General features: G+C 69.6%; 33 protein-coding genes and 1 pseudogene. 19 read left to right on the top strand and 15 right to left on the bottom strand.

Features of this window, described 5'->3' with window-relative positions:
• Nucleotides 1–144: 144 nt before the first annotated feature.
• The 3 genes from ACFWVC_RS00170 to ACFWVC_RS00160 are packed head-to-tail and all read right to left on the bottom strand — an operon-like array spanning nt 145 to nt 1,734.
• A complete protein-coding gene (locus tag ACFWVC_RS00170; protein WP_384272913.1) occupies nt 145–528 on the bottom strand; it encodes a type II toxin-antitoxin system death-on-curing family toxin in 384 nt (127 codons plus the stop codon).
• A complete protein-coding gene (locus ACFWVC_RS00165) occupies nt 525–821 on the bottom strand; it encodes a hypothetical protein (protein ID WP_384272909.1) in 297 nt (98 codons plus the stop codon). Before ACFWVC_RS00165 ends, ACFWVC_RS00170 begins: the two co-directional genes overlap by 4 nt.
• 49 nt (nt 822–870) lie before the next feature.
• The gene (locus ACFWVC_RS00160; RefSeq protein WP_384272904.1) at nt 871–1,734 is read right to left on the bottom strand and encodes a helix-turn-helix transcriptional regulator; all 864 of its coding nucleotides are present in this window, start codon (nt 1,732–1,734) and stop codon (nt 871–873) included.
• Between the two features lie 162 nt (nt 1,735–1,896).
• On the opposite strand from ACFWVC_RS00160, the gene ACFWVC_RS00155 reads away from it, so the two are divergent.
• Complete coding sequence (locus ACFWVC_RS00155) at nt 1,897–2,658, top strand: SDR family oxidoreductase (protein WP_384272896.1); 762 nt, start codon at nt 1,897–1,899, stop codon at nt 2,656–2,658.
• 78 nt (nt 2,659–2,736) lie between these two features.
• Here the strand turns inward: ACFWVC_RS00155 and ACFWVC_RS00150 are convergent, their stop codons facing one another.
• Complete coding sequence (locus ACFWVC_RS00150) at nt 2,737–5,466, bottom strand: carbohydrate-binding protein (protein WP_384272888.1); 2,730 nt, start codon at nt 5,464–5,466, stop codon at nt 2,737–2,739.
• Nucleotides 5,467–5,939: 473 nt separating this feature from the next.
• On the opposite strand from ACFWVC_RS00150, the gene ACFWVC_RS00145 reads away from it, so the two are divergent.
• The 4 genes from ACFWVC_RS00145 (at nt 5,940) to ACFWVC_RS00130 (ending at nt 11,644) form a co-directional block, all read left to right on the top strand.
• On the top strand, nt 5,940–7,400 hold the full coding sequence (locus ACFWVC_RS00145; protein ID WP_384272881.1) for a PLP-dependent aminotransferase family protein: 1,461 nt from the start codon (nt 5,940–5,942) through the stop codon (nt 7,398–7,400).
• A gap of 293 nt (nt 7,401–7,693) precedes the next feature.
• Nucleotides 7,694–8,479, top strand: a complete 786-nt coding sequence (locus tag ACFWVC_RS00140) for a thioesterase family protein (protein WP_384272872.1) — start codon at nt 7,694–7,696, stop codon at nt 8,477–8,479.
• Nucleotides 8,476–9,420 (top strand): patatin family protein, encoded by a 945-nt coding sequence (locus ACFWVC_RS00135; protein WP_384272868.1) that lies wholly within the window; start codon nt 8,476–8,478, stop codon nt 9,418–9,420. The genes ACFWVC_RS00140 and ACFWVC_RS00135 overlap by 4 nt, the downstream gene beginning before the upstream one ends.
• A gap of 214 nt (nt 9,421–9,634) precedes the next feature.
• Nucleotides 9,635–11,644 carry a SpoIIE family protein phosphatase gene (locus ACFWVC_RS00130; protein WP_384272860.1) on the top strand — a complete coding sequence of 670 codons (2,010 nt, stop codon included), beginning with the start codon at nt 9,635–9,637 and terminating at the stop codon, nt 11,642–11,644.
• Nucleotides 11,645–11,695: 51 nt separating this feature from the next.
• Here ACFWVC_RS00130 and ACFWVC_RS00125 read toward each other — a convergent pair whose 3' ends face one another.
• Nucleotides 11,696–12,718 (bottom strand): DUF4331 family protein, encoded by a 1,023-nt coding sequence (locus tag ACFWVC_RS00125; protein ID WP_384272854.1) that lies wholly within the window; start codon nt 12,716–12,718, stop codon nt 11,696–11,698.
• Nucleotides 12,719–12,837: 119 nt separating this feature from the next.
• On the opposite strand from ACFWVC_RS00125, the gene ACFWVC_RS00120 reads away from it, so the two are divergent.
• Together ACFWVC_RS00120 and ACFWVC_RS00115 are read left to right on the top strand one after the other, a co-directional pair.
• The gene (locus ACFWVC_RS00120) at nt 12,838–13,752 is read left to right on the top strand and encodes a LysR family transcriptional regulator (protein ID WP_384272848.1); all 915 of its coding nucleotides are present in this window, start codon (nt 12,838–12,840) and stop codon (nt 13,750–13,752) included.
• Between the two features lie 131 nt (nt 13,753–13,883).
• Nucleotides 13,884–14,651: a GPP34 family phosphoprotein gene (locus ACFWVC_RS00115; RefSeq protein ID WP_384272841.1), complete on the top strand. Its 768-nt coding sequence runs from the start codon at nt 13,884–13,886 to the stop codon at nt 14,649–14,651.
• Nucleotides 14,652–14,684: 33 nt separating this feature from the next.
• On the opposite strand, the gene ACFWVC_RS00110 is transcribed toward ACFWVC_RS00115, so the two are convergent.
• From ACFWVC_RS00110 to ACFWVC_RS00090, 5 genes are all read right to left on the bottom strand, one after another.
• Nucleotides 14,685–15,653 carry an aldo/keto reductase gene (locus ACFWVC_RS00110; RefSeq protein ID WP_384272837.1) on the bottom strand — a complete coding sequence of 323 codons (969 nt, stop codon included), beginning with the start codon at nt 15,651–15,653 and terminating at the stop codon, nt 14,685–14,687.
• On the bottom strand, nt 15,653–16,543 hold the full coding sequence (locus ACFWVC_RS00105; protein WP_384272830.1) for a carbohydrate ABC transporter permease: 891 nt from the start codon (nt 16,541–16,543) through the stop codon (nt 15,653–15,655). Before ACFWVC_RS00105 ends, ACFWVC_RS00110 begins: the two co-directional genes overlap by 1 nt.
• Complete coding sequence (locus tag ACFWVC_RS00100) at nt 16,540–17,535, bottom strand: carbohydrate ABC transporter permease (RefSeq protein ID WP_384272826.1); 996 nt, start codon at nt 17,533–17,535, stop codon at nt 16,540–16,542. The genes ACFWVC_RS00105 and ACFWVC_RS00100 overlap by 4 nt, the downstream gene beginning before the upstream one ends.
• A 63-nt stretch (nt 17,536–17,598) precedes the next feature.
• Complete coding sequence (locus tag ACFWVC_RS00095; protein ID WP_384272821.1) at nt 17,599–18,915, bottom strand: ABC transporter substrate-binding protein; 1,317 nt, start codon at nt 18,913–18,915, stop codon at nt 17,599–17,601.
• 104 nt (nt 18,916–19,019) lie between these two features.
• Nucleotides 19,020–20,453, bottom strand: coding sequence for an aldehyde dehydrogenase family protein (locus ACFWVC_RS00090; protein WP_384272814.1), 1,434 nt, complete (start codon nt 20,451–20,453; stop codon nt 19,020–19,022).
• Nucleotides 20,454–20,491: 38 nt separating this feature from the next.
• On the opposite strand from ACFWVC_RS00090, the gene ACFWVC_RS00085 reads away from it, so the two are divergent.
• Nucleotides 20,492–22,093, top strand: a complete 1,602-nt coding sequence (locus tag ACFWVC_RS00085) for a LacI family DNA-binding transcriptional regulator (RefSeq protein ID WP_384272811.1) — start codon at nt 20,492–20,494, stop codon at nt 22,091–22,093.
• A gap of 97 nt (nt 22,094–22,190) precedes the next feature.
• Here ACFWVC_RS00085 and ACFWVC_RS00080 read toward each other — a convergent pair whose 3' ends face one another.
• Complete coding sequence (locus ACFWVC_RS00080; protein ID WP_384272804.1) at nt 22,191–22,625, bottom strand: hypothetical protein; 435 nt, start codon at nt 22,623–22,625, stop codon at nt 22,191–22,193.
• Nucleotides 22,626–22,832: 207 nt separating this feature from the next.
• Here ACFWVC_RS00080 and ACFWVC_RS00075 point away from each other — a divergent pair, with 207 nt between their 5' ends.
• The 9 genes and pseudogenes from ACFWVC_RS00075 to ACFWVC_RS00035 all read left to right on the top strand — a co-directional run bounded on the left by ACFWVC_RS00075 (nt 22,833) and on the right by ACFWVC_RS00035 (nt 34,066).
• Entirely contained in the window at nt 22,833–23,702 is an 870-nt protein-coding gene (locus tag ACFWVC_RS00075) for an AAA family ATPase (protein WP_384272796.1), read from the top strand.
• The gene (locus ACFWVC_RS00070) at nt 23,699–25,087 is read left to right on the top strand and encodes a VWA domain-containing protein (protein ID WP_384272793.1); all 1,389 of its coding nucleotides are present in this window, start codon (nt 23,699–23,701) and stop codon (nt 25,085–25,087) included. Before ACFWVC_RS00075 ends, ACFWVC_RS00070 begins: the two co-directional genes overlap by 4 nt.
• A 241-nt stretch (nt 25,088–25,328) precedes the next feature.
• Nucleotides 25,329–26,198: an arpA protein gene (locus ACFWVC_RS00065; RefSeq protein ID WP_384272790.1), complete on the top strand. Its 870-nt coding sequence runs from the start codon at nt 25,329–25,331 to the stop codon at nt 26,196–26,198.
• A 67-nt stretch (nt 26,199–26,265) separates the two neighbouring features.
• Complete coding sequence (locus ACFWVC_RS00060; protein WP_384272787.1) at nt 26,266–27,108, top strand: class I SAM-dependent methyltransferase; 843 nt, start codon at nt 26,266–26,268, stop codon at nt 27,106–27,108.
• Nucleotides 27,109–27,169: 61 nt separating this feature from the next.
• The gene (locus tag ACFWVC_RS00055) at nt 27,170–28,999 is read left to right on the top strand and encodes a choline/carnitine O-acyltransferase (protein WP_384272784.1); all 1,830 of its coding nucleotides are present in this window, start codon (nt 27,170–27,172) and stop codon (nt 28,997–28,999) included.
• A 156-nt stretch (nt 29,000–29,155) separates the two neighbouring features.
• Nucleotides 29,156–29,434: pseudogene (locus tag ACFWVC_RS00050) on the top strand (amine oxidase); the annotation flags it as partial.
• 367 nt (nt 29,435–29,801) lie between these two features.
• On the top strand, nt 29,802–31,883 hold the full coding sequence (locus ACFWVC_RS00045; protein WP_384272781.1) for an NPCBM/NEW2 domain-containing protein: 2,082 nt from the start codon (nt 29,802–29,804) through the stop codon (nt 31,881–31,883).
• A 272-nt stretch (nt 31,884–32,155) separates the two neighbouring features.
• Entirely contained in the window at nt 32,156–32,839 is a 684-nt protein-coding gene (locus ACFWVC_RS00040; RefSeq protein ID WP_384272778.1) for a hemerythrin domain-containing protein, read from the top strand.
• Between the two features lie 213 nt (nt 32,840–33,052).
• Complete coding sequence (locus ACFWVC_RS00035; protein ID WP_384272776.1) at nt 33,053–34,066, top strand: helix-turn-helix domain-containing protein; 1,014 nt, start codon at nt 33,053–33,055, stop codon at nt 34,064–34,066.
• A gap of 181 nt (nt 34,067–34,247) precedes the next feature.
• On the opposite strand, the gene ACFWVC_RS00030 is transcribed toward ACFWVC_RS00035, so the two are convergent.
• Entirely contained in the window at nt 34,248–35,240 is a 993-nt protein-coding gene (locus tag ACFWVC_RS00030) for a GlxA family transcriptional regulator (RefSeq protein ID WP_384272773.1), read from the bottom strand.
• 52 nt (nt 35,241–35,292) lie between these two features.
• Here ACFWVC_RS00030 and ACFWVC_RS00025 point away from each other — a divergent pair, with 52 nt between their 5' ends.
• The gene (locus ACFWVC_RS00025; protein ID WP_384272770.1) at nt 35,293–35,691 is read left to right on the top strand and encodes a cupin domain-containing protein; all 399 of its coding nucleotides are present in this window, start codon (nt 35,293–35,295) and stop codon (nt 35,689–35,691) included.
• Here ACFWVC_RS00025 and ACFWVC_RS00020 read toward each other — a convergent pair.
• A complete protein-coding gene (locus ACFWVC_RS00020) occupies nt 35,678–36,190 on the bottom strand; it encodes a transposase (RefSeq protein ID WP_384272767.1) in 513 nt (170 codons plus the stop codon). The genes ACFWVC_RS00025 and ACFWVC_RS00020 overlap by 14 nt on opposite strands.
• Before the next feature lie 649 nt (nt 36,191–36,839).
• On the opposite strand from ACFWVC_RS00020, the gene ACFWVC_RS00015 reads away from it, so the two are divergent.
• On the top strand, nt 36,840–37,688 hold the full coding sequence (locus ACFWVC_RS00015) for an IclR family transcriptional regulator (protein WP_384272764.1): 849 nt from the start codon (nt 36,840–36,842) through the stop codon (nt 37,686–37,688).
• 114 nt (nt 37,689–37,802) lie between these two features.
• Here the strand turns inward: ACFWVC_RS00015 and ACFWVC_RS00010 are convergent, their stop codons facing one another.
• Nucleotides 37,803–40,586 (bottom strand): AAA family ATPase, encoded by a 2,784-nt coding sequence (locus ACFWVC_RS00010; RefSeq protein ID WP_384272761.1) that lies wholly within the window; start codon nt 40,584–40,586, stop codon nt 37,803–37,805.
• A 178-nt stretch (nt 40,587–40,764) separates the two neighbouring features.
• Complete coding sequence (locus ACFWVC_RS00005; protein ID WP_384272758.1) at nt 40,765–41,316, bottom strand: OsmC family protein; 552 nt, start codon at nt 41,314–41,316, stop codon at nt 40,765–40,767.
• Between the last annotated feature and the right edge of the window lie 118 nt (nt 41,317–41,434).

Genomic DNA, 41,434 nt, shown 5'->3' with positions numbered 1-41,434 from the left:
TTTAGCCTCGGCGGTTTTTTTGGTTGTTGTTTTTGGTTTTTGTTTTCGGCGTGTCGGGTGTGGGTGCTGCTTGGGCGCGGCGCCCCCCCCCCCCCCCCGCGCCCCCCCCCCCCCACTGCGCCGATCGGCCGGGCGAGCCGACGGCTACACAGCCCACCGGCGGAGCTGCAAGGCGGAGGCCTGTACGGCGGTGGTGCCCCGGGCGACATCGGTCACCAGGGCGATCGCGTCCTTCTGCGGGTAGTCCAGGCCGTAGCCGTTCACCTTGAGGAACGCCACAGTCGACAGCCATGCGAACTGGCGGTTGGAGTGCTCGAGGGCCGGAAGTCTCGACAGGCTCTCCAGGAGGGCCGCGGCCTTGAGCCACACCGAGCCGTACACGTCGCGGCCCATCGCGCGGGAGCGGTGCCGGCTGACCGCGGCGAACAAGGGGCCGAGGTCGATGAGCTGCGGGTCACCGGTGACGTGCTCGGCGACCTGCAGCAGCCACGAGACTTCGGCGAGCTCGGGCTCCGGAACGTCGGTCACGCGGCAGTCCCGCGGGCGTTGTCCATGGCTGCCAGAGCGGCGGCGGCCTCGGCTTCGGCCGCGTGCCGCGCCGGGTCCGGCCGGGCGTCCTCGGGGTCGTGCTCGGCCCACACCGCGGCGATCCGGTCCTGCTCGGCCAGGGCGGCCGCGAGGAACGCACGCGGCTTGGCCAGGGCACGGTCCAGCGCGGCATCGCGGATGAACTGGCGGGTGCTGACGCCGGCGGCGGCAGCGGCCTCCGTCACCGCTCGCAGGTCGTCGTCCTCGTCGAAAGGCACGTTCATGGCGGGCATGGCACCAACGGTACCGCCGGTGCCACTCGTGTGCCAGGCGTTCGCTGTCTCAGTGGTGCGGGGTGTCCGTGGGCCGGTCGAGTGCCGCGTCGCCGGACTCGGTGCCTGCGAGTGAGGCAAGGAGCCGCAGTTTCTCGTCGCTGTCACTGCCCTTGTCCGGGTAGTAGACGACGAGGATGACGTCGCCGATGGCGAGTTTGTCGCGGTGGAGGCGTAGTTCACCGACGACGGGATGGTTCACGGTGGTCGTTCCGCCGTCCAGGGTGGCGACGTCGTGGCGGGCCCAGAGGGTGCGGAACCGCGGGCTCGACAGTGCGAGCTCTCCGACGAGTTCGACGAACCGGGGGTCGTCGGTGTCGTCCCCGATGGTGGTGCGCAGGGTGGCGACGAAATCGGCCGTGGATCTCGTCCAGTCCTGCTGGAAGGCTCGTTCCTCGGGGTCGAGGAGCAGCGAACGGAGCCGGTTCCGGCCGGGCCGCAGGCGGGGGGAAAGCGCGACGGCCATGGGGTTGGAGGCCAGGACATCGAACGCGCGCCCTTCGACGAACGCGGGGATCTGCAGGTGGGCGAGCAGCTCGTGGACCCGCGCAGGAACGTGCTCGGGCCGTTTGCGGCGCGGCGCCCTGGGGCGTGCCGCCGTGAGGCCGAGCAGATACGTCCGCTCGGTGTCGTCGAGCCGCAGCACACCCGCGAGTGCTTCCAGTACCTGCGGCGAGGGGTTCTTGTCGCGACCCCGTTCCAGGCGCAGGTAGTAGTCGGGACTGATTCCGGCGAGCAGGGCGACCTCCTCACGGCGCAGGCCCGGTACCCGGCGGTTGCCGCCGGGCGGGATGCCCGCCTGTGCCGGGGAGACCAGCTCCCGCCGGGCACGAAGGTAGCTGCCGAGCCGGTTGCCGGGGTCCTCGTCCTTCATACCGACACCGTAATGCGGCGCGCGCGTCCGGGAGGGGGCCCTGGCAGGACCAGGGAAGACGAGGGCACTGCCGCATCCGGCGGATGCCGTCAAGACTTCGGTAGCACCGTCTGCGCCGCGGGCCTGAACACCGGCGGCGCCCTGTACTGAAGGGAAGATCTCGTGGATCTCTCCAAGCGCACCGTTCTCGTCGTCGGCGGGACCTCCGGAATCGGACGTGAACTGGCCCGCCGGTTCGCCGCGGCGGGCAGCACCGTGGCCGTCGCCGGCCGCAATCCGCGGGCGCTCTCGGAACTCTCCGGAGAAGGCTTCGGTACGTTCGGTATCGACGTCACCGACAGTTCCTCCGTCGCTTCCGCCCGTGACGCCGTCCTCGCCCGGTATCCCGCGCTGGACACCGTGGTGACGATGTCGGGCGTCATGCTCGTGGAGGATCTGCGCGACCCCGCGCACTTCGCTGCGATGGAGACGACGATCGACACCAACCTGCTCGGCACCGTCCGGGTCGTCGACGCCTTCACCCCGCACCTGGTCCGGCGGGGCGCCGGAACCTTCATCACGGTCACTTCCGGCATCGCCTTCCTGCCGTTCCCGCCCATGCCCGGCTACGCCGCGTCGAAGGCCGCGGTGCACGCCTATTCCGAGGCACTGCGCGCGCAGCTCGACGGCACGGGCGTCGGCGTGGTGGAACTCGTTCCCCCGGCCGTCGCCACCGCGGGCCAGGAGAAGGTGAACCCGCACGCGCTGCCGCTCGACGACTTCGCCACGGAGGTCATGCAACTGCTCTCGGCGGACCCCACCCCCCGCGAAGTCCTCGTGAAGGGTGTCCTCATGCACCGCTGGGCCGAGCGCGACGGCACCTACGACGACCTCGTCGCGCAGCGCTCCAAGGCCCTGGCGATGCTCGCCGGCCGCGAGGACTGACGAGGGCGCGGGCCGTGCCCCGCGCGGGTCCATGGGCTCGGCCGGACATCGGCCGAGCCCATGGGGTTTCCGGGCTTCCTACGGTGTGATGCGCAGGGCGTCCACCATCCCCACCGAGGTGCTGCGGTTGACGATGCGGATGGTGTGCGTTCCCCGGGTCAGTCCGCTGCGCTGCCAGACGGTCTGCTGCACTTGCCGCGCGCCGGAGACCCGCAGGTCCACGGTCGCCTGGAGGGCGCCGTCGAGATAGACGTCGACCGGCCCCATGTCGCCGTTGCGTTCGGAGAGGTAGGCGACGCCCGTACCGGTGAAGGTGTACTGGGCCACGGCGTTCACCGTCGTGCTGTGGTGGGTGTCGTCGTTGTAGTCGCCGTATCCTCGGCCGCTGGTCGGGTACCAGTTGCTGTCGTAGGTCAACTGGGTGTTGTTCACCATGGGGTTGGGGTTCTGGGCCATGCCCAGTGTGGAGGTGGTGCCGCTCAGGGCCTTCTCCCCCTGGTTAGCCGATCCGGTGAGCCGTACGGGGGTGTAGGAGGACAGCGGCTTGGCGGTGCGCTCCACCACGTACACCTTTCCGGCGGCCGTGGGGAGGTCGAACTCGGTGGCGCTCGTGGTGAGTACGGTCGTTCCGCCGGAGACGTCGCGGACCCTGACCTGCTGGCTCCCCCATGGGTTCACGATCCGCGTCGTGTTGCCGTACAGGCTCTTGATGCCGATGTACTTCACCTCGCCGGCCTCACGCTCCGAACTGACCGTGAAGCCGCCCTTGGCCAGCAGGGTGAACCGTCCCGTGAACGAGGAGTCGGTCGGCGCCGCGGGGAAGACCCGGATCTTGTCGTTGTAGGACTGGAGCAGCGACTCGTTGAGGGCGGCGAGGTGCACCCCGAGGTATTCGAAGACGCCGTTGGTGTTGTCGGTCATGCCGTTGGGATAGGTCTGGTACTTGCGGAGCATCGTCTTCATGCCCTGGTAGGCCTGGTCGCCCAGCCCCAGCCGGGCCGCCTGCACGGCGTCGTTGGCCCAGACGTTGCCGTACGGGAAGGGACGTGCGTTGAAGGTGTTCACGGCCTTCTGCTGATCCGGGAAGCCGATGCCGGTCCGGTCGTAGGGCCAGATGATCTCGGCAGCCACGTTCTCCCCGTTGCGGGTCTGGGCGAGCGGCGGGGTGTGCGGCAGATAGACGTCCGCGGTGGACGGATAGGCGATCAGGTTGTCGACGATCCGCTGCCACTGCGGCCGCAGGTCGGCGTCCAGGCCCAGGGTCTGGGACGTGCGGATCGCGAGGGGGAACAGGGTGCGCACCGCGGCGAGGTCGGTGATCGCGTTCGGTACGTTCCAGTACGTCTCGTGCGCGTTCGAGGTCGCCACGTAGTACTTGCCGGACGCGGAGTCGTAGGAGAGCTTCGCGGCGTAGAACTTCACCACGTCCCGCATGAAGGGGTAGGCGGTGTTCCGCAGGTAGGAGGTGTCGTTGGTGTACGCGTACTGGAGGTACATGTTGTACGCGGCCTCGGTGCCCGTCGACCAGATGTTCTTCGTGTAGTCGCTGTTGACGGTGCCGCGGGCGTTGCCGTCCCAGCCCATGGTCTCCGGCACCCACAGCCCGTCGACGCCGTAGCGGGTGCTGGTGTACGCCTTCAGCGCGGCCGAGTTGCGGCTGTAGAGGCGGTTGAAGCCGGCGAGCAGGTCGACGTGGTTGGAGGCGAGGAAGGAGTTGTAGACGTCGCGCTGATTCCAGAACCAGTAGGCGTTGCTCCATTTGGTCTGGTCACCGGTGGCCCGGAACACGCCGTTGATGAAGTGGAACGGATTGGTCCCGTACCCCCCGGCGGCGATCATGTACGTGCTCAGGTAGTAGATGTTCTCCAGGTAGTCCGCGTCCCCGGACAGCCCCGAGTACTGCACGAAGGACTTGCCCCAGAAGTCGTGCCACCAGGACTTGAAGTCGCCGAGCGTCGCGCTGTAGCCGCGGCTCTTGGCCGATGCCAGCGCGCGCTTCGCCTCGGCGACCGAGTCGTGGGAGGGCGCGTTGAGCCGGGTACTCGCGGTGAACCAGATGGTGTAGCTGCGTGAGGGGGTGATCGACAGCCGGACGGTCCGGCCGTCGACGACCCGCGCGCTGTAGGCCGCTCCCTCCACCGTGGCCGCCAGGGTGTAGCCGAAGTTCTGCGGGTCGGACTGACCGCGGCTGATTCCGGCGCCCGTGGAGTCCGCGTACGTCGAGACCGTCTTCCAGGTGTTCAGGTCGGGCACGTCCCCGCTGTTGCCCAGTTGGGAGACGTCCCACAGGCCCAGGTCGAGGTTGACCGCGGAGACCCCGGAGCGCGAGTCCTCGACGTGCACGCCCATGACCTCGGAGTTCGGCACGCCCATCACGGTCACGGTGCGGTTGGCGTCGTACGCGGTGGTCAGGGTGCCGTCGTAGAGCGACAGGCGTTGCTGATAGGTGCTGTAGCCGCTCTCCAGTGCCGGGGTCGTGGACAGGTTGAGCATTCCCGCGCCGAACGCGGTCTGCTGGGAGGTGTCCACACCGGACACCTGCATGGTCAGCCCGTTGTTCTGCCAGGCCATCGCACCCGTACGGCCGTTGCCGACGGTGAGCCCGTGCAGCGGGTTGGTGGTGGGCCGGTTGTAGACGAGGTCGTGCTTGGACAGGTAGGCGGCGCGATCCACGTTCAGCGCTCCGGTGGCGGAGTCGAACGCGGCGTCCGTCGGTGCCGCCGCGGCCGGAGTCGAGAGGCCGACGCTGGTCGCGGTCATGATGCAGACGGCTGCGAGCGCGGCTCGCACGAGTCTGCGCAGTCTCATCGAGTGTCCTCCCTGCTGGTGGGGGTGACGACCGGTGCCGGACAGCGCGGGGCCGGCATGCGACCGGTCGACGTCGAGCGAGATTGATCGGATGACTGGGACGGACTGCTTCTATGACGCCGAGCCTCCCCGTGCCGTACGAGGGCACGGAGAAGCGGCGCGCCGAGCGGGGCATATAACCGAACGAGCAGAGCAAGGCGTACGAGGCCGTTCGCTCTCGAATCGCCCACGGCAAGCGGAAGTACGGCGTGCGGGCACATCACGACATCGGCATGACCGCGTCAAGGGAATTGAACATCGGATGTCTTGACGGGTCAACACTCAGCACAAAAACCCGTTGGCGGACCACGGCGACCGTGCGGTGCCCGGCAGAGACACAACCGCCCCGACCACCGGCGCCTCCTCTTCATGCCGCCGAGTTGGGCCGATTGCCGGTCCGTGCCGAAAATATCGGAAGCGCTATCCTTTTTTGCATGAAAAGAAGTAGCAAATTCGAGGAGATCGCGGCGACTCTGCGCCAGGAACTCGAGCGGTACTCCCCCGGAGAGAAGCTGCCGTCCAGCCGTGCCCTCGTGGAGCGCTTCGCGGTCAGCCCGGTCACCGTTTCACGCGCGCTGGCCGCGCTGACCGCCGAAGGACTGGTGATCACCCGGCCCGGAGCCGGCGCCTACCGCGCGCAGCACAGCGTCATCGACACCAGGGCCGTCGACACGTCATGGCAGCAGTTCGCGCTCACCGCGGAGGACCAGCAACACGGTGAGCCCGCGCCGCGGACGGTCGACGCCTCCAGCGTTTTCGCCAGCCTCGTGCCTCCCCCTCCCGGCGTGATCGCCTTCAACGGCGGCTACCTGCACTCCTCACTCCAGCCCCAGCAGGCTCTGGGCGCGGCCTTCGCCCGCGCGGCGCGCCGTCCCGGCGCATGGGACCGGCCGCCCCTGGAGGGCCTGACCGCGCTGCGCTCCTGGTTCGCCCGCGAGGTGGGCGGACCCAGCGGCGGCGTCCTCCCCTCGCAGGTGCTCATCACCGGAGGCGGTCAGGCCGCCCTGACCACCGCCCTGCAGGCCCTTGCTCCCCCGGGGTCCCCGGTACTCGTGGAATCGCCCACCTACCCCGGCGTACTCGCCGCCGCCCGGGCGGCAGGGCTTCGTCCCGTGCCGGTGCCGATGGACAACGACGGCGTGCGCGTCGACTTCCTGGAGGACGCCTTCGCCGCCACCGGCGCCCGCGTCTTCTACTGCCAGCCGCTCTTCCACAACCCCACCGGGGCGGTCCTCGCTCCCGACCGTCGCCGCCGCATCACCCAGATCGCACATGCCGCGGGCGCCTTCGTCATCGAGGACGCCTTCGCCCGCCGCCTCGGACACGGCGGACAGCTCCCGCCGCCGCTCGTGGCCGATGACGCCTACGGCACCGTCGTACACGTCAGCTCGCTGACCAAACCGGCCTCACCCAACCTCAGAGTCGGTGCGCTCGTCGCCCGCGGACCGGTCATGGAGCGGCTGCGCGCCATCCAGTTGGTCGACAGCTTCTTCGTGCCGCGACCGCTCCAGGAGGCCGCGCTCGAACTCGTCGGCAGCCCTGCCTGGCCCCGTCATCTCCGTGCCATCAGCTCGGCCCTGCGGGAGCGCCGGGAGGCGATGATCGGCGCACTGCGCCGTTGCCTGCCGGGCATCGCCGCCACCGTCCGCGCTCCCGCCGGCGGCTACCACCTCTGGCTGCGTCTGCCCGACGGCACCGACGAGACCGCTCTCACCGCCGCTCTCTTCCGCGCCGACGTGGCCGTGTCCCCCGGCCGCCCCTGTTTCGCCGCCGAGGCACCGGCCCCCTACATCCGGCTCAGCTTCGCCGACATCGCAGGCACGGACGAGATCACCGAGGGCATTCACCGCATCGCCACCGTGTGCGCCGACTCCGGCATTGCGACCGGTGACTGACCAAACGGCCCGCCAGCGGCACGACACGGCAGGGGGCTCGGGGCGTAGGGCCGGATCGCGAAGAGTGTGGCCGGTCGGCGCGCCTCGCGGTATATCGCTACGCAGAATTTCGAATAGCGCTACTCATATTCACGTATTTGACAGTAGCGATTCATTGACCGACACTTCATGAAGCACGCGTTACCCGCGAGTAGGTTCACCTTCTCGGACGCAAGCCGGTCGTCTTTTGCCTGCCGAGACGGCGAGCCCTTTCATCCCACTCGCCTCATGTTTGTCAGCTGAGGAGAACACCCTTGACCTCGACCACCGCTCCCGGTGAGAGCTACTACCAGCGCACGGGCGAACGTCACTACGAACCCACCGTCCACGCGGAAGGCGCCTGGAACGCGGAGGAGCAACATTTCGGTCCCCTGGCCGGTCTCGTCGTCCACGCGTTGGACCGGCATCGCGCCGCCGGCCCCGCCGACCGCCTGGTCCTGGTCCGGATCAGCTACGGCATCCTCGGCTTCCTCGCCCTTGACGAATGCGAGATCACCGTGGAGACCATCCGCCCCGGCCGCACGGTCGCGGGCCGTCCGGTTGTCCGGGCCCGTGCCTGGTATCTCGCGGTTCTCGACACCACAGCGGTCGCCGACACCCCCTTCGAGCGGCTCGCGCCGCCCGAGGCCTTCACTCCCTGGACGATGAGCGAACAGTGGGACTGCGGCTACGCCCGCTCCCTTCACGTCCGCCGGCGGACATCCGGACGGGCCGGGCGTGCCCGTGCGTGGGTCTCGAGCCCCGTCGATCTCGTCGCCCACGAACCAAGCGGCACACTCGCGTCGTTCGTCGCTCGCGTGGACGTGGTCAACGGCATGGCCGTGCAGCAGCCCCCCACGAAGTGGATGTACCCCAACATGGACATGACTCTCCACTTCCACCGCCGGCCCGAAGGAAGCTGGACCGGCCTGGACACCGCCGTCAGCTTCGGCCCTGCCGGGCACGGCCTCACCAGCGCCGTTCTCCATGACGTCAGCGGCCCGGTCGGCCACGCCCAGCAGATCCTCACCGTCCGCCCGCTGGAAGGCAGCCGGCGATGAGCGAAACCGTCCTTCAGCTGCTGCGCGAGCGCAAGCGACAGGAAAGCAGTCCCGGGAACCGTCGCGACGACGCGCGTGTGGTCCTCCTGGTCGAGGGCGGAAGCTCCCGTGGCGCCTACTCCTACGGCATGGCCATCGCCATCGAGCGACTCGGACTGCTGCCCCTGTTCGACGCCGTCTACGGCAGTTCCGCGGGAGCACTCAACGCGGCATGGCTGCTGTGCGGCCGGGCGGAACGCAACATGCACGCATGGTGGACTCCGATGATCATGAGGACGACCATCGATCCGCGGCGCGCTCTGCGGCGCCGACCCGTCGTGGACACCCATTTCCTGGTCCACACCGTCTACACCGAGATCCTGCCGATGGGGTTCCAGGAGATCCTCGACAGCACCGTCGAGTTCCACCCGATGGCCACGAACGCCCTCACGGGCGAGGCCACCGATCTGTTCGAGCAGATCCGTGACCAGGCCAGTCTGCAGGCGGCACTCCGTGCGTCGGCCGCGATGCCCTTTCTGGCGGGGGAACCGATCGAGATCAACGGGCGGTCATTCGTCGATGCCGGGGTGAGCGAGGCGGTCCCCGTGCGGACGGCACTGGCCCAGCAGGCCACCCACATCGTGGCACTTCGCACGCGGCGCACGGACGAGACCACGTCGGCTCCGCCCTTCGGTCAACGCCTGGTGATGTCACGGTGGTTCGCCCGGCGCGCACCGGGAGCGCTCATGCCATGGCTTCAGCGCGAGGCCGTCAGAGCGGAGGAAGAGCGGCTCCTTGCCTCGCACCCCGCGACCCTGCAGATCCGCCCACCCCTCGGCAGCAGTCCGATCGGCCAAACCGAGCGACGCCCGGGCCCCCTCCGTGAGGCCGTCGACACAGGCCGACAGGCGGCGCTGGACGCGCTGGCGGGCTGCATCGGAGAGCCGCTGGTCACGGGCTGACCAACGCATCACCCCTGTGCCGGGGTTGTGCCTCGCCGCGCTCCCGGACCCGCTGTCCCTTCTCGGCGCGCGGACGGGGGGAACGCGCGGGCCGAGGTACGTCCGGCCGATGAACGTATGGGGGATGCGGCGACCGCGGCCCAAGTCCCTGGTCACTCAATGCGACCGAACAAACACGCCGTTCCGCGGGAAATCATTGCCAAATGCGTGAATCATGGCTTATGGGGTCGTTTTGAAATGTGCCAGGGAGCCTTGGATGGACGCGTCGGACGAACTCCTTCGCAAGCCTGGACCGGCGGCTCTTCTGTGGCTGCGCGGAGCCGTCCGCGGCCTCAACGCGGCTATGGCCACCGCGCTGGGCAAGCCGGCCGGAGAATGCCTGGGCCGCGACTTCGGCGATCTGTGGCCCGCGAGCCAGCGGATGTCGGCCGATAATCTCGTGGCGCACGCGGCCAGGACGAAGACGGTCGCGATGCGGGCGCTGGAGTTCCCCGGGCCGGACGGAGCACCCGTCGCCTGCCTGATCGAGGCGCGTTCGGTGAACGATTCCGCAAGTGGCGAGCGGCTCGTCTGGGTTCATGCCCTGGATGTGCGAAACGACCTGGCCGGCCTGCTGATCCCGTTCCGCTTGGCGGCAAAGGCCAACGGCCTTGGCCTGTGGATGTATTCACCTCAGGAGCAGCAGCTGGAGTGGATCGGTGGCGCACCCGCCCTGGCCGCGATCTTCCCGGAGGTCACGGTGGCCTTGTCCAGAGTGATCTCACGAGTCCACCCCGATGACCGGGAGGCCCTGCGGAACCTCATGCGCTCGGCCGCCTCGGAGTCGCCGTGGACTGCGTTGCGGTACCTCACCGAGACCGACGGCTGGCACCACCTGGCCGCCCAGACCCGTCGGATCCGGCTGGGGTACGGCGGACCCGAACTGATCTTCGGGATGGTCCGCGACGACACCGTGCAGGAGAAGCGCCGGAAGGAACTGCAAGCCAAGCTGGGTGCCGAGCGAGCGCGCGCCGAAGAGACCGCCGACTTCTCCGCCGCCTTGATCACCGCAGCCACGGAACAGGAATTGCTGCAGGTCATCCTGACCCGTCTCACCGCGACCTTCGGCGCCGCCGGCGCTCTGCTCGCCATCCTCGACGAGGGCCGCCTGCGCGTCTGTGCCGATGCCAGGGTGCCCATGGAGGAGGTCGACGCCCTGGACGGCCTGCGTCTGGACCAGCCGGGCCCGCTGCCCGAGGCGATACGCCGCGGCCGGCCGCAGTTCATCCCCGACCTGGACGACCACACCCGCCGCTCGCCACATGGAGGCGGATTTCCATGGATTGCCCGGCGAGGCATCAACTACTCCGTTTCCATCACGCCCCTCAGTGAGACCGGCAATCAGCCGCTGGGGGCGTGGATGGTGTTCTACGGCAGTGGACACCGGCCGTCCTTGGACGAGCGGACCCTCATGGGTACGCTGGCCGACCTGGCGGGTCAGGCACTTGGGCGCGTCAGGTTGCAGGAGGCCCGCGTCGAGCTGGCCACGGCCCTGCAGCAGACCATGCTCCCCACACTCCCCGAGCCCTTGGCGGGCCTGGTGCTCGCCGCCCGCTACCAGCCGAGCCGTGACGGGCTGGACATCGGCGGAGACTGGTACGACGCCTTTGTGATGCCCGACGGTTCTGTCGCCATGGAGATCGGCGACGCCCAGGGGCACGACGTGAATGCCGCCGCAGCCATGGGACAGATCCGCGCCTCCATGCGCGCCATCGCCGCCCAGGATCCAGACCCGGCGACCGTGCTGACGCGCACCAATGAACTACTCGTCACGATGGGCGCGGCACGCTTCGCCAGCTGCACCATGCTGCACCTCGATCCACGCGACGGACAGGTCACCGGCGCCAGCGCCGGCCACGTGCCGGTGCTGTGCGCGCACAAGGACGGGAGCCACAGCATCCGCGAGCTGCCGGGCGGGCCGGTCCTGGGAGTCCTGCCCGACACCGAGTACCGCGAGGAGACCTTCACCCTGGACCGGAACAGCGCCCTGGTCATGGTCACCGACGGCGTGGTGGAAAGCCCCGGACTGACACTGGAGGCGGGGCTGGAGCGGGCCGGAACCCTGGCTGCTGAGGCCCTCCGCGACGACTTGGACGCGGAGGGCATCGCCGACCGGGTTCTCGACGCGGCAGTCGCGGTGGACCACCTCGACGACGTGGCCGTGCTGGTCATCCGGCGCACATGACTGCGCTGAGCACCCACCCGGAGCTCCGGTTCGGAAGGGGCGGGCTACAGGTCATACGGGGACGACGTACGGGAAGCGGTCGGTCCGCAGGTGGTGGGCGACGGACGGCTTGAGTCCGGCCGGCACGGCCGTGTCGGTCACGAGGGAGAGCATCGCCTCAGGCGCGTTGTCGGCCAGGGTGCGGCCGTTACGGGTGGCGAAGCCGTAGGTGGCCGGCGTCCCGACGACGTAGGGCAGCACATCGGGGAACAGCTGCCGGGCCACGGTCCGGCCGTAGCCGTCCGGGTCGGCGCAGGTCCCGGTGGCCGCGACGACAGCCGCGACCTGGCCGGCGATGAGTTCGCCGACAGCGGCGAGATCCTCCGAGGGGTGCCGGGTGTTGGCGGGGTTGGTGAAGTCGGTGTCGCCGGGCCAGAAGATCGGCCACATCATCGGGTGCCCGCCGCGGTTGATCTGCCGCCATCCGCCGGCATCGGTGGCCAGCTTGGTTGCGCACCAGACGCCCGTACGAGTCCCGGGCCGCAGCCGCGCGTGCTCGTGCGAAACCTCGAGCACGATCGATTCCACCGTGGTGCCGGTGAAGCTGTTCTGTGCCTCGTGCGGGCGCCAGTCCGAAAGGTCCACCGCCGCCCCCTTCGCCACCGCCCCGTTGACGATGGCCAGCAGGGACAGGTCGATGTAGAAGGGGTCGGAGACGCGCCCGGCCCAGATGCGCGTGCCATCCGCGGCGGCCGTCTCGCCGGTGCGGCCTTCCAGTACCAGGTCGCCGTCGGCGGAGTCCTGGCGCGCCTCGTCCCCGGTCAGGACGTGCAGGCGCAGAGTCTGGGTGCCGTCCGGGCCGGGTTCGTCGAAGGAGACCCGATAGGTCAGGGTCTCGAAGTCGGCGCCGTCGAAATGAACCTTGAATTCGTAGCGTGCTTCCGGGTGGAACCCTGGCTGGGCGTAGACGCCGGTGATGTCGGAGTTGACGTCCATGACGAAGACCGTGCTGCGCTCACCGGGAAAGACGTACAGGTCGTCGATGAAAAGCTGACCGTTCTGGGCCGCCAGCGGAGTGTCGAGATGGTGCGACATGGCCGGTCCTTACTTCTCTCGGTTTTTCTTTGTCTGCCGTTTTCCGTACTGCTTCATCCTCGCCGGGTGGGCGGCGGCACGGTACCGACACATCGGGAATGCGCTCATAAACTGTGGTTATGAGCAAGTCGCCTCCCGACCTCGGCAGTCTCGTGCTGCTGACACTGGTGGCCGAGCTCGGCAGCCTGGGTCAGGCCGCCGAGCGCATGGGGATCAGCCAGCCGGCCGCGAGCAAACGCCTGACCCTGCTCGAGCGGCGCTTGGGGCTGACCCTGGTCAGCCGCGGCACCCGCGGCTCCGCGCTGACCACTGAGGGCAAGGCAGTGTGCCAATGGGCGGGACGGGTGCTGGGCGAAGTGGACTCGCTGATGGTGGGGGTCGCGGCGCTACGCGGCGACCATGCCCTCGACCTGCACCTGGCCGCCAGCATGACGCTGGCCGAACACTTCGTACCGCGGTGGATCGGCACCCTGCAGCGGCGATCGCCCGACGTCTACGTCAGTCTCAAGGTGACCAACTCCGAACAGGTCGCGACGCTCGCGAAGAGCGGCCACATCAGTCTGGGCTTCATCGAGGCACCGACCGTGCCGTCCGGGCTCAGCTCGCGACAGGTGGGCACTGACCGGCTGGTCGTCGTGGTCGCGCCGCAGCATGCCTGGGCACGACGGCGGGAGCCAGTGGATCTGGCCGAACTGGCCCGCACCCGCCTGATCGTCCGCGAAGTGGGTTCGGGCACACGGGAGACCATCGAGCGTGTGCTCGCCGGCGCGGGAGTCGAGCCGGGCAGACCTCTGATGGTGCTCGACGCCAACGTCGCGATACGAAGGGCCGTCGCCGAGGGCGCCGGTCCGGCGGTGCTCAGCGCGGTCAGCGTCCAGGACGACCTGACCGAGGGGCGCGTCGTGGAGGTCCCGGTGACGGGTGCCGACCTGCGCCGGCGGCTGCGCGCCGTATGGCCGAAGGACCGCCCGTTGACCGGCGCGGTCGAACAACTGCTCCGGATCGCGTCCCGTATCCGCGGCGAGAATCGATGACCCCGGGGCCGGCCGACTGCCGGCAGGACACGGGGGACCCACCGCCCAGTAAATCCCCGCAACCGCGTCGCTCCGCAGGGCGTGGTCACCTGCAGACCGAAGTGCTCAGTACCACGACCGGGGGGTAGTCGATGTACGAACAGCCGTTCCTCACTCTGCCTGAGGAACTTCTGCTGGCTTGCGCGCATCCCAGGACACGCGTGATCAAGCGTCCGCTCTCCTTCTACCACGCGCTGTCCGGAGCCGTTCTCGCCGAACTCGAACTGCATGGCGCGATCACCATCGAGAACGGAATGGTCGTCGAACTGCGACCGCTCACGATCGGAGACCCGGTCATCGATTCCATATTCGAGACGCTCGTGGACGATGTCCGGCCGACCTGGCTGGCGAGGCTGCCGGGGTATCCGCCCGAACCGGGACCCGATCTGCCTGACGGGCTCGTCCCTCGCCTGCGCGCCGCATTCCGGTTGCCAAGCGTCAATTCCCGGGCCACGATGCCCGTCATCACCTGGATAAACCTGTTGTCGCACACGCGGAACATCGAACCGCGCTACCTCAAAGCGATGGAGGCCCGCGGTCTTCTGATCGCGCACCGGCGCCGTATTCTCGGGCTCGTACCGTTCACCTCGTGGACAATCTCCTCGGCCGAGCACGCGCGGGCTGCCGCCAGAATTGAACAGGCGGTGCAAGCGGTCACCCATGGAGCCGGATTCGGTTCGCCGTCCAAGCGCACCGAGTACCTGGTCGCCCTGCTCGGTGCCGCGGATCTCGGCACACGGCTCTACCCCGGCCGCGAGCACCGGCACACCGTCAGTCGAATCAGCCAGGTCACCCGCCGTCACCCCATTGCCGTCGCCCTCAGCAAAGCCAGAGACTCGGAAAGGAGCAACAACTGGTGAAGGAAGCGTCGCCGGAGAGGACGACGATGCGGCTCACGGGATGCTCCAGGGACGTGGCGCGGCCGATGCGGGAACGGGGATGTCCGGGGGCAACAGGCCTTCCGCGCGCAGCCGGTCCCACAGCGCCGGCGGGATCTCGGTCGTCGCCCAGTCGAGGTTCTCCCGCAGTTGGCCGGGCGAGGCGGGGCCGGTGAGGACGCAGGCCACCGCCGGGTGTCCCAGCGGGAACCGGAGAGCGGCGGCGGCGGTCGGTACCCCGTACTCGTGGCAGATCCGCGCGATCCGTGCCACCGTCGCCCGGATCTCCTCGGTCGCCGGCCGGTAGCGGAACTGCGGATCGGCCACTCCGTCGATCAGCCCGCCGTGCATGGCCTGGGCCGCGATGACCGTGACGCCCCGGCGCTCGGCCTCGGGCAGCAGTTCGAGGCGGGCCTGTGTGTCAAGCAGGGTGTAGACGCCGGCCGCCAGCACCACGTCGATGTCGGTTTCGCGGATGAACCGGGCCAGCATGGGTGCCTGGACCATGCCGACCCCCACCGCGCCGATGACCCCCTCGTCCCGTAGCCGCGCGAGGGCGGGCCACGCGCCGTCCAGGGCCTGTTCCCAGTGCCGGTCGGGATCGTGGATGAGGACCAGGTCCACCCGGTCGACGCCCAGCCGCCGCAGGCTCTCGTCGAGGGAGGTGCGGACCCCGTCGTGGCTGAAGTCGTGGATCCAGCCCGCACCGGTGCGAGCCGTGTCGGGGTGGCCGGGCCGCACCAGCCGGCCGACCTTGGTGCTCAGCAGGTACGAGTCCCGCGGCCGGCCCCGCAGCATCCGTCCCAGGAGCAGTTCGGAGCGGCCGTCGCCGTACATCGGTGCGGTGTCGTAGTAGCGGAACCCGCTGTCCCATGCCGCGGCGAGACATTCCATGGCCTGACTGGTGGGTACGGGCGGCTGCGCGATGGCCGCCGCCCCGAAGCCCAGGCGGGGCAGTGCCTTCACCACAGGCCGGTCGGCCATCAGGCCTTCACCCCGCCGGAGAGCAGGTCGGCCCGCCAGTACCGCTGCAACGAGAGGAACAGCAGAGCCAGCGGAATGATCGACAACAGCACGCCGATGATGACGATGGAGTACTGCGCGGCCTGGCCGCCGGTGATGATCAGCAGGCCGTACAGCCCCTCGGTGAGCGGGTAGAGGCGGTCGGTGTTGAGCATCACGAACGGCAGCAGGAAGTTGTTCCAGATGGCGATGAACTGCAGGAGGAACACGGTCACGAGGGCCGGGGCCATCAGACGGGAACCGATGGACACGAAGATGCGCCACTCCGAGCCCCCGTCCACGCGAGCCGCCTCCAGGATGTCGTCGCTGACCGAGGCCTCCGCGTAGATCTTGCACAGATAGATGGCGAACGGGCTGACCAACTGCGGAAGGATGACCGCCGCGTAGTTGTTGGTCAGGCCGAACTTCGCCAGCATCAGGAACTGCGGGATGGCCAGCATGATCTGGGGAAGCAGCACCGCGCCCACGATGACCCGGAACGTCCAGACGCTGCCATGGAAGCGGTACTTGCCCAGGGCGTACCCGGCGCAGCCGCAGATGATCGTCGACAGCGCGGCGCCGCCGAAGGCGTAGATCAGGGAGTTGAGCGCCCAGCGCGCGAAGATCCCGTCGTTGTAGGCGAACAGTGCCTCGATGTTGGAGACGAAGCCGCCGTTGAACGAGGGGCTGAACGGCGGCGTGGAGAACAGCTCGTCGTTGGTCTTGGTGGCCGCGATCACGATCCACAGCACGGGCAGCACGCAGTACAGCGCGCCGAGGCCCAGGATGATCGTGGGCACCAGGTTGACACGGCCGGAGCGGGTCCGCCGGTGCGCGGCCGCCGCTGCGGGCCCGGTGGTGACGGCGGTCATCGCTCACTCCTTCGGGAAACCCTGCGCAGAAGCAGGTTGGCGACGGCGGTGGCCGTGACGGTCATGATGATGAGCAGGAACGAGGTGGCCGCTCCCCGGTGGATGTCGTTGTTGACGAAGGCGTCGGTGTAGACGCGCATCAGCGGCACCCAGGTCGAACTGATCGCGTTGGCGATGGGCTTCAAGGTGGTCGGTTCGTTGAACAGCTGCAGCGCGCCGATCAACGAGAACACCGTCACCAGCGTCAAGGTCGGCACGAGCAACGGCAGTTTGATGCGCAACGCGATCTGCAGCTCGCTCGCGCCGTCGATCTCGGCGGCCTCGAACAGTTCGCGCGGCAGGCTGCGCAGCGTGGTGTACAGCACCACCATGTTGAAGCCGAGTACACCCCACACCGCCACGTTGGCGACCGAGAAGAACACCTGCCCGGAGCCGAAGTAGTCGATGTGGTCGCCGCCGATCGGGCTGGTCGCCGGCAGATACATGAAGCCCCACAGCAGTGAGGCGATGACACCCGGTACGGCGTACGGCAGGAAGATGGCCAGCCGCGCGATGCCGACCAGCCGCGCCCGCTTCGCGTCGAGACAGAGGGCGAACAGGGTGGCGAAGAAGATCGTGGCGGGTACTCCGATGCCCGCGACCAGCAGCATCCGCAGGATGCTGTGCCAGAACTCGGAGTCGGCGAGGGTGGCCCGGTAGTTCTCCAGGCCTGCGAAGACGTCCCTGGGGTCCTCGTTGCCGAGCAGGCCCCCGCCGATCTGGGGCTTGAGGAAGCTGAGGTAGAGGGCGTAGACGCCGGGGGCGACGGTGAACAGCAGGAACAGCAGCACCGCCGGTGCGAGCAGGAACTGCGGCAGGAACGTACGCCGTCGCCCCGCGGGCCGGGAGCGGAAGGCCGGGGCGAGGCCACCGGGGAACCGGCCCGGACCCGCGCCCGGGGGCGGTGTGCCGGGCCCGGGGCGTGGGCCCGCCTGCTCCTCGATGGCACTCATGAACCCTTCTTCCCCTCGTTTGAGTGAGTGAGTGGGCGGGTGGGTGGGCAGTCGGGCTTCCGGTCAGCCGGTGACGTCGAAGCCGCGTTGCTTCATGTCGTCGACCGTCGCCCGCTGCATCTCGGCCAGCGCCGCGGACAGCGGCGTCTTGTTCTGCAGTGCGGCGGCGAAGGCGTTGGAGTAGCTGTCGAAGGTGACGTTGGCGTTCGGCCCCCAGATCTGGAAGGTCCGCGCGTTCTGCGCCTGCTGGGCCATCAGCATGTTGTAGTCCGGCTGGTTGGACATGAACGTCGGCGGCGTCTTGAGTGCGTCCAGCTGCTGGTTCGGCTTCGAGGCGGGGAACGCGGCGACCTTCTCGATGAGGATCTTCGCGCCGTCGGCGGAGGAGTTCATCCACTTGACGAACTTCGCGGCCTCCGCGGGGTGCTTGGAGTTCGCGGTCACCGCCTCGGTCTCGCCGCCCCAGATGCCGACGGTCCGGTCACCCGCCGTCCAGGCCGGCAGCGGCGCGGCGACCCACTTGCCCGCGGTGTCCTTGGCGATCCCGGGCAACTGGTTGGGCGCCCACTGCGCGCTGACCCAGCCGACCAGGGTGCCGTTGTTCATGTCGGTGTTCCATTGCGGGGACCAGTTCGGCTCAGGGCTGACCAGCCCCTTCTGGACCAGGCCGCCCCAGTAGTCGGCGACCTTCTTGGTCGGCGCGTCGTCGATGGCGACCGTCCACTTGCTGTCCGAGGCGGTCCACCAGTCGGCTCCGGCCTGCTGGGCCAGACCCGCGAACCAACCGGCGTCGACCGCGGTGAAGTTGCCGATGAACTGCTTGGGGTTGTGCTTGTGGATGGTCTGGGCCGCGGCCGCGTATTCGTCCCATGTGGCCGGCGGCTTGAGGCCGAGCCGGTCGAAGACGTCCTTGCGGTAGAAGAAGATCATCGGGCAGATGTTCTGGGGAACGCCGTAGGTCTTGCCGTCGAACTGCACCTGGGCGAGGGAGGCCTTGTCGAAGTCGCCCGAGATGTCGCCCACGTAGTCGTCGATCGGCACGACCACCTTGTTCGCGATCAGGGCGGGCAGCGCCTGGTACTCGACCTCGGTGATGTCCGGGTTGGTGCCGGCCCGGTTGTTCGTGATCAGCTTGTTGTACAGGGTGTAGCCCGTGCCGGACGGCTTGCTGAGCTTCACCTGTATCTTCGGGTTCTGCCGGTTCCACTCGTCCACCACGTCCTGCATGCCGCCGTCCCAGTTGACGTAGGTCAACGTGATGGGCCCGTCGCTCTTCCCGCCGGACGAGTCCTTCGACGAACCGCAGGCGGCCAGGGTGGTCAGGGCCGCGGTGGCGGCCAGGCCGAGGATTGCCGTTCTCTTGAGATAGCCCCCGAGCACTTCGTTCTCCTTTGACGGTGTGGTTGCCGGATCCGGCGCCCTGACGCCGGGTGCCGGGTGCGATGCCGGGTGCCTGGCGCAATGCCGGGTGCCCCTGGCGGGGGCTAACTCCCCTGCGCCCAGGCCGGGTAGGACACCGGGGCCGTCTGAACGCCGACCCACTGCCGACGGGTGAACGCGGCGAGCTGTCCCTCGCCACCGTGACGGGCGTAGCCGTCGTTGACGTGCACCTCGTTGCCGGCGACCCGTTCGGCGAAGGCGAGTCCGCGCAACGGGTCGCCGGTGAAGACCGAGTTCATCAGGGTCCGGTGGCGGTTGACGAGCTCGAGGGCCTCGGCCTCGGAGTCCACCACGGTGATGGGCATGACGGGCCCGAAGGTCTCCTCACGGAAGACGGGCATCTGCGGCGTGACATCGGTCAGTACGGTCGGCTGGTAGAAGTTCCCGTCGTAGGTGCCGCCCACCGCGACCTTCGCCCCGGCCGCGATCGACGGCTCGACGAGCCCGTCGTGGAAACGCGCCCGCTGGACGGCGCTGATCACCGGGCCGAGGTCGACATCGTCGCGCAGCGGGTCACCGACGCGGAGCTTGCGCACCCGCTCCACCACGGCTTCGGTGAAGGCGTCGGCCACCTCCCGGTGAACGATGTGCCGCCCCGCGCTGATGCACGTCTGCCCCTGGTACCACAGCGACGTCCAGATCGCGCAGCCGGCTGCCTGGTCGATGTCGGCGTCGTCGAGCACGACGAAGGCGTTGTCCCCGCCGAGTTCGGTCACGACCGCCTTGCCCGCCCGGGCGGCGTGGTCCGTGATCTCGCGGCCGACCTCGAACGATCCGGTGAAGTGGATCAGGTCCAGTCCCGGGTGCCGGTAGAGCGTGCTGCCGGTGCCCGGCCCGTCCCCGGGCAGCACCGCGAACACGCCGTCCGGTATCCCCGCGGCGCGGGCCGCCTCGGCGAGCACCTGACCGCCGGCGACCGGGGTGAGCTCGGCGGGCTTGAGGACGACCGCGTTTCCGTAGGCCAGCCCCGGTGCCAGTGCCCGCATCGCCAGGCTCAGCGGATAGTTCCACGGGACGATGAGGCCGATGACGCCCAGCGGCACCGCGCGCGACAGGGAGATCTTGCCCCCCTTGTACGGGGGAAGGATCGAGCCGGCGGTCTCGGTGAGCTGGGTGGCGGAGTTGAGCAACTGGTTGACGGCCTGGCCCAGTTCCTCCTCGGCCTTCTCGGCCGTGCCGCCCGTCTCCCGGATGATGAGCTCGATCAGCTCGTCATGGCGGCGTTCCAACTCGGTGGCGAACGCCCGGAGCGCGGCGCACCGGGTGTTGGCGTCGGTGTCCGCCCACGCGGGCTGGGCCCGCCTCGCCGCGGCGACCGCACGGTCGACCTGTGCCGGGGAGGCGTTGCCGTAGCGGCCGAAGGCCGCCCCGGATCCCTTGTCGAGGACGGGCAGCCAGTCGGACGCGGGAGGTTCGAACCGTCCGTCGATGAACACCTCAGCGGTGTAGTCCACCGCCGCGGTCTGCGCATGACTCATCGGAGCACCCCTGTACGTGTGTTTCGTTCGCGGGTCCGGTGTTCGTTCGCGGGTTGGGAAAGCGCTTTCCGGCGAAAGTAGGAGCCCCCTTCGGGGGGTGTCAAGGGCCGTATCCGGATCCGCCGAACCGGCCGGGAGCGAATGACGCAAGCCGTGACGAAAGCCGCCTTCTCGGTGCGCCGATCGGGGCCGGGCGGGGGATCGCCCGCTCGACTCCCGCCTGGGTCGGCCTTGACGCGTCGCCGAGGGGTGCGAGCGCCGGCGATCCCGGCCGCTGCGGAGTGGGTTCCCTTGACTGCCGAAACGCCGGAAACCTACGGTGGGAATACGCATTCCAACGGTCGCGGAGGCACAGTGGCATCGACATCCGCCTCAAGTACGCCTCGCACTGGAGCCGTTGCGCCCGATGTGCTGGGCGGACAGGGCGGTCCCGTCCCGCCGCTTCGGCTTCGCCGGCATCGGCGGCGTCGAGGCCGGGATCCTCAACGAGGACCCGGTGCTGCCGGGTCCGCCGCCCATGGGTGGCGGCGGGACCCGGACGGTCGGCGCGCCGGCTCGACCGACAGCGGGCACCACCGACACGAAAGGACGCACTCGTGGCCGGGGTGACCCTCACCGACGTGGCAATCCGCGCGGGCGTCTCCCAGTCGACGGCCTCCCGCGTGCTCAACGGCTCCAGCCGCCGGCCCTCCCCGGCGGTCGCGGAGGCGGTCCGCCGGGCGGCGGAGGAGCTCGGCTACGTCTCCAACGCACCGGCGCGGGCCCTGGCCGGCGGCCAGACGGGCCTGGTCGGGCTGGTCGTCCACGACATCGCCGACCCCTACTTCTCGACCATCGCCTCGGGAGTGCAGGGAGAGGCGGTGCAACGCGACCGCCAGGTGCTGCTCGCGACCACGTTGCGCAGCACCGAACAGGAGATCCGGGCGGTCGAGGCGTTCCTCAGCCACCGCACCGACGCGATCATCCTCGTCGGCTCGCGGCTGAAGACCGACGACGGGCTACGTGACCAGCGGCGGCTGACGGTCCTGCTCGACCGCTACCGGGATCTCGGCGGGAAGGTCGCCGTCATCGGCCAACCCCTGCCCGGAACGCACACCGTCACGCCCGAGAACCGCGCCGGGGCGGCGGCGCTGGCCAAGGCCCTCGTCGCCCAGGGCACCACCGACTTCGTCGTCCTGGCCGGCCCGCAGAAGCTGGCGACGGCCGTCGAGCGCACCAACGGCTTCGTGCGGGAACTGCGCCGCACGGGCCACAAGCCCGTGGCAGTGGTGCCCGGCGAGTTCACCAGGGACGGGGGCCATGAGGCGGCGCGACAGGTCATCGCCTCCATCCGCCCGGAGCGCCGCTGGGGGGCCTGTGTCTTCGCGGTCAACGACGTGATGGCGCTGGGCGCGATAGCCGCCTTCCGGGAGGCCGGTCTGCGGACCCCACGCGACGTCCTGGTCGCCGGCTTCGACGACATTCCGACGCTGCGTGACCACGACCCCGGTCTCACCACCGTCGGGCTGCCGCTGCGCGAGATGGGCCGGCGCGCGATCGAGATGACACTGGCCCCGGACGCCCGGGAGCAGTCGGTCACCCGGGTCGCCGGACGGGTGATCCTGCGGGCGAGCACGCAACCCGCGCGTCCACGCGGCTGAGCAGTGGCCGCCCGGCATCATGGCGGGGCAGGAACCTCACCGTCGACGTGGCGGACCTACCCGTACCTCGCCTGACGGCACCCGGACCGGGAGAGCGTCAATCCTCCCCCGGCGTGACGGTGACAAAGCCATCGCTCCACGTGCTCTCGTCCACGTCCATCGGGCAGACCTCCGACTCACCGCCGGGCGGCCGGGGCAGGGTTGTCGCCGCCGCGTGGGCACTGCCCTCCGTGCGGAACGCGCCGAGGATCCTGACCTCCTCGCCGCGCCCGGAGTCGGGCAGCGTCAGAAAGAGCAGGAACAGCTCCTCGGCGAGACTGTGCTCCGCTCCCCCGCCGACCGATCCCGTCGGGTCCACCTCCACCGGCTCGATGTGGAAGCCCGCCGGAAAGTCCCTGAAGCCCGGCAGTCCCACGGCGGCCGCCTGGGCCCGCGTCGCCTTCTCCCGCGAGGAGAAGACCCCGATCAGCTTGAAGTCGGCGCTCCCGTCGTCGAAGTCGTGGAGATGGATCAACGCGTACACCGCGGTCATTGAGTCACACATCCCGATCCGAGCGATCCGAGCGATCGGCCACCGCCCATGATCACACGACGGGTCGGCGAAGCGCAGACGTCGATGGGGCCGGTGCCGGTGCCCTCCGTTCAGCCGCGCGATTCCACGCGAGTGACCGCCTCCCGGCAGCAAGTGACCGGCGAGTAGGGTACGCCGTACGAAACCGCTCGAACGGGAGTTGGCCAGATGGGCGACGGGACCGGGTTCTTCACCTCCGTGGACGACGTGTCGGCAAAGCTGGCCGAGCCCGGATATCTGACCTCGACAGCGGTCGCCACCACCGTGTTCCTCGCCGACCGGCTCGGAAAGCCGCTGCTGGTCGAGGGCCCGGCCGGGGTCGGCAAGACCGAATTGGCCAAGGCCGTCGCCCAGGCCGGCGGCGCACGGCTGGTGCGGCTGCAGTGCTACGAGGGCATCGACGAGTCCCGGGCGCTCTACGAGTGGAATCACGCCAAGCAGTTGCTGCGCATCACCGCGGGCCGTGACGAGACCTGGGACCAGGCCCGCACCGACATCTTCAGCGAGGAGTTCCTGCTCACCCGGCCCCTTCTCACCGCCATCCGCGGCAGCGAACCCACCGTGCTGCTGATCGACGAGCTGGACAAGGCCGATGTCGAGGTGGAGGGCCTGCTGCTGGAGGTGCTGAGCGACTTCCAGGTCACCGTCCCGGAGCTGGGCACCATCAGTGCCTCCCGCCGGCCGTTCGTGCTGCTCACCTCGAACGCCACCCGCGAGCTGTCCGAGGCGCTGCGCCGCCGCTGTCTGTTCCTCCATCTCGACTTCCCCGACGCCGCGCTGGAGCGCAGGATCGTCAAGCTGAAGGTGCCGGAGCTGGACCAGGTCCTCGCCGAGTCGCTGGTCCAGGTGATCGGTGCACTGCGCGCCATGGAGCTGCGGAAGGCGCCCTCCGTGGCCGAGACCATCGACTGGGCGCGCACGCTTCTCGCGCTGGGCGCCGACACCCTGGACGACCAGGTGGTCCGCGACAGCCTGGGAGTGATCCTCAAGCACCAGGACGACGTGGTGCAGGCGGCCCGGAAGCTCAGCCTGACGTGAGCGGGGCAGTGGGCGCACTCCCGGGGCGGCTGACCGGCCTGGTCCAGGCGTTGCGCGGTCACGGCCTGCGGATCGGCACCGGTGAGACCGTCGACGCGGCCGCGGTGCTCGAAGTCCTGGGCCTGTCGGACCGCGAGCGCGTCCGCGAGGGCCTCGCCGCCGCGCTGCTGCGGACCGACCTGCAGCGCCCGCTGTTCGACGCCGCCTTCGATCTGTACTTCCCACTCGGCGTCGGTGCGCCGGAAGCCGCCCGAGGCGGGGACGAGGACGACGGCGACAGCGGGTTCGACCTGGCGGAGCTGCGCGAGCGGCTGGCCGAGGCGTTGGCCGCCGACGACGACGCCGAGCTGGCCGGGCTCGCGGGCGAAGCGGTGGAAGCCCTCGGGCGGTACGGCAGAGGCCCGGCTCCGGACGGCTGGTCCGCGTACCAGACCCTGGGACGGCTGCAGCCGGAGACCCTGCTCGCCCGGGTGCTGGCCGCGCTCCGCGCCGGCCGGGAGCCCGCTTTCACCGACCGCGTCGAGGCGGACGAGATCCGGCGCCGGATCGACCGCTTCCGCCGTCAGGTGGGGACCGAGGCCCGACGCCGGGTCGCGGAGCTTCGCGGAACCGACCGGATCGCCCAGCTCGCCCTCCCTTCCGGCGTCGACCAGGTGGACTTCCTCAATGCCAACCGCGACCAGCTCGCCGAACTACGCCGCACCGTCCAGCCGTTGGCCCGCAAACTGGCCACCCGACTGGCCGCGCGGCGACGGAAGGCGGCCCGGGGCAGGATCGATCTGCGCCGCACGCTGAGGCGTTCGCTCTCCACCGGCGGGGTGCCACTGCGGCCCGCGTACGGGCATCGCAGGCCCGCCCGGCCGGAGATCGTGTTGCTGTGCGACATGTCGGGCTCGGTGGCCGGGTTCTCCGACTTCACCATGCTGCTGATCCAGGCGATGAGCGACCAGTTCAGCAAGGTCCGGGTCTTCGCCTTCGTCAACCGTGTCGACGAGGTGACCCGGCTGATCACCGCGGGCTCCGCCAACCCGGCCGAGCTCGGCCGGCGGATCCTCACCGAGGCTACGGTGGCCGGCTGGCACGGCAGCAGCGACTACGGCTCTGCGCTCGGCGAGTTCGCGGGGAAACACCTGCACGCCGTCGGTCCGCGCACCTCGGTGCTGATCCTCGGCGATGCCCGCACCAACGGCTTCGATCCCAATGTCCCCGCCCTGCGGCAGATCGTCGGCCGCGCGCGCCGCGTGCACTGGCTCAATCCCGAGGCGCCCGCCCTCTGGGGGACGGGCGACTCGGCCGCCGACGTATACGCCGGGACCGCCCAGATGCACTCCTGCCGCAACACGCGCCGCTTGGGTGAGCTGATCGCCCGTCTGCTTCCCGTCTGAAAAACCAGGGCCGTCGCCGTGGGGCGGCGGCGATACGCGTTGCCCTCATCTCGGGCCCGATCTGTGGCAACACGGGACGCCCGGCCGCATCCGCGGCGGCACCACCCAGTGTCGTGTGTTACAGACAACGCGGCGGCCACTGTGAGAACTTCAACCCGGGCACCTCTCGCAGGAGTTGCCGACGATCCGACGAGAATCGAGCATCCCCCAGGACGGTCCGCCCGCATGTGGAGAGGGTCGCATGAGCACTTCGGAAGCCATCGCGCTTGACCAAGTGGTCGACACCGCTCGGTATCCCCTGACAGAACTCGACAGCGCCGAGAGGCAGGCGGTGGTCTCCCACGCCCGGCGCGAACTGGCGGCTCTCGGCTGCACCGTCCTGCCCGACTTCATCCGTCCGTCGCTCCGCGACGTCCTGCGGCAGGAGTGCTCGGCCATCGCCCCCTCGGCGCATTTCGACGCCGAGACGGTCAACGTCTACAACATCGCGGTGGACTCGCAACTGCCGCAGGACCACCCCGGCCGCCGGACGTTCCTGCGCGGCAACGCCTTCGTCGCCCGGGACCGGATCCCCGCGAGCGCCCTCATCGGCCGGCTCTACTCCGACACCGCGTTCCAGGACTTCGTCGCCCGTTGCTTCGGGCTCCCCCGCCTGCACGAGCTGGCCGACCCCCTGTCCGGACTGGTCCTCAACGTCGTCCTGCCGGGCATGGAGCACCCGTGGCACTTCGACACCAACGAGTTCACCGTGAGCATGCTCACCCAGGAGGCGCAGGCGGGCGGCGCCTTCGAGTACTGCCCCAACATCAGGTCCGCCCAGGACGAGTGTTTCGACGACGTACGGGACGTGCTGGACGGCCGGGGCGAACAGCTGATCCGGCGGCTCGCCCTGCAACCGGGCGACCTGCAGCTCTTCAAGGGCCGCTACTCCCTGCACCGCGTGAGCCCGGTGGGCGGCGAGGCCGCGCGCCACTCCGCGATCTTCGCCTACAGCGAGCGCCCCGGCGTCATCGGGAGCGTGGCCAGGACCCGGCAGCTCTTCGGGCGGGTCCTGCCCGAGCATCTGGCGGCCGAGGGCCGGGCCGTACGGGGCGACCGCCTACTGGACTGACCGGCGCCACGCGACCCGCGGCCGCCGGCACTCTCCCTCACTCTGCGATCCACGGAGGAACAGCCCCGTGCGTTTCGACCCGACCGGAAAGGTCTCCCTTGACCACATCTACAACCAGCCCGATCCGCGCGGCTACTTCCGCGCGCTCCGCCCGCTCGGCTACTGCGTGCCGCAACATGCCAAGCCCTACTTCGCCAAGCTCGTCAAGGAGTACCGGGAGTCCCGGCACGTCGCCGTCCCCCAGGTACTGGACATCGGCTGCAGTTACGGGATCAACGCCGCCCTGCTGAAGTACGACGCGACCATGGACGAGCTGTACGCGCGCTACTGCGGCGCGGACGGCGATGCCGCGACGGCGCCCGACACCCGCACGCGCACGGAGCTCCTGGCCCGGGACCAGGAGCTGGCCCGGTCCCGGCGGCCCGCGCAGGACGTCCGCTTCGTCGGCCTGGACACCTCCGGCAGCGCGCTGTCCTACGCGCTTGAGGCCGGGTTCCTCGACGCCGCGGTGCACGCCGACCTGGAGGGCCACGACCCCACGCCGCCGCAGCGCGCCCAGCTCGCCGGGACGGACCTGGTGATCTCCACGGGGTGCCTCGGATACGTCACCGAGCGGACGCTCACCCACGTGGTCCGGGCGCAGGGCGGCCGCAAGCCGTGGATGGCGCACTTCGTGCTCCGGATGTTCCCGTTCGACCCCGTCGAACGGGCCCTGTCCGAACTGGGGTACCGGACGATCCGCGTCGATGAGGTCTTCAAGCAAAGACGGTTCGCCTCCCCGGAGGAACAGGCCCTCATAGTCGAGACGATGTCGGCCGCCGGGGTGGATGCTCGGGGTCTGGAGACGGAAGGCTGGCTCCACGCACAGCTCTACCTCTCCCGTCCGGACGACGGCACATCAGGGCCGTAGACCGGAGCGCCCGCCTCCCCCGAGGACACCACAGGTCCGCACGATTCGAAAGAGAGCCGCATTGAACACCAGCCAGGAAAGCGCAGCCGTCGCGACCTTCGCCCAGGAGGAGGACCTGCCGCGCGTGCCGCTGCCGACGTTGGAAGCGAGCTGCGAGAGATTCCTCGTCTGGTGCGCGCCACTGCTGACCGCGGAGGAGCTGGCGGCGACCGAGGCGGAAGTGGCCGCTTTTCTGCGGCCTGACGGTGCCGGCCGGGTGCTGCACGCCGCGCTGGAGGAGTACGACGCCACCGACGGCGTCCACAGCTGGCTCGACACCTTCTGGCCCTACCGCTACCTGGGCCGCAGGGACCGCATCGCGCTCAACGCCAACTTCTTCTTCCTGTTCCAGGACACCGGCCGGCCGCAGCTGGAACGGGCGGCCGGGCTCATCGCCGGGGCCCTCGACTACAAGCGGCAGCTCGACCAGGAGCTCATCCCGCCGGTGACACTGCGCGGCCAGGCGCAGTCGATGGTGCAGAACAAGTTCCTGTTCTCCACCACCCGGATCCCCGGCGCGCAGCAGGACACCGTCCGCTCCCCCTACAGCGAACAGTCGCCCGGTCCTTCCCGGGCCCGCCACATCGTCGTCTTCCACCGGGGCAGCATGTTCCGGCTGGACGTACTCGGCCCCGACGGCGTCCCGCACAGCCTGGACGACCTCGAGGCCGGCCTGCGCGCCGTGGTCAAGGCCGGCTCCGAGCCGGCCGGCCCGGACACCTCGGTGGGCCACCTCACCACCATGGCCCGCGCCGAATGGGCCGCCGCCCGCGAGTCCCTGATCGCCCGCCACCCGCGCAACGCGCAGGCACTGGACGACATCGAGACCGCGCTGTTCTGCGTCGCCCTGGAGGACTTCGCGCCCGCGGACATCCAGGACACCTGCGACGAGCTGCTCTACGGAGACCGTGGCAACCGCTGGTTCGACAAGGCCGTGTCGCTGATCGTGTTCGCCGACGGACGGGCGGGCATCAACATCGAACACTGCGAACTGGACGGGACCACCATCCTCAGTTTCACCGACGCCCTGCTGAGCACCCCGGCCCAGGAGCAGTCCCGGCGATCCGGAGCCCGCTCTCAGGGCCAGCCGGCGCTGGAACCCATCGAGTTCGAGCTGGACGACGCCCTGCGCGCCCAGGTGCGCTCCGCCGCCGAGGCGTTCACCGCGTACGGAGAGAACACCGCGACCACCACCGTCTCGTTCAGCGACTTCGGCAGCAACACGGCCAAGGCGCTGGGCGTGTCGCCGGACGCGTTCGCCCAGGTCGCCTACCAGCTCGCCCACCAGCGCGCCAAGGGACTCCTGGGCGCCACGTACGAGTCGATCGCCACCCGCCAGTACCGCCACGGGCGGACCGAGGCGATGCGCGTCGTCACCCCCGAGATGCGCGCCTTCGTGACCGCGATGGACGACCCGGCGGCGGACGCGGAGACCCGGCGCGCCGCGTTCCAGGCCGCCGCGGGCAGGCATGTGGAACGCGCGAAGCAGTGCCAGGCCGGGCAGGCGCCCGAGCAGCACCTGTGGGAGCTCGAACTGATCCAGCGGCGGCGCGGGACGGAGCTGGGAGTGACGGAGCAGCCCGCGCTGTACCGGACCCCCGGCTGGCTGACGATGCGCGACGACTACCTCAGCACCAGCTCCGCCCCGTCCGCCAACATCCAGTACTTCGGCTTCGGATCGACCAGCAGCCGCTGCATCGGAATCGCCTACGTCCTGCTGCCGGAGCGATTCCACCTCTACCTGAGCACACCGCGACCGGTGGCCGGCCAGATGCACGCGTTCGCCGACAGGCTCCGCGAGGCGGTGGCGGAGCTGTGCGACCTGCTGGCCTCCGAGCGGTCCGCGACCTGAACCCCGCCCCTGGGCCCGCCACCCGCACGCACCGGGTGGCGGGCCGGGCATCGCGCGTGCTCGCGGCACGCTCCACCTGGAACAGCACGGGCAGTCGTCGCCCCGACTGCCGCCGAAACAGCGTCATAACCGCGCGAGCGCGCAGCCACAGGCCGCGTCCTGCTGGACGAGCTCGCGCTCGTCTACCCCGGGCTGGACATCCGCTCGCACATGGTCGGCGACCCCCTGACGATCACGTGGGAGACCGAGCCGTACTTCATGGGCGCGTTCAAGGCGAACCTGCCGGGCCAGTACCGCTACCAGCGGCGGCTGTTCACCCAGTTCATGCAGCGCGGCATGGCCGCCGCGGAGCGCGGGTTCTTCCTGTGCGGGGACGACGTGTCCTGGACGGCCGGCTTCGCCGAGGCGCGGGGATCCTCCGGCACCTACGCCGTACCACGGCCGTCCGGCCGTCCGGCCGTGGCCGTATACGGCCGGAGCCGAGCATTTCCGCCGCGAACACCCCCAAGTAGGGACAGACCTCGCGCATGCCCTCATGTGGCTCATCTGATGTCCGATCACACCTCATCCCCCAGGTGGCAGTTGGGATGCCTCACGGAGTCCTGCCAGTAACTCTTAATTTAGGAATTATTATTGACGCGCGCCGGTAACCGCTGCAAGATCCTGGCAACACCACCGCAACAGGTGTGCGGGCATCGACTGGTCCGGAGACCGACCGCCGCACCCGCGAGGGAGCGGCACTTCGGGCTCACGACCCGGCCGGGTCGGCGTGCCTGCTCGATCGGACAGCTAAGGATCCGACGTGAAACGACATCTCACCGCCCTCCTCGCCCTTGTGGCCGGCTTGCTGGCCGTGTCGGCGCCGGCACACGCGAGCCCGGCGGTCGGCAGTGCCGCCGTCACGGCGCCGACACCTCAGCAGGTGCTGAGCCCGACGCCGTACATGGGCTGGAACACCTACTACGCGTTCGGTGGCGATCCCACCGAGGCCGAGATCAAGTCGACAGCCGACTTCCTGGTCAGCAGCGGCCTGCGCAAGGCCGGTTACGAGTACGTGTGGATCGACGGCAACTGGGCGGCACCGACCCCGCGCAGCGCGGCCGGCGACCTGACGCCCAACCCCGCCCAGTTCCCGAACGGGCTGGCGCCGCTCGTCGACTACATCCACTCCAAGGGCCTCAAGGCCGGCATCTACACCGATGCCGGCCCGTACATCCCGGGCAAGTGCGGACTCGGCAGCCACGGCTACTACCAGCGTGACGCGGACCAGTTCGCGGCGTGGAAGTTCGACGCGGTCAAGGTGGACTACCTCTGCGGGATCGCGGCGAACCTCGACCCGAAGACCGTATACACCGAGTTCGCACAGGCGTTGCGGAACAACGCCAGCAAGCGCCCCATGATCTTCAACCTCTGCAACCCGGTGACCTCCCCCGACTGGGGCAACTACCCGGATGAGCAGCAGTCGACGTACTCCTGGAGCTACGCCCCGAAGATCGCGCAGTCCTGGCGGACGTACACGGACGTGGGCTTCGTCGACGAGATCAAGTTCAAGGACGTGCTGCGCAACTACGACGCGAACGCGCGGCACCCCGAGGCCGCGGGTCCTGGGCACTTCAACGACCCTGACTACCTCGGTCCCGAACACGGAATGTCCGACGAGGAGTTCCGTACCCAGATGACGCTCTGGTCGGTCGCGGCCGCCCCGCTGGTGATCGGCAGCGACGTCACCAAGCTGGGCAAGACCTCGCTCAGCACGCTCTCCGACCCCGATGTGCTCGCGATCAACCAGGACCCCGCCGTCGTCCAGGCGGTCCGCGTCGGCCCCGCCGGCACGACGGAGACCTGGGTGAAGCGGCTGGCCAACGGTGACCGCGCCGTGGTGCTGCTGAACCGGGGCGACAGCCCGGCGACCCTGACCACGAAGGCGTCGTCGGTCGGCCTGTCCGGCCACCGGTTCACCCTGAAGAACGCCTGGACCGACCAGGTCACCGAGAGCGCCGGCACCATCAGCGCCGCCGTCCCGGCCCACGGCGCGGCCCTGTTCCGGGTCCGCCCGGCCACGGGCAAGCTCGGTCTCCCGCACGTCGTCGCCGGCCTGCCGCAGGTGACGAAGGTCGGCAGCGACACGGTGCCCGCCGGATCCGCCCCCCTGGTCGCCGGCGGCGACCAGGCCCAGGTCGAGGTCACCGTCCGCAACGACGGTACGCAGCCGGTCCTCACGCCGCAGGTGGAGCTGGCGGTGCCCGCCGGCTGGACGGCCCGTCCGCTCGGCCAGGCGCCGAAGCTGCTGGGCATCAACCGCTCCGCGACCCTCGCCTTCACGGTGACCCTGCCCGCCGATGCCGCGCCGGGCAACGCCACGCTGACCGCCGGCACGTCGTACACGGTGGTCGGCAAGGGACGCCTGCGGCAGCAGACCGCCACGGCGATCGTCGTCGCACCGGCTGCGCCGCACGGCGACACCGTGCTGTCGCACCACCAGTGGATCAGCGCCACCAGCGGCTGGATGAGCCCGACCGTCGACAACAGCGTCGGCGGCTGGTCGCCGCTCAGCATGCTCGGCCAGGTCTACCCGACCGGCATCGGGGTCGCCTCGCCCTCCACCGTCCGCTACTACCTCGGTGACCAGTGCAGCCGGCTCACCGCGACCGTCGGCATCGACGACGCGGTGCGCAACGTCGGCCCGGAGGGCGGCACGTCCACCTTCCAGGTGATCGGTGACGGCAAGGTGCTGTACGACAGCGGTGTGGTCACCCGCGACGACGTCCACCAGGCCGACGTCGACCTGACCGGCGTCCGAGTCCTCGACCTCGTGGTCGGCGACGCCGGTGACGGCGGCTACAACGACCGCGCCAACTGGGCCGGCCTGAACGCCACCTGCTGATCCGGCTCGGCCGCACCCCGGTGACACCTCACCGGGGTGCGGCCGATTCGCATGCCCGCGGTCGCCCCGCTCCACCGCACCCGGTGGCAGCGTCAAACGACCCGGGCAGGCCATGCGCGTCAGGGGTGTTCGACCCATGCGGCGAAGCCGGAACCGCTGGCACAGTGGCCTGGGCAGATGGCGGAGCACCGCACCGACGCTCGGCTCGGACGATCGTCCTGCGCGGCGTACTCCCGTCTGCCCGGCAAGAGCAGCGAGACACGGAAGAGACAATGACTCCCCTCGTCAACGAACCCATGGCCGATACGCGCGACATGTACATGGCCCACACCGCGCTGCACCGGGAGTTCAGGCTGCTTCCCGACCTCATCCGGTCCGTCGCGCCGGGCGACACCCGGCGCGCGGAAGTCGTCGGTGGTCACGCGGCACTGCTGTGCCGCGTCCTGCACACCCACCACGAAGGCGAGGACCTGCTGCTGTGGCCCAAGCTCGCCGAACGTGCGGGCGCGGAGGCCGCGGTCATCGTCCCGATGATGGAGCAGCAGCATCAGGCCATCGACAGGGCACACGAGGCGGCGAGCGGACTCCTCGGGAGCTGGCGCTCCACCGGGCGGGGCGGCGAGGAGCTCGCCGATGCGTTCGAGCAGCTCGCGACCAAGCTCATCAGGCACATGGCGCTGGAGGAGAAGGAGATACTGCCGCTCGCGGAGAAGCACATCACCGCGGCGGAATGGCACCGGCTCGGCGAACACGGGATGGCCGGTACACCGAGGAAGGACCTGCCGCTCGTCTTCGGAATGGCGATGTACGAGGGCGATCCGGAAGTCATCAAGGCGGTCCTGGCGAAGGCCCCGCTGCCCGTCCGGCTGCTGGTCCCCGTCGTGGGGCGCCGCCGATACGCGTCCCACGCAAGGCAGGTCCACGGAACGGTCACGCCCTTTCGCGTCCGCTCCTGAGATCCGCAGGTTGCCCGATCGCCGCCGGCGCGGGCGCTGCGGGTTCCCCGCAGTTTTTGCGGATTCTCCGCAGTCTCGGCCGGGGGACGTTCCGGCGGCTGTTCCCGGATTCTACGGTGGAAGCCATGGGGCCCACGTGGGCCCCGCGCCCGGCGCCGACACGTTCCGCGGGCACCGGTGACCCGACGATTCCTGGCACTTCGCGAGGACACCGTGATTGAAGCATTCTCTACAGACACCCTGCCGCCCGCCCAGAGGACCGAGTACTGGTCGGAGGCGGTGCGCAAGTCGTTCGCGCATCTGGAGGTACGTCCCCGGAAGGAGACCGAGATGCACGGCGTGCTACGGCGGGCGTGCATCGCGGGAGTTCAGGCGGGTTTCCTGGAGGCCAGCCCGCAACGACTGGCCCGGACCGCGCGCCTCATCGCCGCCGACGGCGACAACTCGCTGATCGTGGGCCTGCAGCGCACGGGGGGCACGGTCGCCACCCAGGACGGCCGGGTGGCGCCTGTCGCCATGGAGGAGTTCGTCATCCTCGACAACCGCAGGCCCTACGTTCTGGACTTCGTCGGCCCGGTGCGGCAGCACGTGGCCACGGTTCCACGGGAGATGCTGAACCTCCCCGACTCGGCACTGCGTCTGGTGACGGGCCGTACCTATTCGCGCGGCCATCCGATCGGCCGGATCCTCGCGTCCTTCGTGGACGGGCTCGTGACGACAACGGATCACTGCATCTGCGCCGCGAACCCGAAACGGTTCCTCAAGCAGGGGATCGTCGACGTGCTGACAGCCCTCGCCGCCTCGGCGGGGGACATCGGGCAGGACCCCGCTCCCGTACTCGAAGTCGCTCTGCTCCTGCGCCTGCGCACGTACATCCGCACTCACCTGGACGACCCCGCCCTCTCCCCGGCGTCGGTAGCCGCCACCCACCACATCTCGGTGCGCTACCTGCACAAGCTCTTCGAGGACGAGCCCATGACCATCGGCCGCTGGATCCAGCACCTGAGGCTCGAGGCGTGCCGGAGGGATCTCGTGCGCCCGGAACTCACGGGCCTGACCGTGGCGGCGATCGCCCACCGCTGGGGTTTCGTGAGTCACGCTCACTTCAGCCGCACCTTCAGGTCCCTCTACGGCGTTTCTCCTGTGGAATGGCGACAGGCCGGCGCCCTGCAGGCAGCCGCCTTGAAGGCCACCGACCCACTCGCACCGCACGAGCCCGGCAGGTGATCGATGCCTCTGCGGTCGCTCCTCGTCCGCGCGGCGAGCCCACGCGGACGAGCCGGGGAAGGGTGAAGTTCCGTCGAGCCCTCCCCCGATGCCGTCGCCCGGCGCGCTTGTCCCCCGGCCATGGCGGTGTGCGACGCCGAGGCGGATTCCCGTGGGTCACCGGGTGGGGAGCGTCCGGCCGTCAGTTCGTCTCCGGCCCGAACCGACGCCGGTATGCCGACGGCGTGATGCCCGTCTCGCGGCGCATCAGCGTCCGCAGATTGGCTGCGGTGCCGAGCCCGCTGCGCCGCGCGACGAACTCGAAGCCTGACTCACCACGCTCGATCAACCGACATGCCAGGGCGAGTCGTTCCCCGGTGAGCCACGCCAACGGCGTCGTTCCCAGCTGCGCCCGGAAGCGGCGATGCAGCGTCGCCGGACTGACCGCCGCGCGCACCGCGAGGTCGGAGACCGTGAGCGGTGAGTCCAGTCGTTCCTGGGCCCAGGTCAGGACAGGCGCCAGGGACTCGTCCGAAACGTCGGGCATGGGGCGCTCCACGAACTGTCTCTGCCCACCGCTCCGGTGGGCCGCGAAGACCAGACGCCGGCTCACCGCGTTGGCGACTTCAGCGCCGTGGTCGCGGCGGACTATGTGCAGCCCAAGATCGAGCGCGGCCGCGCTGCCCGCAGCGGTGAGGATGTCACCGTCGTCCACGAACAGCACATCCGATTCGAGGTGAACCGCCGGGAAGCGGGCCCGGAAGGAGTCCGCCCACTGCCAGTGCGCGGTGGCCCGGCGACCGTCGAGGACTCCGGCCTCGGCCAGCGTGAAGGCACCGCTGCAGAAGCCGACCAGCCGCGCACCCCGCGCGTACGCCCGTCGGACGGCATCGAGCACGGCGGGGCGGCGGGAGACATCGACGTCAGGGCGATTGGGGACGATCAAGGTGTCCGCCGCATCGGCCGCTTCCAGATCGGCGACTCCGGTGAGCGTGAAGAATCCGTCCCGCATCAGGGTGCGGGGCTCGGGGGCGCAGAGCCTGAAGTCGTACAGATCACGGCCGATCTCCGGTCTGCGCAGCCCGAAGACCTCGGTCGCACAGCCGAGCTCGAAGGGGTTCGAGTTCTCGTCGACGATCACGACGACCCGGTGTACGCCCGCCGAGGGCAGTGTGTGCGAGGATTCTTTCACCATATGCAATTCCTAGCACTCACCTGCGCCGTGCGAAGCGACTCAGAATGGGCACATGAGCAGCGAACCCATTCCCCTCGACAAGGCTCTGGCCTCCTTCGACGCCCTGTGGAGCCCCCGCATCGTCACGCGTGTCAACGACTACGACGTCCGCGTCGCCAAGGTCGAGGGCGAACATGTGTGGCACGTGCACGACGACACCGACGAGTTCTTCCTGGTGCTCGACGGCGAACTCCACATCGCCCTGCGCGAGCCCGATGGGGAGCGCACGGTCCTGCTCCCCCGGGGGACGGTCTTCACCGTCGCCCGGGGCACCGAGCACAAGCCGTGTGCTCCGTCGGGCGCCACGATCCTCATGTTCGAGCCCACCGGGACGCTGACGGTGGGCGATCGCCACCATGAGGTCCCGAGCCATGTGGACGCGACGACCGGGCACGCGCTCAACCTCGGCTGACAGGCCGCGGGCCCGCCACTTCCCATGACATCGACCGTCCGCCCGCCTCCGGGTGAAAGCGCGGTCCGGGAGCCGGGTGTTGCCCGGCACGAGCGCGTTCAGGACCGGGCCCACCGCACCGATCCGCTACTCCACCCCGTTCGGTGGCCCCCCTTGTCGCGCGGACCCTGACGGCGTCGATCGCGCAGCGCGCCCATGGGAGCCCGTCCGGACCTGCGGACTCGTCAAGGATGACCCTGTCGAGCCGGACCCAGACGAGATCCTGGCTCCACTGAGCGAAACGCCGGTAGACCGTCGGCCAGGCCGGCCCGAACACCGGCGGAAGCTGTCGCCAGGCGCACCCGGACACGGCCACGAAGATGATGGCGGCCAGAACCTCGCGGTCACCTGACCGACGCCGTCCCCCGCCCTGAGTGCGCTTCACCTCGGTCGGCTGCACCACTCGCCGGAACAGGACCCACAACTCATCCGGCACCAAGCGGGTCACCAAGTCCGCCATCTGCGGCTCAACGACCGGACCGGGCGGGAAACGAGGTCTCACGACGCGCGGGCACCGCGCTGACGCCCGGTCCTCCCAGGACACTCCCCACGCCCCACTCCCCCACGAACTCATCCGCATCCGTCATCGGACTCACTCCTTCGCGCTCATCCCGGGGCAACTCACAGTGGACCGCTCTCTACCGTAGGCATTCGCCTGCCCCGGCTCCTTGCCCCGTGACGCACAGGCCCTTGCACCTCCGCGCACTCCGGTCGCTCCTCACCACGGCACGGCGGTGAGGAGCGCACGCACCGGCTTCACGCGTAGTTTCCGTTGGTCGGTGATGCCGTGAGGTCCCGACCAGCGGTGCGGACGTCAGCGGCCGTCCGGCCAGGACACCGTTCGCTCGGCCACGCGGCCGTTCAGCGCGGCCTCCCGGGATCCGTCGCAAGCCACCCCGGGTCGGCAACGCCAAAGAAAACAATGCGCCAAGGCCGTCTAAAGGGTAGATATGGAAAACCTTGGGGCAACCTGGATGTATGACCCGTCGTTCTGGCAGATCTCGGCGACTCAGGCCGACCGAATGACGACACTCAAGGTCTGACTGCTGTTGGCCAAGCAGTCAGTCATCGATCCGATCCCAACTGCCAGGTCACCATAGGTGATTCAGTTGCCTGACAAGTCCACTGCAACCGGCTTTTCAACCAATGCGGCGCGGCATCCGGAGGGTGCGAACCCGACGAGCCGTCGAGCCGAGGCCGGGACCGCCGCTGCACGAATTCTCCGGGAATCGTCCAAAATCTTGGACTGCTTCTCCGCGGAGACCCCACGTCTGCACACGTCGGAGATCATCCGAAGGACGGGCGTGCCGCCATCGATCCTGACGGAGATGCTGCGCACGCTGGTCGAAGAGAACCTTCTGCAGCGCGAGGGCGTCTTCTACAGTGTCGCGCTCCGCGTGTTCCGATGGTCGGCCTCGGCCGACGCGGCCTCGGATCTCATGACAGCGGCCAGGCCCTCGGTGACGGCACTGCGAGACCGGACCGGCGAATGCTGCGGACTTCAGGTTCGCCGAGGTGGCGACCATCTCACGGTGGTCTGGAAGAACTGTATGCACACAGTCGCCCATCACGGCTACGTCGGCCAGATGAAGCCCTTGCACGGCAGTGCGGCCGGCAAGGTCTTCATGGCCTACGAACCGAGTGCCCTCAGCCTTGTACTGGACGAGGGACTGACCGCCTTCACGCCGATGACAGTGATCGAACCGGCCACCCTGCAGAGGCAATTGGAGCAGGTTCGGATGCAGGGATGGACGTTTTCCGGCGAAGAGCAGGAGTTGGGTCTGAATACGCTGGCCGCCCCTGTCTACGCCGCGGACGGCAACGTGGCAGCTGCAGTCACCCTTGGAGGGCCGGCGCACAGATTGACCCCTGCTCGGGTGGAGGACCTCGCCGGCCCGGTGACCGAATGCGCGCTGGGCATATCGCGCTTCTTGGCGACCAGCATGATCGCGGACTGAGCGTACCCCTCACTCGGGACAAGTGCCCGATTCATCGACCCGCCTCGGTCGGAGCCCGTCCCACACTCCGGTGCACAGCAAGGTGATGTCGATCGACCGGCAACGTCCGCGTCGTTACCGCATGTTCAGGTTCGTCAGCGCATCGCGCAGTGCCGCACGCGAGGTGATCCGGAGCTTGGGGAAGGTTCTGCCGAGGTGGCCCCCCACGGTACGGGGGGAAAGGTGGAGCCGCTCCGCGATCTGCTTGTTGGTCAGACCGGAGGCCGCGAGATGGGCGATCTCCGACTCCTGCGGGGTGAGGGCGGCGGACTCCGGCCCGTCGGCGCGCCTCACCATCCATCCGGTAGCTTGCAGGGTGCGTCTGGCTCGGTCCGCCCAAGGCCGGGCACCGAGTTCCTCGAAGCTCTCCAGAGCCGCGCACAGCGACACCCTGGCCTCGGTGGTCATGCGCGCCTTCCGCAAGCGCTCGCCGAAGGTCAACGTCACGCGTGCCCGGTCGAAGGGCCACTGCTGGATGCCCGGATGTGACAGGGCACGCTCGAACAGCTCGATGGCCTCCTCGTCCCCTTCGGCGGCCGTGGCGGCCGCCGCGTCGACGAGCATGGCCTTTCGTGGAGAGAGCGCCGCGATCCCGGCGTGTCGGACGGCGTCCACATGGGCGGCCGCATCTGCCCGTCGGTGGGTACGCACGGCCGCCTCCACCACGTCCAGCATCACGTGCAGCGCTGCGGGGGTGTACGGGGCCAGCTCTCCCGGCGGGCTGATGGCTGCCGCGTGGTGGTAGACGCGTTCGAAGTCACCCTCGGCCAGCCAGGTGAGCACCCGGACATGCTCGGCCAGGGTCACCACTTGGAGGGCACCACGAGCGATCCCCCACAGCGCCATCGCGTCCGCCGCTTCCCTGGCGGTGCCGATTTCGCCGCGGGCCGCCGCAACAGCGGCTTTGTAGTAGAGGAAGTACCAGGACACGGCTTCGAAGGCGAGCTCCTTGCAGAGTCGCATGCCCTCGTCGGCCAGCTCCGTCGTTTCATTCCAACGGCCCGCGAGGAACGCGTCCGTGCAGAGAAACGGGAGTGTGACGATCAGCTTGCGGCCCTGCGGCACGATCCGGGAGGCGGCGTCGCGCACACCGGCGAGCCGGTCGGCGGTGATGCTCGCGGTGCCGATCCGTGTGATGCGCGAAGGGGCTGTCTCCTGGGGCAGCCCGGCGATGAGTTCCTCCAAGTCGTGCAGCGCGCCCAGGGCGGTGCGGACGGGATCACCGATGGTTGCGATGGTCACCGCCAGCAGTGGGGGTGCGTCCGGCCCCAGCCCGTCCAGGATCTTGTGGACGGGCTCCCACAGTTCCTCTCGGCCACCCAGGCAGCACAGTTGCAACAGCAGGTAGAGGGCCTCGTCGAGGGCCGGATCGCAGGCGTCGTACGAACGATCGCCGCTCTCGATCGCCCTGAGGAGTATCTGGTGAGCGGTGTCGATGTCCCCGTCGCCGTTGAGCAGCCGATGGACCTCCACCGCCGCTGAGTAGAGGGATGCGCGGTCGTCGGAGCCGACTCGCCGGGCATCGTCGAGAAGCCGGGAGGCCGTGCTCAGGTCGCCGGAGGCGTCCGCCCGTATGTAAGCGGCCGCGGCCAGTCGGCGGGCGCGGTCGTCCGCGCCGGGACTCAGGTGGGCGGCCTTGGTGAGGACCCGGATCGCCGCGATGGCGTCGCCCCGCCGGACGAGACGGTGAGCACTGCGCTCCAGCAGAGCGGCGACGCACTCATCCTGTTCCGTGCACGCCTCCCCCAGGTGCCATGCGCGATTGTCGGGTCGCCCGTGCAGTACCTCGGCGAGTTCGCGGTGCACGGCACGGCGTTCCGTGGTGGTGGACGCCTCGATCACCGCGGCGCGGGTCAGGGGATGCCGGAAGGTCAGACGATGGTCGAGCTCCTCGACGCGCACAAGCCCGTCCGCCTCGGCGGGCCCAAGGTCGGCGAGATCGGCGCCGAGCCTTTGTGCGGCGTTCTGCAGGACGCCGACGTCTCCTGTCGCCTCCAGCGCGGATACCAGCAGCAGCCGTCGCGTGGCCGCCGGCAGGGTGGCCACCGGCGAGCCGAAGACCTCACGGAGGCGCCGGCGCAGCGGCAGCGGGTCGGGCAGGCTCTCGAACCCGCGGCGCTGGGCTCCGTTCAGTGCGGCCGGCAGTTCGACCAGGGCCAGCGGATTTCCCTGGGCCGCGGCGAGGACGCGGTCCACGACACGATCGGCGAGGTCCGGATGACGGGAGCCGAGCAGGAGCCGCGACGCCTCCTCGTCCAGGGGCAGTACCTCGTGTTCGGCAGGTCCGTCGTCCTCGAAGCGACCGCGATCACCTCTGCGGGCGGCGGCCACGAACTTGATGCGGCTCCCCGAAAGCCGCCGTGCGACGAATGCCAGCACCGTCGCGCTCGCCGGATCCATCCACTGGAGGTCGTCGACGACCAACAGGATCGGCGTGGAGGCGGCCGCACCGCGGAGCAGCACCAGGGCCGCATTGGAGACCAGGAAACGCTCGGGCGGCGCGCCGTCGTCGAAGCCCAGCGCCACACGCAGTGCCTCTCGGTGCACGTGTTCCAGCCTCTCCGCGTTCTCTGCCTCCCAAAGGGGGAAGAGAAGCTGGTTGAGACCCGAGTACCGCACATCGCCCTCGTGCCGGGTACCCGCCGCACGCATCAGCCTGACACCGGCTGTCACCGCCCGCTGGGCGAGCACGTTGAGGAGCGCCGTCTTGCCCACTCCCGGCTCACCCGACAACAGCACCGCACCGCCGCAGTCGATCGAGCGGAGAAGACCTTCGACTCGTTCCACATCCCCATCACGACCCGCAAGCCCCAGAGGGGTGCCACTGTCGAAGCCGCCCGTGTACACCAAGGGTTGCATCGGATGCTTCTTGCTCTCTGGTTCTGGCCGGCCGTTCGACCGGGCACCTGGGGCCCGGAGCGTCGGTGGCACACGATCTCGTGCGATCTGGACGAGCAGATTGTCACACGGCACGGAACCACGCTCGTGCGGGCAATGAATGATCTCGGCCTCACGGCGCCTGCGACTCTGTCGTCGTTCACACGAGCGTCGTGACGACGTCGACCGGGTTGGCCAGCGTGTCCCGGATGGCTGAGCGCTTCTGCACGAGGGCGATGAGTTCCTCGAGTTGCTCGCGAGTGGCCTCGGGGGCGTCGAGGTCGACATCGACGCGGATCTGCTGGAGTCCCGGACGCACCGACGGGTCGAGCCCGAGGAAGCCGCGCATGTCGATGTCGGCCTCGAGCGACAGACGGATGCCCTTGAGCGCGATGCCGTGCAGAGCGGCGTGGGTGGTGATGGTGACGGTGTAGCAGCCGGCGAGCGCGTGCAGCACGTACTCGGCGGGCGTGGGCGCGGTGTCGGTGCCGAGCGCTGGGGCGGGCTCGTCGCTGGTCATCTCGAACTTCGCGACGCGCGTGCCGTCGCGCTCACCGCCCTGGGTCAGTGCGCCCGTCCGCGTGGTGATCCGGTAGCCGCCCTGCCAGGATCCGTCGACGCTGAATGTGGCCCGCGCGACGGTGGGGTCGGTGCGGAGCGTCTCGGTGCTGTGCCGCAGTGCGTCGAGGTCGACGTCGTTGATGACGGTCATCTGTGTCAACTCCTCGTTGTCAGGGGTGAGTCGTGGGGCCACGACGGCCGCCGCCGGGCGCCGGAGCGCGTCCCCCCGGCGCGGGCGGGGGGTGCGGGGCCCGAACGGTGCCGGGGGC

It is taken from the genome of Streptomyces sp. NPDC058691 (assembly GCF_042714775.1).
GTDB lineage: Bacteria > Actinomycetota > Actinomycetes > Streptomycetales > Streptomycetaceae > Actinacidiphila.
This window is presented reverse-complemented; position numbering and strand designations above follow the sequence as displayed.

What these genes read in the sequence shown, in the direction of transcription:
- ACFWVC_RS00165 (WP_384272909.1), bottom strand. Translation starts at nt 821, where the DNA reads ATGCCCGCCATGAACGTGCCTTTCGACGAGGACGACGACCTGCGAGCG.
- ACFWVC_RS00160 (WP_384272904.1), bottom strand. Translation starts at nt 1,734, where the DNA reads ATGAAGGACGAGGACCCCGGCAACCGGCTCGGCAGCTACCTTCGTGCC.
- ACFWVC_RS00150 (WP_384272888.1), bottom strand. Translation starts at nt 5,466, where the DNA reads ATGAGACTGCGCAGACTCGTGCGAGCCGCGCTCGCAGCCGTCTGCATC.
- ACFWVC_RS00145 (WP_384272881.1), top strand. Translation starts at nt 5,940, where the DNA reads ATGAAAAGAAGTAGCAAATTCGAGGAGATCGCGGCGACTCTGCGCCAG.
- ACFWVC_RS00135 (WP_384272868.1), top strand. Translation starts at nt 8,476, where the DNA reads ATGAGCGAAACCGTCCTTCAGCTGCTGCGCGAGCGCAAGCGACAGGAA.
- ACFWVC_RS00130 (WP_384272860.1), top strand. Translation starts at nt 9,635, where the DNA reads ATGGCTTATGGGGTCGTTTTGAAATGTGCCAGGGAGCCTTGGATGGAC.
- ACFWVC_RS00125 (WP_384272854.1), bottom strand. Translation starts at nt 12,718, where the DNA reads ATGTCGCACCATCTCGACACTCCGCTGGCGGCCCAGAACGGTCAGCTT.
- ACFWVC_RS00120 (WP_384272848.1), top strand. Translation starts at nt 12,838, where the DNA reads ATGAGCAAGTCGCCTCCCGACCTCGGCAGTCTCGTGCTGCTGACACTG.
- ACFWVC_RS00115 (WP_384272841.1), top strand. Translation starts at nt 13,884, where the DNA reads ATGTACGAACAGCCGTTCCTCACTCTGCCTGAGGAACTTCTGCTGGCT.
- ACFWVC_RS00110 (WP_384272837.1), bottom strand. Translation starts at nt 15,653, where the DNA reads ATGGCCGACCGGCCTGTGGTGAAGGCACTGCCCCGCCTGGGCTTCGGG.
- ACFWVC_RS00105 (WP_384272830.1), bottom strand. Translation starts at nt 16,543, where the DNA reads ATGACCGCCGTCACCACCGGGCCCGCAGCGGCGGCCGCGCACCGGCGG.
- ACFWVC_RS00100 (WP_384272826.1), bottom strand. Translation starts at nt 17,535, where the DNA reads ATGAGTGCCATCGAGGAGCAGGCGGGCCCACGCCCCGGGCCCGGCACA.
- ACFWVC_RS00090 (WP_384272814.1), bottom strand. Translation starts at nt 20,453, where the DNA reads ATGAGTCATGCGCAGACCGCGGCGGTGGACTACACCGCTGAGGTGTTC.
- ACFWVC_RS00080 (WP_384272804.1), bottom strand. Translation starts at nt 22,625, where the DNA reads ATGACCGCGGTGTACGCGTTGATCCATCTCCACGACTTCGACGACGGG.
- ACFWVC_RS00075 (WP_384272796.1), top strand. Translation starts at nt 22,833, where the DNA reads ATGGGCGACGGGACCGGGTTCTTCACCTCCGTGGACGACGTGTCGGCA.
- ACFWVC_RS00065 (WP_384272790.1), top strand. Translation starts at nt 25,329, where the DNA reads ATGAGCACTTCGGAAGCCATCGCGCTTGACCAAGTGGTCGACACCGCT.
- ACFWVC_RS00040 (WP_384272778.1), top strand. Translation starts at nt 32,156, where the DNA reads ATGACTCCCCTCGTCAACGAACCCATGGCCGATACGCGCGACATGTAC.
- ACFWVC_RS00030 (WP_384272773.1), bottom strand. Translation starts at nt 35,240, where the DNA reads ATGGTGAAAGAATCCTCGCACACACTGCCCTCGGCGGGCGTACACCGG.
- ACFWVC_RS00025 (WP_384272770.1), top strand. Translation starts at nt 35,293, where the DNA reads ATGAGCAGCGAACCCATTCCCCTCGACAAGGCTCTGGCCTCCTTCGAC.
- ACFWVC_RS00020 (WP_384272767.1), bottom strand. Translation starts at nt 36,190, where the DNA reads ATGGCGGACTTGGTGACCCGCTTGGTGCCGGATGAGTTGTGGGTCCTG.
- ACFWVC_RS00010 (WP_384272761.1), bottom strand. Translation starts at nt 40,586, where the DNA reads ATGCAACCCTTGGTGTACACGGGCGGCTTCGACAGTGGCACCCCTCTG.
- ACFWVC_RS00005 (WP_384272758.1), bottom strand. Translation starts at nt 41,316, where the DNA reads ATGACCGTCATCAACGACGTCGACCTCGACGCACTGCGGCACAGCACC.